Source organism: Pontibacter beigongshangensis (assembly GCF_014332515.1).
Classification (GTDB): Bacteria; Bacteroidota; Bacteroidia; order Cytophagales; family Hymenobacteraceae; genus Pontibacter; species Pontibacter beigongshangensis.
Window position 1 is genome coordinate 1 of the sequence record NZ_VFSD01000031.1, and the last position, 57,671, is coordinate 57,671.

General features: G+C 51.3%; 50 protein-coding genes (1 of these 50 running past the window's edge). 22 read left to right on the forward strand and 28 right to left on the reverse strand.

Annotation, left to right across the window (positions count from 1 at the left end):
- Positions 1–25: 25 nt before the first annotated feature.
- Positions 26–970: a DUF4249 domain-containing protein gene (locus tag FJM74_RS20370; protein ID WP_187264489.1), complete on the forward strand. Its 945-nt coding sequence runs from the start codon at positions 26–28 to the stop codon at positions 968–970.
- A 33-nt stretch (positions 971–1,003) separates the two neighbouring features.
- Complete coding sequence (locus FJM74_RS20375) at positions 1,004–1,576, forward strand: hypothetical protein (RefSeq protein ID WP_187264490.1); 573 nt, start codon at positions 1,004–1,006, stop codon at positions 1,574–1,576.
- A gap of 640 nt (positions 1,577–2,216) precedes the next feature.
- Here the strand turns inward: FJM74_RS20375 and carB are convergent.
- Together carB and FJM74_RS20385 are read right to left on the reverse strand one after the other, a co-directional pair.
- Positions 2,217–5,030, reverse strand: coding sequence for a carbamoyl-phosphate synthase large subunit (gene carB / locus FJM74_RS20380; protein WP_187264491.1), 2,814 nt, complete (start codon positions 5,028–5,030; stop codon positions 2,217–2,219).
- A gap of 352 nt (positions 5,031–5,382) precedes the next feature.
- Positions 5,383–6,186 (reverse strand): L-rhamnose mutarotase, encoded by an 804-nt coding sequence (locus FJM74_RS20385; RefSeq protein WP_187264492.1) that lies wholly within the window; start codon positions 6,184–6,186, stop codon positions 5,383–5,385.
- Between the two features lie 499 nt (positions 6,187–6,685).
- On the opposite strand from FJM74_RS20385, the gene FJM74_RS20390 reads away from it, so the two are divergent.
- From FJM74_RS20390 to FJM74_RS20415, 6 genes are all read left to right on the forward strand, one after another.
- The gene (locus FJM74_RS20390; protein ID WP_187264493.1) at positions 6,686–6,871 is read left to right on the forward strand and encodes a hypothetical protein; all 186 of its coding nucleotides are present in this window, start codon (positions 6,686–6,688) and stop codon (positions 6,869–6,871) included.
- A gap of 372 nt (positions 6,872–7,243) precedes the next feature.
- Positions 7,244–7,642 carry a hypothetical protein gene (locus tag FJM74_RS20395; protein WP_187264494.1) on the forward strand — a complete coding sequence of 133 codons (399 nt, stop codon included), beginning with the start codon at positions 7,244–7,246 and terminating at the stop codon, positions 7,640–7,642.
- A gap of 353 nt (positions 7,643–7,995) precedes the next feature.
- Positions 7,996–8,931 carry a M28 family peptidase gene (locus FJM74_RS20400; RefSeq protein WP_241739274.1) on the forward strand — a complete coding sequence of 312 codons (936 nt, stop codon included), beginning with the start codon at positions 7,996–7,998 and terminating at the stop codon, positions 8,929–8,931.
- Positions 8,932–9,071: 140 nt separating this feature from the next.
- Positions 9,072–10,415, forward strand: coding sequence for a lysophospholipid acyltransferase family protein (locus tag FJM74_RS20405; RefSeq protein ID WP_187264496.1), 1,344 nt, complete (start codon positions 9,072–9,074; stop codon positions 10,413–10,415).
- Between the two features lie 221 nt (positions 10,416–10,636).
- The gene (locus tag FJM74_RS20410) at positions 10,637–11,098 is read left to right on the forward strand and encodes a hypothetical protein (protein ID WP_187264497.1); all 462 of its coding nucleotides are present in this window, start codon (positions 10,637–10,639) and stop codon (positions 11,096–11,098) included.
- 102 nt (positions 11,099–11,200) lie between these two features.
- The gene (locus tag FJM74_RS20415) at positions 11,201–12,712 is read left to right on the forward strand and encodes an HTTM domain-containing protein (protein ID WP_187264498.1); all 1,512 of its coding nucleotides are present in this window, start codon (positions 11,201–11,203) and stop codon (positions 12,710–12,712) included.
- Positions 12,713–13,089: 377 nt separating this feature from the next.
- Here the strand turns inward: FJM74_RS20415 and FJM74_RS20420 are convergent, their stop codons facing one another.
- The 3 genes from FJM74_RS20420 to FJM74_RS20430 all read right to left on the reverse strand — a co-directional run bounded on the left by FJM74_RS20420 (position 13,090) and on the right by FJM74_RS20430 (position 15,438).
- A complete protein-coding gene (locus FJM74_RS20420) occupies positions 13,090–13,551 on the reverse strand; it encodes a hypothetical protein (RefSeq protein ID WP_241739275.1) in 462 nt (153 codons plus the stop codon).
- A 389-nt stretch (positions 13,552–13,940) separates the two neighbouring features.
- Positions 13,941–14,894 (reverse strand): TolB family protein, encoded by a 954-nt coding sequence (locus FJM74_RS20425; protein WP_187264499.1) that lies wholly within the window; start codon positions 14,892–14,894, stop codon positions 13,941–13,943.
- Between the two features lie 31 nt (positions 14,895–14,925).
- Positions 14,926–15,438, reverse strand: coding sequence for a glycoside hydrolase family protein (locus FJM74_RS20430; RefSeq protein WP_187264500.1), 513 nt, complete (start codon positions 15,436–15,438; stop codon positions 14,926–14,928).
- 192 nt (positions 15,439–15,630) lie between these two features.
- Between FJM74_RS20430 and FJM74_RS20435 the strand changes: the two genes are divergently transcribed.
- Positions 15,631–17,613 (forward strand): tetratricopeptide repeat-containing sensor histidine kinase, encoded by a 1,983-nt coding sequence (locus FJM74_RS20435; RefSeq protein WP_187264501.1) that lies wholly within the window; start codon positions 15,631–15,633, stop codon positions 17,611–17,613.
- A gap of 1 nt (position 17,614) precedes the next feature.
- Positions 17,615–18,253: a response regulator transcription factor gene (locus tag FJM74_RS20440; RefSeq protein WP_187264502.1), complete on the forward strand. Its 639-nt coding sequence runs from the start codon at positions 17,615–17,617 to the stop codon at positions 18,251–18,253.
- Positions 18,254–18,434: 181 nt separating this feature from the next.
- Here FJM74_RS20440 and FJM74_RS20445 read toward each other — a convergent pair whose 3' ends face one another.
- The 3 genes from FJM74_RS20445 to FJM74_RS20455 form a co-directional block, all read right to left on the reverse strand.
- The gene (locus FJM74_RS20445; RefSeq protein ID WP_241739276.1) at positions 18,435–19,544 is read right to left on the reverse strand and encodes a DUF3616 domain-containing protein; all 1,110 of its coding nucleotides are present in this window, start codon (positions 19,542–19,544) and stop codon (positions 18,435–18,437) included.
- A gap of 102 nt (positions 19,545–19,646) precedes the next feature.
- Positions 19,647–19,937 (reverse strand): hypothetical protein, encoded by a 291-nt coding sequence (locus FJM74_RS20450; RefSeq protein ID WP_187264503.1) that lies wholly within the window; start codon positions 19,935–19,937, stop codon positions 19,647–19,649.
- Positions 19,938–20,145: 208 nt separating this feature from the next.
- Entirely contained in the window at positions 20,146–20,940 is a 795-nt protein-coding gene (locus FJM74_RS20455) for a phosphatase PAP2 family protein (protein WP_187264504.1), read from the reverse strand.
- Positions 20,941–21,097: 157 nt separating this feature from the next.
- Here FJM74_RS20455 and FJM74_RS20460 point away from each other — a divergent pair, with 157 nt between their 5' ends.
- Positions 21,098–21,655: a DUF4864 domain-containing protein gene (locus FJM74_RS20460; RefSeq protein ID WP_187264505.1), complete on the forward strand. Its 558-nt coding sequence runs from the start codon at positions 21,098–21,100 to the stop codon at positions 21,653–21,655.
- A gap of 161 nt (positions 21,656–21,816) precedes the next feature.
- Here FJM74_RS20460 and FJM74_RS20465 read toward each other — a convergent pair whose 3' ends face one another.
- From FJM74_RS20465 to FJM74_RS20485, 5 genes are all read right to left on the reverse strand, one after another.
- Positions 21,817–22,287 carry a GNAT family N-acetyltransferase gene (locus FJM74_RS20465; protein WP_187264506.1) on the reverse strand — a complete coding sequence of 157 codons (471 nt, stop codon included), beginning with the start codon at positions 22,285–22,287 and terminating at the stop codon, positions 21,817–21,819.
- Positions 22,288–22,528: 241 nt separating this feature from the next.
- Positions 22,529–23,626 (reverse strand): efflux RND transporter periplasmic adaptor subunit, encoded by a 1,098-nt coding sequence (locus FJM74_RS20470; RefSeq protein ID WP_187264507.1) that lies wholly within the window; start codon positions 23,624–23,626, stop codon positions 22,529–22,531.
- 46 nt (positions 23,627–23,672) lie between these two features.
- On the reverse strand, positions 23,673–24,923 hold the full coding sequence (locus FJM74_RS20475) for an ABC transporter permease (RefSeq protein WP_187264508.1): 1,251 nt from the start codon (positions 24,921–24,923) through the stop codon (positions 23,673–23,675).
- A gap of 111 nt (positions 24,924–25,034) precedes the next feature.
- Positions 25,035–26,279: an ABC transporter permease gene (locus tag FJM74_RS20480; RefSeq protein WP_187264509.1), complete on the reverse strand. Its 1,245-nt coding sequence runs from the start codon at positions 26,277–26,279 to the stop codon at positions 25,035–25,037.
- Between the two features lie 221 nt (positions 26,280–26,500).
- Positions 26,501–27,220: an ABC transporter ATP-binding protein gene (locus FJM74_RS20485; protein WP_187264510.1), complete on the reverse strand. Its 720-nt coding sequence runs from the start codon at positions 27,218–27,220 to the stop codon at positions 26,501–26,503.
- A gap of 328 nt (positions 27,221–27,548) precedes the next feature.
- Between FJM74_RS20485 and FJM74_RS20490 the strand changes: the two genes are divergently transcribed.
- Entirely contained in the window at positions 27,549–28,130 is a 582-nt protein-coding gene (locus FJM74_RS20490) for a hypothetical protein (protein WP_187264511.1), read from the forward strand.
- Here the strand turns inward: FJM74_RS20490 and FJM74_RS20495 are convergent.
- The 10 genes from FJM74_RS20495 to FJM74_RS20540 all read right to left on the reverse strand — a co-directional run bounded on the left by FJM74_RS20495 (position 28,127) and on the right by FJM74_RS20540 (position 38,341).
- Positions 28,127–28,657, reverse strand: a complete 531-nt coding sequence (locus tag FJM74_RS20495; protein WP_187264512.1) for a nuclear transport factor 2 family protein — start codon at positions 28,655–28,657, stop codon at positions 28,127–28,129. The two genes, FJM74_RS20490 and FJM74_RS20495, sit on opposite strands and share 4 nt — an antisense overlap.
- A 259-nt stretch (positions 28,658–28,916) precedes the next feature.
- The gene (locus FJM74_RS20500) at positions 28,917–29,114 is read right to left on the reverse strand and encodes a hypothetical protein (protein ID WP_187264513.1); all 198 of its coding nucleotides are present in this window, start codon (positions 29,112–29,114) and stop codon (positions 28,917–28,919) included.
- 54 nt (positions 29,115–29,168) lie between these two features.
- A complete protein-coding gene (locus tag FJM74_RS20505) occupies positions 29,169–29,537 on the reverse strand; it encodes a GntR family transcriptional regulator (RefSeq protein ID WP_187264514.1) in 369 nt (122 codons plus the stop codon).
- 1 nt (position 29,538) lies between these two features.
- Positions 29,539–30,285 (reverse strand): hypothetical protein, encoded by a 747-nt coding sequence (locus tag FJM74_RS20510; protein ID WP_187264515.1) that lies wholly within the window; start codon positions 30,283–30,285, stop codon positions 29,539–29,541.
- Between the two features lie 38 nt (positions 30,286–30,323).
- On the reverse strand, positions 30,324–30,494 hold the full coding sequence (locus FJM74_RS20515; RefSeq protein ID WP_187264516.1) for a hypothetical protein: 171 nt from the start codon (positions 30,492–30,494) through the stop codon (positions 30,324–30,326).
- Between the two features lie 4 nt (positions 30,495–30,498).
- Positions 30,499–31,335, reverse strand: a complete 837-nt coding sequence (locus FJM74_RS20520; protein ID WP_187264517.1) for an ABC transporter ATP-binding protein — start codon at positions 31,333–31,335, stop codon at positions 30,499–30,501.
- Between the two features lie 562 nt (positions 31,336–31,897).
- A complete protein-coding gene (gene lpdA, locus FJM74_RS20525) occupies positions 31,898–33,301 on the reverse strand; it encodes a dihydrolipoyl dehydrogenase (RefSeq protein ID WP_187264518.1) in 1,404 nt (467 codons plus the stop codon).
- A gap of 101 nt (positions 33,302–33,402) precedes the next feature.
- Complete coding sequence (locus FJM74_RS20530; protein ID WP_187264519.1) at positions 33,403–33,759, reverse strand: four helix bundle protein; 357 nt, start codon at positions 33,757–33,759, stop codon at positions 33,403–33,405.
- Between the two features lie 129 nt (positions 33,760–33,888).
- Complete coding sequence (odhB, locus tag FJM74_RS20535) at positions 33,889–35,475, reverse strand: 2-oxoglutarate dehydrogenase complex dihydrolipoyllysine-residue succinyltransferase (RefSeq protein ID WP_187264520.1); 1,587 nt, start codon at positions 35,473–35,475, stop codon at positions 33,889–33,891.
- A 109-nt stretch (positions 35,476–35,584) separates the two neighbouring features.
- Complete coding sequence (locus FJM74_RS20540) at positions 35,585–38,341, reverse strand: 2-oxoglutarate dehydrogenase E1 component (protein ID WP_187264521.1); 2,757 nt, start codon at positions 38,339–38,341, stop codon at positions 35,585–35,587.
- Positions 38,342–39,063: 722 nt separating this feature from the next.
- Here FJM74_RS20540 and FJM74_RS20545 point away from each other — a divergent pair.
- From FJM74_RS20545 to FJM74_RS20570, 6 genes are all read left to right on the forward strand, one after another.
- Positions 39,064–39,369, forward strand: coding sequence for a WYL domain-containing protein (locus FJM74_RS20545; RefSeq protein WP_187264522.1), 306 nt, complete (start codon positions 39,064–39,066; stop codon positions 39,367–39,369).
- A gap of 85 nt (positions 39,370–39,454) precedes the next feature.
- Positions 39,455–39,940: a very short patch repair endonuclease gene (locus FJM74_RS20550; protein ID WP_187264523.1), complete on the forward strand. Its 486-nt coding sequence runs from the start codon at positions 39,455–39,457 to the stop codon at positions 39,938–39,940.
- A 559-nt stretch (positions 39,941–40,499) separates the two neighbouring features.
- Positions 40,500–42,218 carry a M28 family metallopeptidase gene (locus FJM74_RS20555; RefSeq protein ID WP_187264524.1) on the forward strand — a complete coding sequence of 573 codons (1,719 nt, stop codon included), beginning with the start codon at positions 40,500–40,502 and terminating at the stop codon, positions 42,216–42,218.
- A gap of 382 nt (positions 42,219–42,600) precedes the next feature.
- The gene (locus FJM74_RS20560) at positions 42,601–42,828 is read left to right on the forward strand and encodes a hypothetical protein (protein WP_187264525.1); all 228 of its coding nucleotides are present in this window, start codon (positions 42,601–42,603) and stop codon (positions 42,826–42,828) included.
- A gap of 146 nt (positions 42,829–42,974) precedes the next feature.
- A complete protein-coding gene (locus FJM74_RS20565) occupies positions 42,975–44,165 on the forward strand; it encodes a ribonuclease D (protein WP_187264526.1) in 1,191 nt (396 codons plus the stop codon).
- 209 nt (positions 44,166–44,374) lie between these two features.
- Positions 44,375–45,151, forward strand: a complete 777-nt coding sequence (locus FJM74_RS20570) for an amidohydrolase (RefSeq protein ID WP_187264527.1) — start codon at positions 44,375–44,377, stop codon at positions 45,149–45,151.
- A gap of 204 nt (positions 45,152–45,355) precedes the next feature.
- Here FJM74_RS20570 and FJM74_RS20575 read toward each other — a convergent pair whose 3' ends face one another.
- A complete protein-coding gene (locus FJM74_RS20575; protein ID WP_194350036.1) occupies positions 45,356–45,751 on the reverse strand; it encodes a hypothetical protein in 396 nt (131 codons plus the stop codon).
- A complete protein-coding gene (locus tag FJM74_RS20580; RefSeq protein ID WP_187264528.1) occupies positions 45,751–47,988 on the reverse strand; it encodes an FG-GAP-like repeat-containing protein in 2,238 nt (745 codons plus the stop codon). Before FJM74_RS20580 ends, FJM74_RS20575 begins: the two co-directional genes overlap by 1 nt.
- Positions 47,989–48,285: 297 nt before the next feature.
- Between FJM74_RS20580 and FJM74_RS20585 the strand changes: the two genes are divergently transcribed.
- Positions 48,286–49,575: a UDP-N-acetylmuramoyl-tripeptide--D-alanyl-D-alanine ligase gene (locus tag FJM74_RS20585; protein WP_187264529.1), complete on the forward strand. Its 1,290-nt coding sequence runs from the start codon at positions 48,286–48,288 to the stop codon at positions 49,573–49,575.
- A 323-nt stretch (positions 49,576–49,898) separates the two neighbouring features.
- Here the strand turns inward: FJM74_RS20585 and rfbC are convergent, their stop codons facing one another.
- Positions 49,899–50,447, reverse strand: coding sequence for a dTDP-4-dehydrorhamnose 3,5-epimerase (gene rfbC, locus FJM74_RS20590; RefSeq protein ID WP_187264530.1), 549 nt, complete (start codon positions 50,445–50,447; stop codon positions 49,899–49,901).
- A 56-nt stretch (positions 50,448–50,503) separates the two neighbouring features.
- Positions 50,504–51,625 (reverse strand): glycosyltransferase family 4 protein, encoded by a 1,122-nt coding sequence (locus FJM74_RS20595; protein WP_187264531.1) that lies wholly within the window; start codon positions 51,623–51,625, stop codon positions 50,504–50,506.
- A gap of 590 nt (positions 51,626–52,215) precedes the next feature.
- Between FJM74_RS20595 and hflX the strand changes: the two genes are divergently transcribed.
- From hflX to ppk1, 3 genes are all read left to right on the forward strand, one after another.
- On the forward strand, positions 52,216–53,424 hold the full coding sequence (gene hflX, locus FJM74_RS20600; protein ID WP_187264532.1) for a GTPase HflX: 1,209 nt from the start codon (positions 52,216–52,218) through the stop codon (positions 53,422–53,424).
- A 465-nt stretch (positions 53,425–53,889) separates the two neighbouring features.
- The gene (locus FJM74_RS20605) at positions 53,890–54,384 is read left to right on the forward strand and encodes a SixA phosphatase family protein (protein ID WP_187264533.1); all 495 of its coding nucleotides are present in this window, start codon (positions 53,890–53,892) and stop codon (positions 54,382–54,384) included.
- A gap of 119 nt (positions 54,385–54,503) precedes the next feature.
- A complete protein-coding gene (ppk1, locus tag FJM74_RS20610) occupies positions 54,504–56,603 on the forward strand; it encodes a polyphosphate kinase 1 (RefSeq protein ID WP_187264534.1) in 2,100 nt (699 codons plus the stop codon).
- Positions 56,604–57,036: 433 nt separating this feature from the next.
- Here the strand turns inward: ppk1 and FJM74_RS20615 are convergent, their stop codons facing one another.
- A protein-coding gene (locus tag FJM74_RS20615; protein ID WP_187264535.1) for a DUF6268 family outer membrane beta-barrel protein crosses the window boundary here: on the reverse strand, positions 57,037–57,671 show its 3' portion. It continues 388 nt past the right edge of the window; 635 of the gene's 1,023 nt are visible here — the last part of the coding sequence; its start codon lies beyond the right edge, outside the window; it ends in the stop codon at positions 57,037–57,039.

Below are 57,671 nucleotides of genomic sequence, written 5' to 3' on the forward strand. Positions count from 1 at the left end.
AAAATTAGAAATATTAAAAGCATTAATGAAAGAAAAGACCTATTCCAATTATTCAAATAAAAAATGCCCTCCGGAGGCTCTGCTGCTTCTGCTGCTGCTATTGGCTGCCGTTCTGCTTCCGGGCTGCAGCAAAGACCTGGATTACGAACTGCCTTATGTTGGGGAGAAGCTGGTGATAAACGGCACCTTGTCGCCGGACAGTGTGGTGAGCCTGCGGGTCAGCAAGACGATGCCTGTGAGCGGTGACTTTCGCTCGAACCTGCGCCTCGCAGATGCTCAGGTGGCGTTCTTCGAGGAGGGCGTTTTTCTGGAGAATCTGCTTCATACCACGGATGGCACTTACCGCTCCTCCTCCGGCTTTAAACCTATTCCGGGCAAAGCTTACCATGTGCAGGTTTCCGCTCCCGGGCTTGCCACCGCCGAGACACTGCCAGAGCGGGTGCCTTTTCCGCCGCAGGTAGGGTACTATGCATTTGAAGAAGAAATAAAATCGATGCTCAACAATGTGCCCACACGCAAGCTGACCCTCGAAATTTTAGATGACGGCAGCACAACTGATTTCTACAACATTCATATGCAGCAATACTACAAAGGTGCGCCTATAACAGCACCTGCCTTTTATAGCGACAAATTTCTGGAGGCAGGCGACCCATGCGGTTTTCTGGGAAACGGCAATGAATTTAACTTATCGGATATCTGCTTTAACGGGAATGCCTATACGGTGAATATTGGGGTAGAACTGCACGGAACAGCTGTCATTAACAATGAGCAGCGGAATGTGGATGCGCAACAGGTTGTGGTAAGGCTTCGGAACATTAGCAGAGACTATTACAAACACCTGGAGAGCAACTACGAGCCTAACGGCATTGAACTGGCCTTTTCGGGGCAAAATATCATCTACTCTAATGTAAAAGGCGGCTTTGGCATGCTGGCGGCCTACAACGAACAGAAAATCATCATTCAACTATAAAACAGGCGCAAGCTATTCAATCCACATTATTACATGCAAGTAAAACATCTTCTCCTTCCAACTTCTTTTGCCTTTGGGGCAACGCTGATGGCTACCGCCCAGGATGCCAGCGTCGAAAAATCTGTGTATGGCCTCCAGACCGGACTTCTGGGCATTTGGGCACACAACGAATCCAGGATTACCGATAGGTTTGCGATCCGGTCTGAAGTCGGGTTTGATGCCGGCTTTTTTGGCGGTGGCTTCAACGAGAGTAACATAGGCTATGTATTTACGCCGGTGCTTACGGTGGAGCCCAGGTGGTACTATAACCTGAAGAAGCGGGATAGCAAAGGTAAGCGCACGGCCAACAACAGCGCCAACTTCCTCACGGCCAAAATAAACTATCACCCCGACTGGTTCACCATCTCCAGCGACGACAGGATGGTATTCAACCAGGTAGCCTTTGTCCCGACCTGGGGTATCAGAAGAGTGTTGGGCAGGCATTTCACCTTCGAAGCAGCCATCGGCCTCGGCTACCGCTACGTGTTCCGGAAGAGCCATGGCTTTAGCACGAATGTAGGAGAAGCAGCCGTGGATCTGGATTTGAGGATAGGTTATACCTTTTAAAACCTCTTAGCTAGTGGTGCTGCAGGCTTTGCATAAGGAGCAGCAGGAGCAGCAGAGCCTCCAGAGGCTATTTTTCATTAGAATAACTGATGTCACGCAGGAGGTTTTTGTCCCCCTTTGAAGTTGATCTTGTAGGGATAAAATCAAAATCTAATGCGATGTATTGTTCGCTAGTGCGAGCTTGCAGCTCGTACTTTTATTCCACTTGATCATTCGAATTGAGCAAAATCAGGTTGTGTAAGAGTTGATGCTTTATATGCTATAGCCCAAAGAGAAAAAAGGTACGAGCTACAAGCTCGCACCAGCGGCGTATGCATACCGCTAGTTTAGGCGCAGCCGTAACTTGTGGGAAAAATGAGGCAAGTTTTCAACTTGCGAAATGGAGGTTTGCGCAAGTTGAAAACTTGCCATCATACTAAACCACATTTACGCTGCGCCTAAACTTGCGGCATAAATACTTTTCACAATCACATATATCGCTATAGCTACCCCTCAATATGTTATGCACTTTAATTATTTAGAAATTCAGCCTTCAGCAGTTACCGGTGCAGAAAGGCATCTGCAACAATAAGCTTTAAAAGCAAAGAGGCTGCACCAGATGATGGGCAGCCTCTTTGTTATCTTAAAATCGCCGGATGGCTTACATACTCAGGTAGAGATTTCGCTCGGAGTACACTTTTACAAAGTAGTCGTCCTGCAGGTCGTCTATAAAGTAGATGGCCTCGCCTGTCGATTTCATCTCCGGCCCCAGCTCCTTGTTCACTTCCGGGAACTTGCTGTGCGAGAACACCGGCACCTTAATCGCGTAGCCGTGCTTGTATGGGTTAAAGTTGAAGTCCTTGATCTTCTTCTCGCCCAGCATCAGCTTGGTAGCGTAGTTGATGTACGGCTCACGGTAAGCCTTGGCAATAAACGGAATGGTTCGTGAAGCCCGTGGGTTGGCCTCGATCACGTACACCACCTCGTTCTTTACCGCAAACTGTATGTTGATGATGCCAACTGTGTTCAGGGCCAGCGCGATCTTTTTGGTATATTCCTCTATTTTCTCAATCACATTTTTTGAAAGGTCGAACGGAGGCAGCACCGCGTAGGAGTCGCCGGAGTGGATGCCAGCCGGCTCAATGTGCTCCATAATACCGCAGATGTGCACGTCCTCTCCATCGGAGATGGCGTCGGCTTCGGCTTCTATGGCATTGTCGAGGAAGTGGTCGAGCAGTACTTTGTTGCCCGGGTGGTCTTTCAGCAAGTCGATTACATGGGCTTCCAGTTCCTTCTCGTTAATCACGATTTTCATGCTCTGGCCACCTAACACGTAGCTGGGGCGCACCAGCAGCGGGAAATTGAGTTTTTTGCAAAGCTCCAGCGCCTCCTCAGCCGACTCGATCACACCAAACGGCGGGTACGGAATATCCAGTTCGCGCAGCAGCGTAGAGAACGAGCCTCTGTCTTCGGCCAGGTCGAGGGCTTTGTAGCTCGTGCCGATGATCTTGATGCCGTAACGGTCCAGTTTCTCCGCCAGTTTCAGGGCCGTCTGGCCACCGAGCTGCACAATTACGCCTTCCGGTTTTTCGTGCAGAATGATGTCGTAGATATGCTCCCAGAACACGGGCTCGAAGTACAGCTTGTCAGCAATGTCGAAGTCGGTACTTACGGTTTCGGGGTTACAGTTGATCATGATGGTTTCGTAGCCGCACTCTTTGGCCGCCAGCACGCCATGCACGCAGCTGTAGTCGAACTCGATGCCCTGCCCGATCCGGTTCGGACCTGAACCAAGCACTACGATCTTCTTCTTATCCGACACGATGCTCTCGTTCTCGCCGTCGAAGGTGCTGTAGTAGTACGGTGTTTTGGCTTCGAACTCAGCCGCGCAGGTGTCTACCATTTTAAAGCCGCGCAGTATGCCAAGCTCGGTGCGCAGCGTGTGCACTTCGCTTTCGAGGCAACGCAGGATGTGCGCCAGCTGGCGGTCTGAGAAGCCCTTTACCTTGGCCTCGCGCAGCAGCTCTGCCGGCAGGGTTTTCAGGTTGTACTTGCCAACTTCGCGCTCTATCATTTCCAGCTCCTCGATCTGCTCCAGGAACCAGGGGTCTATTTTGGTCAGTTTCTGGATGGTGCTGGTCGGGATGCCGGCATGCATGGCATCTTTAATGCAGAACAGGCGGTTCCAGCTCGGGTTTTTCAGGTTATAGATCAGCTGATCGTAGTCCGTCATTTCCTTGCCATCGGCGCCGATGCCGTTTCGCTTGATCTCCAGGCTCTGGCAGGCCTTCTGCAGCGCCTCCTGGAAGGTGCGGCCGATGCCCATTACCTCGCCCACACTCTTCATCTGCAGACCCAGGGTGCGGTTCACGCCTTTAAACTTATCGAAGTTCCAGCGCGGTATTTTCACGATCACATAGTCCAGGGCCGGCTCGAAGTAAGCCGAAGTAGTTTTAGTGATAGAGTTCTTTAATTCGTCGAGGTTATACCCGATGGCCAGCTTGGCAGCCACTTTGGCGATAGGGTAACCGGTAGCTTTAGAGGCCAGCGCCGAAGAGCGCGATACGCGAGGGTTGATCTCGATGGCAATGATGGTGTCGTCTACGGGGCTTACCGAGAACTGCACGTTACAGCCACCGGCAAACTGCCCGATACCGTTCATCATTTTAATGGCCAGGTCGCGCATTTGCTGGTACACGGTGTCTGGCAGGGTCATGGCAGGTGCCACGGTTATGGAGTCGCCGGTGTGTATGCCCATCGGGTCGAAGTTCTCGATGGAGCAGATAATGATCACATTGCCTGCATTGTCGCGAAGCAGCTCCAGTTCGTACTCTTTCCAGCCCATAATGCTTTGCTCCACCAGCACCTCGTGTGTAGGGGAAGCATGCAATCCACGTGTCAGGGCGGCGTCGAATTCCTCCGGTGTGTTCACGAAGCCACCGCCTGTGCCACCCAGCGTAAACGAAGGGCGGATCACCAGCGGGAAACCGATTTCCTGTGCAATTTCTTTTCCTTCCAGAAACGAGGTGGCTGTTTCGCCTTTACAAACGTTTACTCCCAGCTCGATCATTTTAAGTCGGAACTGCTCGCGGTCTTCCGTCGTTTCGATGGCTTTTATATCCACGCCAATAATTTTGACGCCATATTTTTTCCAGATACCCGCGTTCTCGCATTCTATGGCAAGGTTCAGAGCGGTCTGCCCTCCCATGGTAGGCAAAACGGCATCGATCTGGTGCTTCTCCAGTATATCAATGATATACTTTTTCTCGAGTGGCTTGAGGTACACATTGTCCGCCGTGATGCTATCCGTCATGATAGTGGCCGGGTTGGAATTGATGAGCGTTACTTCTATTCCTTCTTCGCGGAGAGAACGGGCGGCCTGAGAGCCGGAGTAATCAAATTCGCAGGCCTGGCCGATGATAATAGGACCAGAGCCGATAATAAGAACAGATTTAATACTGGTGTCTTTTGGCATGTGTGTTTGGTAGGTATAAATTGCTCAAAATTAGTGCAAAATCTTCAGGCAATCAATAAAAAATATTGCCTGCCCCACCAAATATGCCCTCAGACTGTAAAAAACGTGATTTTAACAACAGATTTTACTGCCAACACCCTCCTGGCACCCCAAAGCAGCGGCATCCTGATCCGGCAAACAAGGCAGCAGCAGAGGCAGCAGCTCCCGGAGGGGCCTTTTGATTAGAATAATTGCGCTGGAGCCCAGCCAAATTAAAAATCAGAAATGATGGCAAGTCTGCTTTCCTGGCCTTTGCTGAAGCCACTTTACCTGTGTTTTATCCGGGCTTGCTAATTTTTCAGAACAGTTTTGCCTACCGGCCACTTAGCGGTTTCAGGAAAACCCAGGTCTCGCCGGGCGCGGCATCCGGAATTCCCTCCTGGTACTTTTTCATGAGGTTGTTCCAATCGTCTACGCGCGGGTTGTTTTCGGCCGTTTTAGGGTCCAGTTCCTCCAGGCTTGCTCCTTTTGGTATGCTGATGATCAGCATAAGCTGCCGGCCATATTTAAATAACTGCAACTGCTGAAAACTGGCGTTGCAGAATCCGCGGGCCACCTCCGGCCACTCCTCAAACTGCGTGGCATGGTAGTCGAGATACTCTTTTTGCAGCGTCGAATCCTGAACCAGGCTGGCCGTGAGGATAATATTGTCCCATTCCTTTTCGGTAGTGGCACCTGCACAATGCTTTGAGCGCTTAAACTCATAAAAGGGCGCATGGTATATTTTGACGTAATCATGTTTAAAGCGGGCCAGCAAATCTTTCCGGATGGCATAAGGGTTCTTAACCGGGCCATAAATAACGGCATGATTATGCCACTGGTAAATGTTGGAGGCCGACAACCCGTATTTTTTGCAGACCTCCAGCAGCAGCTTCGTATCGTGTTGCCGGCCAGACTCACTCACAAGCTCAATCACCATTGTGTTTCTGGAGTGGCCGGGTTCTGCAGTTTCCGTAACGGGGGCAATTTCCGGCAGCAGAAATGCGCCCGTGGTTCCGGCATGTGTGCGGGCTGCTTCGGGGTAAGCCAGGTTTTCTGTTGCATTTAACTCTACTGCCAGAAAGCTGAAAAGCAAATACAGGCATAGCGTTACAGACTGCTTCATAATATTGGTCATAGCGTATAGGTTACATGTACTGCCGGGCTACAGCGATGCCGCATGGCCATCACGTTTAAAGGCAATTTCCCTAATTTCTCTTTTAAATGCTTAATCGCAAAACAATTTGCAGGAAAAGCTACAGGGAGTGGCGTGCAGCCAGCCTGTTTTGTGTGTGGCAGGAAATAAATAGCTGTGCTGTCTTTGGCTGATGATAAACCTGCCATAGGCTCCTTCGCCTCCACAGCTGCCTTTTAAGGGCAGGCAGGTTAGTTTTGCAGCATAGCAGCAGCAGCAGCAGAACCGTCGGAGGGTGTTTTTGATTGGAATAATTCATAGGCTGCGCCCCTCGTCATTACCTTATCTGAGCCCACAAAACCATTTGGAAGGCTCTTCGCCTTAAGGGTGATTCTTTCAGCAGAAGCCGATGGAGGGCCCTTTTGATTAGAATAATTCGCGTTTCGGCAACTGACAGGGTGTGCTCAGAGTACAGTTTAATAGAACTTAACCGAATACAGCTATGGAAGCACCAAGAGACGACGACTTCATCACCAACTCCGATGAAAGCAAAGTAGTACCGGACGATAATCCCGAACCCCTGGAGGGCATAAAAACCGATGAACCCGATAAAACAGCAGATAACAACAGCGGCAATAAAAGCGAAGAAAGCAGCACCAGCCAGAAGCCTGCAGAGCCGCAAAAGTAAGTAGCGCCGGCCAGGGCAAAAGCAGTATAAACCAAACCCCGGTACGCTACCCGCTCCGGCACGCCTACAGGGGTTTGGTTTATACAAGCGGCTAATTTGCGGGCTGCGGTAACACTGCCTGAACCTTTAGAACGCATGCTCAGCGCTTTCAAAGTCTTGTACTTTACTTATGTTCTTTCCTACAACCTCTTCCGCTGCGGCACGCAGCCCCCTGTTTACCTGCAAAGCATGTATATGCCTGTAAAATAAAGAATTGCAATTCACAAAACTCCTGTCAAGTAAATTTTTTATAGATGATCCTGGCTGTAAAAAATTTTGTTTAAATTATATTTTTTATTATTATTACACATTATTTTTCCACACAAAATCAGGATGGTTTGTTTTCAATCAGAATATATCCATGTTGAATACCATGCAGAAGACAAGATACTGGTATGCCAATGGTACGGAGGCTGCAGCAGCCTGCAGTACAGACAGGCGCTTATCAAATCGATTCGGTATGCCAGGCAATTCGACGTAGACTATGTCATTTTCGACAGGAGGCTGCTCCCCCCTATTGCCGAGGAAGACTTTGAATGGACGCTTGATTTTATTTACAAAACCTTTCATCTGCTTCCCCTGAAGCGGTTCGCATCAGTTAGCGCCTTCGATGTGCTGGCCGAACGCCAGCAACAAATCATTCTTCGCCAGAACCAGAAACAACTCCCCTTCGAGACGCGCAGTTTTGGCGATCTCACCTCTGCTTACGAGTGGCTTGTAGGCCACGCATAAGGCTCCTGCCTCTTTTTACCTGCTGCTGCTGCCGTTTTCAGTCGTCCCTCAGAAATTAGCCTGTCGGCCTGGGCTATATACCAGAATATTTGCATTTATTTATATATTGCTTTTTAAAAGCACCATGTCAGAGCTGTTGGTGTAGTGGCCGGCATCCTGCCAGCCAGCTCCTAAACTATTGAAGAGCAATAACATATTTTTTGGGCAAAGCGAAGGCCTGAGCCATTAATATGCAGGCCTTTAACCTCATGAGATTTGTTTTACTTCAGAGTTTCTGTAACAGCTTCTTTAAATTCTTCACCTTACTTGTGGTTACAAATATGCTGCTTCTAACCTTATCGCCCTTAAACCGAATGAAGTACCTGCTGCTGTGTTTGCTGCTGCTACCTGGGCTAACCGGCAAGCTGTGGGCTGCTAAGCTGCCAGCCACTGATACCTTGCGGCTCAAACAACATATAACCGCCCTCACGTCTACGGCTGCGCCCAGGAACTATAAAAACCTGGCAGACCTCAACCAGGCAGCTGCCTATATTAAGAGCGAATTCGAGCAATTGGAGGGGCAGGTGGAGGAGCAGACCTATCGGGTGGGCCAGCAGGAATACCGCAACATCATCCTGTCGGTGGGGCCTGCCGATGCGCCCCGGCTTATTGTGGGCGCCCACTACGATGTTTGTGGCGAGCAGGCAGGCGCCGACGACAATGCCAGTGGGGTGGCCGGGCTGCTGGAGCTTGCCCGCCTGCTGCACCAGCAGCCGCTCCGCCACCGCATCGACCTGGTAGCCTACACACTGGAGGAACCGCCGTATTTCCGGACGGAGCACATGGGCAGCTTTGTGCATGCGCAGTCGCTGCAGCAGGCGCAGGCAGAGGTGGCAGGCATGGTGTCGCTGGAGATGATCGGGTATTTCTCAGACCAGAAAAACTCCCAGCGCTACCCCTTCAAACCAATGAAGCTGGTGTATGGCAGCAGGGGCAATTACATAAGCGTGGTTCAGAAGTTCGGCAACGGCAAGTTCGGGCGACAGTTTAAAAGGCAGTTTAGGGCAGAGGCGCCGTTGCGGGTAAAATCAGTAAGAGCGCCCGCCTTTGTGCCTGGCATCGATTTCTCCGACCACCGCAACTACTGGCATTTCGGGTACAGCGCCCTGATGGTTACCGACACAGCTTTTTACAGAAACAGCAACTACCATAAACCCACCGACACAGCCGATACCCTGGACCTGCTACGGATGGGGCAAGTGGTGGACGGCGTGTATAAGGCCATTCTTAAACTGAGTAAAAAAACATAGGCTGACGGAGGGGTGCAACTCGTATTATATGTACATCTTATTATATGCAATTCGTATAATATAATACGGTAGTCATTGCCTGTATCGCGCAACCTTGGACAGTAAGCTATTTTATTCACCTTAGACCATGTTTAAACACCATGTTGTACTTATTGCTGAAGTTGATTGTAAGGGCAGGGCTTTGGGTGTTTTTCCGAAAGTTTGAGGTGCGTAACCGCTCCCGGATGCCAAAGCGCGGACCGCTGCTGGTAGTTAGCAACCACCCCAACACCTTTATGGACCCGCTGGTGATAGCAGTGCTCCTGCGGCAGCAGGTATTTTTTATTACCAAAGGCACCGTGTTTAACACGCCCTTTAAGAAATGGCTGCTCCGGCACATGAACATGATCCCGATACACCGGCAGCAGGATGCGCCGGGGCAGCGGGTAAACAACGCAGCAGCATTCCAGGCTTGTTTCACGGCCCTGAAGCACCGCAAAACCTTGCTTATTTTCCCGGAAGGCACCAGCTTTAAAGAGCGCAGGCTGCGCCCGCTGAAAACCGGGACCGCCCGCATGGCCCTGGGAGCCGAAGCGGCAGGAGCAGCCGTGGCAGGCATTACTATACTGCCCGTAGGCCTGAATTACTCCGACCCTACTCACTTCCGGAGCGATGTGTTTGTAAACGTAGGCAAACCTATAGCGGCAGCTTCTTTCCTGCCTGCCTATTACGACAATGCCGCTGCGGCTGCCAATGCCCTGACCGACCACCTGCGGCAACAACTCGAGCGGCTCATCATCGTGACTCCCTCTGATGAGGACGACGCCCTGATCCGCCACATTGAGCAGCTCTATAAACGTCATTTAGCGGCAGAGGTGCCCGCCGATGCTCCCGAGCATGAGCAGGACTTTCTGATAACCAGGGCCATTGCCAACAGCCTGCACTATTTTAATCAGAATAACCCGGCACAGGTAGAAACCATCAAGCAACAGGTTAAAGCTTATATGCTGGAGCTGGAACAGATCGGCCTGAACGATTCCTTGCTCAGCACAGACGAAGAAGGGCAGCTGTGGCAGAACCTGAAGTTCGGCACTTACCTGCTACTGGGGTTTCCGCTATATGCTTATGGCCTTGTTAATAATTACCTTCCCTATATTATTCCCTCCAAAGTAGCCAACCTTCTTACTGCAGAAGAGGAATTTAGAGCACCGGTTATGCTCACAGTCGGCATATTCTCGTTTCCGGTGCTGTACCTGCTCCAGGCTTTCCTTTTCTGGAAGCTTAACCCTGCTGTAATTTACCTGCTACTCTACCTGCTCAGTCTGCCAGTGAGCGGGTTCTTCACACTGCATTACTGGCACATTTTCAAGCGGGCAAAAGGTCAATGGCTCCTGATGCGGCTCTTCTCAAAAAGTAAGGAGCAGATCGCCCGGCTGAGAGTGCAGCGTCAGGAAATAGTAGATGCCCTTGAACTTGCGAAAAAGCATTATTTAAAGGTCCGGTAATCTAAATTTTTAAACCTGAGCACATACAGCCGTCAACTATTACGTATTAACACGCGCTTTAATTACGTACTTATCACTTAACACCCCATTTCACCTTAAATATTTACACCTGTTTATATTACCGCAAATGAAATTTTTCTAAGGCAGGCGATATCTATTTTTCGCATGTCCCGTAAAAGGTGAACTAGAATCAAGTTATAAATTCATTAATGCTTACAACTATGAAAAAGACTTATGTATCATTGCTGGCGTCGGCGTTTATGGCTGCAACCGTATTTTCATCTTGCTCCAGCAACACCACAGCAACTGAAAGCGACGGAACGTACGGCACAGAAGACACAATGGATAATAATACAACGACAGGAACTACTACCGGAACAACAACCGGCACTACTTCCGGCACCACCACGGGCATGACAACTGGTACTACCACCGGAACGACTACTGGTACTACCACCGGAACGACTACTGGTACTACTTCTGGCACTACCACAGGCATGACTACTGGCACAACGACAGGAACAACAACCGGCACTACCACGGGCATGACGACTGGTACTACAACTGGTACTACTACTGGTACTACTACCGGAACGACAACTGGCACAACGACAGGTACTACTACTGGTACAACAACTGGAGGAACTACTTCTGGCACTACTACCGGCACCACAACCTACTAAGCAATAAGTACAGATTATATATCTAATAGCTAATAAAACAGAAAGGCAGGCACATTGGGTGCTTTGCCTTTCTGTTTTATTGGTAGTATCAGATTCTAACAGATGAATTACCTGGGTTGGTATTTACGGAAAGTATTTACTGTTGACCTTCGCGCCATTGCCGTGATGCGCATCTGGCTGGCAGGAATTGTACTTACTGACCTGGCCATCAGAGCCTCCGACCTGGAAGCTCATTATTCTAACATGGGCGTGCTCCCGCTGCATGTGCTGCACCAACACGCCTGGAACCCTTATTATTTCTCATTGCATGCCCTGAGTGGCCTTTGGCAGTTTCAGGCAGTGTTGTTTGCTGGTGCCGCCATATCTGCGCTTTGCCTGCTGTTTGGTTATAAAACCAGGGTCGCCACAGTCGTGACCTGGCTGCTGCTGCTCTCGTTGCAGAACCGGAACGTCCTTATTTCGCAGGGTGGCGATGATCTGCTCCGCATGTTGCTATTCTGGGGTATTTTTCTGCCCTGGGGCAGGTGCTACTCCTACGATGCCACCAAAGCAGCCAGTCCCTTGCTGGAAACGCGATACTTCAGCGCAGCCACGGTGGCCTACATCCTGCAGATATTCCTGGTTTACTTTTGCACCGCCCTGCTCAAAATAGCACCTGAGTGGCGCGAAGAAGGCACGGCACTGTACTACGCCCTCAGCCTGGACCAGATACTGATGCCCGTTGGCCGGCTCATTTACCCTTACCCGGAGCTGCTGCGGTTCCTCACTTTCTTCACCTTCTACACAGAGTTACTGCTGCCGTTTCTGCTGCTCATTCCTTTTAAAAACTGGTTTTTCAGGTTGGTGGTGGCGGGTGTGCTGCTGTGCTTCCATATTGGCATTAGCCTCACACTTTTTGTGGGTCTCTTCTACCTCATTAATATTGCCTCAGCCGTGGGCCTGTTACCTCCTGTAGCCATGGATTGGGCCGAAAGGCGCTTTCTTGCCTCTTTCAGGCGGCCTTTTACAGGGCAGTTCCAGCATATTTTCAGACGGATTAAATTCCCGGCCTCCATGCAGGTGCAGGTCCGGCTTCATCGTCCTTTTCTGAAACAACCGGTACAGCGCCAGATCCGGGAGGGTGTGGTTGCTTTCCTGCTGCTCTACTGCATCTGGTGGAACCTGAGCGGCACCATCCTGAACCTGCCCAAGTTGCCAGACGAAGGCCGCTGGTTTGGCTACCTGCTCCGCACCGACCAGCACTGGGGCATGTTCTCGCCGGCTGTGTTTAAAGACGACGGCTGGTATGTGCTGGAGGGCAGCACCGCCAGCGGACGTAGCATTGACCTAAACCAGCAAGGCAAAGAGGTAGACTACATAAAACCAGCCTCCGTCATGGCCTTGTTCAAAAACGACAGGTGGCGGAAATATTCAGAGAACTACCTGTACATACACAATAGCTTTATGCGGCCCTACTATTGCAACTACGTGGTGCGCCGCTGGAACGAAGCCCATCCAAACCAGCCCATCCAGGAGCTCCAGGTGATCTACATGAAAGAGGTCTCCTTACCCGATTACCAGGTGGCTACCCCCACCAAAGAAGTGCTCTGCACCTGCGCCAACTTGCCGGAGTAATGGAATTTTGAATGAGTGAAGTGCGTCCGGCCGAGTGTCCTGCATCTTGTCTACTTTTCCTTCCTGGCCCGGGGAGCAATTATTCTAATGAAAAAGGCCCTCCAGAGGCTTTTTCAGATATTAGTCGACAGATGTTATGTTTTTCATCTGAACCTTTCAATAAGTTCCCTGCCTCAAGGCTTTAGAAGAATCTACAGGATGTAAGGGCACACCTCTGGTGCAGCATCAGCAACACAAAAAAAGACCTTTCTGATTAAAATAATTTACCTGTGGAAGCTGTTATATACCTCCAGAGTAATTATTACAATCAAAAAGGCCCTCCAGAGGTTTTTCCCTTTGCTGCTGCTTTAAAAGGGAGGATAATAAACCCCGCGGTTTTAATCTTCTTCAGAGTCAGACGCTAGCAGGCTGCCTACTGTGGCTGCTACCAAGCCTCCCAGCATATACAAGCCGAATGCCATGACTTTGGTCTGGTTGGTGCGGTTGCTCGGGGCTTCGCCTAAGCCTAAGGGGCCAGGCAAAACCACGGCACCTATTCCTGCACTTGCGCCCAGTATGGCGCCTCGCCACCAGGCGCTTGGACCGGTGCCTGCCAGGCTGTAATACAAGGAGTTGGAAACAATGTCACCAACCAGGGCCCAGGTGTGCAACTCGTCGTTGGCAGGTGGTTCGGCACCAGCCTTTTTCATGGTTTTGGAAATAGCACGCATCCCGAGCACATCCATACGGGGCGCATCCGGCACTATTCTTCTTACAGTTTCGTGTACTACCGTCACGAAACAGGCACCAGCCAGGCCACCTGCCAGGGCTCTTAACATGTTGTCGGTTTCTTTGTTCATAGCTTTTGTGTTATCTGGGGTTTTATACGCAATATGAGAGGGCGTTGGCAAGCAAGCACAGACTAGGCTGATAGCATTTTATTTAACACGTTAGTAGCTAGAGAATTACAACTACACTCACCAGGTTGAATTTGTTGAGACGGCTCCTAAATTCAGGTGTAGTGGGTGACGGAGCAGCTCACTTCCGGGTTTCCAAAGAAGTAATGCGGCTCCTGAAAGAAGCACTCAGGAACAATAATGTTTTACTGGAGTCTTTTTCAGGCAGCCGCTGCCTGGCGGTATCCTATTCTGAACAGGATTCAAACCAGGTGCACGCCTTTGCGTGGATAACCATGCACGCTTTCCCCGCAGCAACAGGCTGGGGGTATACTGGATATATTTAAGTAGGATTAAGGCCTCCAAAAGGTATTCCCGCCAGCCTTCACAGCCTCACTTCGACCGGCAGGAATTACCGGAATCACTTCCGGGCTGTTATCCATGTTGTATTTTCTCCCATCAGCAGGTATTATTTTCAGATTCCAACTCGACCTTCCGGACACAGGAGCATGAACGTAGCTGGTACCAACGAGCAAATGGCGGCCATCGGGCGAGAATTCGGCCATGTTCTCGCCCGAGTCGCTCTCCGTGACTTGTGTTAATTCGGTCCCGTCTATGTTCATCAGGTAGATGTGCCTGCCAATATAAAGCGAAAGCCTTTTCCCGTCTCTGCTGGTGCGGATGTTGCCCCACTGCTCGTAGTTCATCTCCTTTACCAGGGTTAGATTGGTGTAAGGCGGGTCTGCCTTGAGCAGGTATTTATCATCGAAGCGCACCAACAGGCTGTTGCCCGGCAGCCAGCAAGCCTTGTCGCCTAAGGTGAGCTTTTTACCGTTGATGCCCTCCATGTGGTATATCTCCTCCCCGTTCATGTCCAGTAGCACGATGCCATTGTCGAAGTGGGGCTGCAGCAGAATCAGGGAGTTGTCAGGTGAGAGCTCGCCTGCATAGTCCCGGGTGCTCCCGTTTTTCGGTATATAAACAAAATCGTTGAGAATGCTGCCGTCCGCAGTGCTTACCAGCATAAACCGCGTTTCATAGATAGTGCCCGCAGGCCGCTCGCTGATGAGGCGCAGCTTGCCGTCCAGGCTCACATCCCAGCCGTTGGTGGAGTAGGCATTGTAGGAAAAGTAATTACTCTCCGTGCCGGTCTTCAGGTCTATCTGCTTCACATCTGAGGTATAATTGTAGATGATGGTTCCGCTCAGGGAGTTGGCAGCAGGCCCCTGGTCCTCGTCATCGTCTTTGGAGCAGGACAACAACAAGGCAAGGGCGCAGAAAACAGGAATTAATCTAATAAATTTCATAGTCAGAGGATTTGATGATTATTCGCTTCACCTATTTAATTGCCACCCGGATGACGAGCCCGAACTGTCGGGCATTAAAGCGGTCTACTATATCGCTGCTCAGGTAAATAAGCGGCTGCCAGTCAAAGCCGAAGGTCAGGGGCACGGTGGCGGGTTTGTACTCCAGTCCGATAATAAAGGGCAGGCCCAGGTACGACTCTTCTATGCCGCTCGGAAACAGGCCCATCAAGCCGGCGCCGCCATACCAGAGCAGCCCTGGCGCATCCGCAAAAGTACCGTGGTACTGGTAGAGCCCTTCCACAAAGGTGCCTCCCTCCGGAAAACCAACCGAGAACTCCACCGCGTCGCGCTGTGTCAGAAAGTACTTGCCCGTGATGGCCGGTGTGGGCCCATCGAACAAGAGACGCAAGCCAACGGAGGCACGATAGGAGCTGCTGCCGGAAAGTTTGTTGGTCTTAGGCGTTTCCTCTGTCGTGGTTTCCTGGGCCAACGCTACCGAAAAGTTACTTACAAGGGCTACTAAAAGGATGATAATTTTTTTCATAGTTGTCAGAATTAAAATGTTGGATACTCTAAGTGAACCACCTAGCCTGACAAAGGTGGGGAACATATTCCCGCCAAACCATCACCTGGAACATGGATTTTTTTCTACTGGTTTTCCAGTATTTTATCATCTGGAATAGTTTGATTAGGATAAAATGCCTAACATTATTCTGAAAAAGGACGAAATACAGGTATGAAAAGAATCGGTATCCTCTGCATGCTCTTGTTGCTGGCAGCAACGGCAGCGCTGGCTCAAAACGACCTGCGGCCCTACCTCGACAGCCTGCAAAAAGAGCTGCGTGTGAGCCAGGCAGACACAGCCAGGGCACGCATCATGGGGTTTATCTCGCAGGCCTATACCGGCACCGATTCTGCCAAAGCCTTTTCCTATGCCCGGCAGGCCATTGCACTGCAACAGAAGCACCAGAACCGGCAGGGGCTGGCTTTCGCCTACTATACCCTGGCATATGCGCAACTGGAGCACGGTTCGCTCAAAGAGTCTGAAAAGAACCTGCTGAAGGCGCGGGAGCTCGTGCAGGATGATCTGACCAAAGAAGGCCGTCGCATTTACATCCGCAGCGTGGGTAACCTGGCCTACGTGAAGTCGCTGACAGGCAAGCCCGACGAAGAATTGCAACTGCTGCTCGGCCTTTTACCTGACATAGAGCAGGCCAAAGACTCCTCTGCCCTCGCTGTGGTGAATGCCAACCTGGGTGCCAAGCTGATCAACACCAAAGCGTATGGCAAGGCGCTTCCCTACCTGCAGAAGGCTGCCACGGTGCTGCAACGACTGGGTATGAGCGAGAGCGAAGGTTTCGTATACCTGAACACCGTGGAATGCCTGCTGGCTATGGACTCTGTGGCGCAAACCAAACCCTACCTCGACAAAGCCAAAGCCTGTTTTGAGTTGCAGGTCGACTCCGATATGTGGGGCCATTACTATACTTACCTCGGCCTGTACCATCACCGCTCGGGCAATCTTCAACAGGCGCTGCAGAGCTACGCGGAGGCAGAGCAACTGGCCCTGGCCAAGCAGCAGACGCACCGCCTCGAAAATATCTGGAAGGGCCTGTATGAACTGCACATGGATTTGAAGCAGTACCCGCAGGCGCGGCTGGCTATCCAGAAGTTATACCGGCATGTGCAGGAGAAAGAACTCGGCCAAAGCCAACTCTACGCGCTGGAGTCCCTGGCCAGGCTTGCTGAGAAGACCGGCGACCACGCCCGGGCCTATACCTACCTGAAAGCGCACAAGCAGCTAAGCGACAGCGTACGGCAAGCAGAAATCGACCTGAAGATAAGTGAGATGGAAGCCCGCTATCAGGCCGAGAAAACACAGTCGGAGATGCTGGTGCTGCAGAACACGAACAAGGAGCAACAGCTAAAGCTGGAGCGCAGCCGCCTGTTTTTATCGCTGCTGCTGGGTGGCTCGGTTATTCTGCTGCTCCTGCTGCTAATCGGGTACCTGCTTTACCGCCACAAGCAGCGGCTAGCCCGGCAACTGCACGAGCAGCAGGTGCGGGAACTGGAGCAGGAAAAGCAACTTATTACCTACAATGCCATGCTCCAGGGCCAGGAACAGGAGCGCACCCGCGTAGCCCGGGACCTGCACGACGGCCTGGGCGGCATGCTGGCGGGCGTAAAGCTCCAGCTGGCGGGTATGGCAGATCGGCAGTCAAACCAAACACCGGATATGGACCTCTACAAAGTTATCTCGCAACTAGACCAGTCGGCCAATGAGCTGCGGCGCATCGCCCGTAACATGATGCCCGAGTCGCTGCTGAAGTTCGGACTGGAAACAGCGCTCAAGGACCTGTGCGCCAACCTGGCAACCCCTGCCACGCCCATCACGTTACAGGCTTACGATTTAAGCCCGATCCTGAGCCAGGATACCCAGATCACGGTGTACAGGATTATACAGGAACTGGTCGCCAATGCCGTAAAACATGCCGATGCCAGCCAGATTCTGGTGCAATGCTCGCAGCACGAGAACCAGCTGCTGATCACGGTGGAGGACGACGGCCGCGGCTTCGACCTGAATGCGCTCCGCCACAAGGAGGGAATCGGGCTGTCGAATGTGCGCAACCGCATCGGGTACCTGAAAGGTAAAGTCGACATAGACTCGGCCATAGGCCAGGGCACCACCGTAAACATCGAAATAAACCTCCCGACCTGATATGTGCGAACCTGTTACCTTTGTTATCATAGACGACCATCCGGTGGTGCTGCAAGGCCTGCAGTACATGATTCAAGGCCAGGAAAACATGGAAGTGCTGGCGTGCTTCACCACGGGCGGGGAGGCACTGGCTTATCTGCAGCACCAGGAAGTATCGGTGGTGCTGCAGGACATCGGGTTACCTGACACCAGCGGCATTGAGCTTTGCTGCGAGATAAAAAAACTGCAGCCCGACGTGAAAGTACTGGTATTGAGCAACTATAACGAGCGCAGCATCATTTTTGAAAGCCTGAAGAACGGTGCGTCAGGCTATCTGCTCAAAAACACCGCTCCCGACATCCTCATACAGAGTATAAAATCGGCACTGGAGGGCAAGCTGGTGCTGAGCGAGGAGGTGCAGGCTATTATGGCACAACCCGCTCCCGCTGACCTGTCTGCCCCGCCACGCCTCACCCGCCGCGAAAAGGAAATTCTGCAACACATAGCCGACGGCTGCACCACGGCCGAAATCGCTGAGAAACTCTTCATCAGTCCGCTCACCGTAGAGTCGCATCGCCGGAATCTCATGCAGAAGTTTAGCGTCAGCAATGCCCCGGGCCTTATCAGGATGGCCATCTCGCATAAGTTTGTGGTGGCCTAACAACGCGGTAATCCAACCAGGGCAGAAATGACAGGATAAACCGTTGCCTCCGCTTGCGCTGTATCCGCCCGGAATTCTGTGCAAAAACCTTTTTTAAAAAGAGAAGTGAATGGTTTATATTTAGCTGCAAACACTTGATCAGATCCTCCGGAAAGCTGGCATACCCCACTTTCGGTTGCTGCTACTCTATAACTTTTATTAGGTCTCCGAGCACCGCATGCTCGCCTACTTTGCGGCCGTCTGTGGGGCTGTCGAACACTACCAGCAGGGTACTTTCGTCGAAAACTGCCAGCCCCTCAGCTTTGTCTTTGCCAGACTCGGCTCCGGTGCCGTGCGAAATTTCGTGGAGTCGCTCCAGATCAGAGCTCCGGAGCATAACTTCTGTGTGGTGGTTTATGGCGTCTGGCCACCGGTAAATCACAATCTTCCCGTCCAGGTCCATGGTGGGGCCGGCCAGAAGGTAAATATCGTCTCCTAACAGCCTAAGCTCACGTATACCCTTGCCTTTGAGGTGCAGGAAATGCTTTTTGTAAGGTCTGCCGTGGGCAATCGGCTTCAGGTGCAGGTAACCCTCCTTGTCTTCCATCTCATCTACCTCAATCTCCAGCACCACCGACCAGCCTCGCAGTACCGGTCCTCGCAAACCAATAAAAAGCCGCTTGTCCACCACCGTCAGCCCTTCTATGTCGAAGCCGTTGTCTTTGCCTGGAATCCGAAAATAATGCTCCAGGTGCTCGTCCTGCTGCAGCGCTTCTGTAAGTTCGTTGCTGTTTTTACCGCTGCTTAGCTGTGCAGCCCGCAGAATTGTTTCAGGTGCTCCAGGGGCGGGGCACTCCTTGTGTAGCTTGTAGTTACCTGTCTGCTCTTCCAAGAGGATGGGTACGCGTACCAGCATATACCTGTTGGCTTCTGCTTTTACTTTTGCCAGGCGTTTCATCTGGTCAGGTACAGAATCGCATTTGCGTGGCTTTTTGCGCTTGAGGCTATGCGACCCGATTACCCAGAGGTAGTTCCCCGACACGGCCATCCCTTCTATGTCTATTTCTTCGCCCTCTTTGCCAGGCAGGTGCAGGTAGTTACTTAATTCAAAAGACTGATGATCACCGAAGGAACCGTCAGCCTGTAACGTAAGCCGCTCAATGGTGGTGCGCTCGTCGCAGCCCGTCCAGAGGTTGTTGCCTGTGCGCAACACCGTAGAAAGCCCGTCGCGCACGTGGTCGCCACCTGAGTTAAAACTTTGTGAGGCATCGAACTGCAGTTTAATAGTTGCCGGCATAGAAAGTTTTTTCATAGATCATCTAAAAAAGGCACTACACTTTTTCCTTCAGAAACAGGAAAGCCGGGCCTGATCAGACCCGGCTTTCCTGTTTCTGAGTGTCCGTCAGGGGCAGGATTAAGCTTTATTTTTGTTCATTAAGTTCCTGCCCTGTGTTTGTATTTTGCTCATAAGGTCTTTGCCTTGCTTTGTATTTCGGCTTGCCAGCCAGCCGGCACCAATGGCCAGCAAAGTTCCGCCCACCACTTTCTGGGTAGTGCTCATGTGGCTTACTTTGTTTGCGGCCGTATTTCCAAACTGTTGCAGCTTGTTAGGAATATCCTTCAGGCCGCTCTTACTCCACATTTCAGAGAACTGGGAAGTGTTAAGCATGTTTTGCTGCGAGCTTTTATTCTGTGTATTTTCCATAGGTTTATTAATTTACATGTCGATTAAATAAGCAATGCTCCGGGCTCTTTTTCAGGTACTATTTATTCGGCTGCGGAAGCATTAGACTTATTTTATCGGTTTTCAGCAGAGATAGTTTCAAAAACACCCATATTTATATAAATTCTCTGCTATTTCAGAAATTATACATTTCTAATTTTCAGCCAGTCGCTGCCGGCACGGCCGTTTTTTATTTTTTGCCAGTTTTAGCATTGGCCCATTTTTTCCGGTGTGATGCTATTTCGGTGAGGCTGATGCCCAGCAGCAGCCACAAAGTGCCCAGCATAAAACCAGCCAGCACATCTGTCAGGAAATGTACGCCCAGGTAAATTCTGGTAAATCCCACAGCCCCGATAAGCAAAACAGCAAAAAAGACGATAATGCGCCTGCTGGCAGGCTGCTGGTAATGCCGGCAAAGGAAATAGGCCACCATACCCACCAGCGCTATGACCGTGGTAGCGTGTCCGCTCGGGAACGAATAATTATGTTCCTGGTAGTAGGCTACATCTACGGGCCGGTCGCGGCTGATAAATGTTTTGCCGTAGCGCACCGACAACCCCACCCCGGCCATTACAAGCCAGAAAGCCAATAAGGGTATATAGCGCCTCCTGTACAGGAACAAAACTGATACGATTGCGCCCACCAAGAAGACAGCGGCACGCGTGCCCAGCTGTGTAATCAGGTACAGCACCTGGCTGAGCCAGTTGGACCGGATGCCAAAGAGCAGTGCCGTGAACTTCTCATCCAGCCTCACCACGCCCCCTGATTCAATTATTTCTTCGGTCAGTTCCGACAAGAGCATGCTGTTAAATAAAAAAATAACGATCAGTAAGGTAAGTGGCAGGCCTATGAAGGAGGAGGTGCTGAACCGGTTAGCCAAAAAGTGGATTGTGCGCGGATACCGCCTGCGCAGCCGCACAACAGGAGGCTGCTGCACTAACCCCTGAACATGAGCGCGCACTTTTGCTGATAAGGAATTTTTCATAGATAACCAGGCTGATGAGGTATACGCATACCTTACATTTTGTTTGCCCGCCCTGGCAACACCCCAAATCCATTGCGTTACCTTTTAAAATTGTACGCCCTACCCGTTATCCCCCTCTAAACACAACTATATCATTCTATACAAAGTACATATTTACATGAAAGGATACGGAAAAATACTCGACAAACTACTGCTGGGGGTAGGACTTGTTTTGTTGGTGTTGCTCTGGGTACAGTTTCCGGCGGAGCCAATGAAAGACCTCCATATATATAATGCCTACACTACTGGTGCTGGCAACGATGCAATATCGAAAGAAAGCTTTTTACGCCCCTCAAAAGAGCTTTCGCCCCACCAGGTGATGCGTATACAGCTGCGGGCACTGCAGCAGAACGACCGCAACGACAGCGGTGTGATCACGATATTCAATTTCTCTTCCCCGGTCAATAAAATGCACCTCGGCCCGATCAACCATTTCAGGCTGCTGGTGCGGGAGCCCGCTTACCGCCCCATGCTAAACTTTAAAACATACAAATCTGGCAAGATGGTGATAACGGATAACACGGCCTACCAGATTGTAGTGATTGCCGGACAGGACGGTATAGAAACGGCTTACCTGTTTATACTGGCAAAGCAAAAGCGCGGCCCCTACAAAGATTGCTGGATGACAGAAGGCGTAGCCCGCATGGAGCCAGAACCCGAAACCCGCTTGATTTGATGATTGGTAAATTTGAAGATTGGAAGATAAAAAGATCATCTCTTCCCTATAAAAAAGAGGCCCTATGCCTTGTGTCCTGCATCTTTTGTCCTTAAAGCGCAGCAGGGGCAGCAGAACCTCCGGAGGGGCAAAATCATTCCAATAATTTGCTCCTGGCAAATTCAGGTTAGCAGCACTTCCATTTTTATATCGGCTCTTTGGTAGATGCTCGGTGGCAGGGGCACTTCTGCAAAGCCCAGCTTCCGGTACAGGCTCAGGGCCGGGAGGAGCGTTCTGTTCGAGACCAGGTACACTTTGCCGGCACCCGCCGCCCTGGCTTTGGCCAGTGCAGCCTCCCCAAGTACTTTTCCTATTTTAAGTCCCCGGGCTTTTTCTGTAACTGCCATTTTTGCCAGTTCATACACGCCGTCTTCTTCTTTAAGCAAGGCGCAGGTTCCAACAGGCTCTCCGTTGTAAAGCGCCATCAAAATAAATCCGCCTTTGTCGAGTATGTAACCCTGCGGGTCGTTCAGCGATTTTATGTCGGCTTCTTCCAGCGCAAAGTGGCGGGTAATCCATTCTTCATTCAGCTCTCTGAACACAGTAGCATGAGCCGGCTTAAAGTCCACGATCTGAATAGCAGCAGGTGTCATAGTTCAAATTCTTTTAGCAGTGTCTTCCTATTCCTGTATCCCGAAACAGAAAGTTGCGCCATTTCAATTTATGGGTAATTAAGCCGCAGTATATAATTCAGAATTGGTACAGCCAAATTTTTTGAATGAAAACAGCCCTCCGGAGCATCTGCTGCTGCTGCTCCTTATATCAGATGTGGCATAAAAGAAAAAAGCAGGCTGAACCCGCTTTTTTCAAACTATCTAATCTAAACAAACAACTCTAAATTTTCCGGGTAGAGGCAGCTTCCGGCACTTTTACTTTCTCGGTCTGCTGCAAGCCCGACACTACCTCAATGTTTATCCCATCTGATAAACCTGTTTTAACGGCCCGCTTCTCGAACACCTGCGGGGCGGTTTCTACTTCCACAAAGGTGTCGTCTTTCTCGAAAGTAAGCATGCTCTCTTTTATGGTGAGTACCTGCTCGCGCTTATCCAGCACAATGTCGGCGTTGGCGCTGTAGCCGGCCCGTATAAAGTCCTTGTCGTCGAGCAGCACCTGCGCCCTGATCGGGAATTTGATGGAGCCTTCTTCCAGCACGCCTTTGGGTGCGATGTACTCCAGCTTGGCATTGAACACGCGGCCTTCTATGGCCCCGATGGTCAGCAGCAGGTCCATGTCCTCTTTCAGCTTGCCTACCTCCGACTCGTCTATCTTGCCCTCAAAAATCAGGCTGCGCATATCGGCTACGGTGGCAATGGTGGTGCCCTCGTTAAAGTTGTTGCGCTCTATAATGGAGGAGCCCTGTTTAATAGGAACATCGAGCAACATGCCGTCTATGGTTGAGTACACCAGGTTAGAGGACTGCCCGCTGCGTTTGGAGGCTCCTTCGCGCACCAGTTGCAGGTTGTTCTCTGCCGACTGCAGCGCCTCCCGCTTCAGGTTAAAATCGGCTTTGTACTTGCGGTACTCCTGCTCCGAGATCACTTTCTGCTGGTACAGGTCCTCGTAGCGGTCCAGTTCGCGCCTGGCCTCATCATAATTTATTTTAGCCGTCTGCACACCGTTTTCGGCGTTGTTCACATTCACGATATTGGGCACGATCCGGATCTTTGCCAGCAGCTGCCCCTTCTTCACCACTTCGCCGGCCTCTACGTACAGCTCCTCCACCACACCCGACACCTGCGACTTTACCTCTACCTCCTTGCGCGGCACAATAGAACCGGTGGCCACGGTTTTTTTAACCACATCTGATGTAACCGGCTGCTCCGTTTTATAGACTATAGGATCTGTGTTAGACTTTTTGTAAAAGTAATAACCCAGCCAGCCCGAGAGCGCCAGAAAAACCAACACCATAAAACCAAGCAAAACTTTCTTCATTTTTCAATTACCTTTTAACAGTTACTATTCTATAATAAGATACCTCCTACTCATCCCGAAGGGCCACCACAGGGTTCACTCTGGCAGCTTTGGCGGCAGGTACCAGACCAGCCAGCGCACCGGCCACCACCAGCACCACGAGCGCTGTGAGGGCAATGGTTACATCTATCTCCGGATTGCCGAACAAACCTAATTTTATTTCATGCTCCGTCATGGCGTAGTCGATACCAGCTATGACAGCAGTGCCGGCCAGCAAGCCTACATAGCCGGCCAGCCCCGTAATTACCAGCGACTCCTGTATGATCAGGCTGATAACAGACCAGGGTGTAGCACCCAGCGCCTTCCGGATACCGATTTCCTTTGTCCGCTCCTTCACCACGATCAGCATAATATTGCCTACGCCCACAATGCCCGCCATAATTGTACCGATGCTTACCCACCAGCTGAAGAGGGCTATGCCAGTAAACAGGCCCTGCACATTCTTAAATTCCTCTTCCACGTTATTCGACCCAATGGCTTTCAGGTCTGTGGGCGCTACCTGGTGGCGCTGCATGAGCAGTGTTTTCACTTTTTCTTCTACCACACTGGCAGGTATGCCCGGCTTGGGCGTAAGCGCCATATAGCCTATTTTGTTGGGCTGGTTAAAGGTCTGCTGCAAGGTAGTGTTGGGGATGTAGATGACCTGCGCGTCGTGCTGCCCATCCTCATCGGAACTCACCGGCTTAAAAGTGCCAACTACCAGAAAGTAACTTCCTTTTATGTTGATGTACTCACCGATCGGGTTCACCTCTTTGCCGAAGAGCACCTCTACCACCCGCGGCCCGATAACAGCCGTTTTGCGGCGATCCTTTATGTCGCGGTCGTTCACGAACCGGCCCGCATCTATGTGGAGTGGTATCACCTGCAGCATTTCAGGGTACTCGCCGTTTACCGTAAACGAAGAGCTTTTTGTGTCTTTAGAGACGGTGAAATCGCCATTTAACTGGTTCCGTGGCGCCAGCACATCCACCTCCGGTATACTTGCCTTAATGGCGGCCATGTCGTCGTTGGTCAGCTGCATAAAGCGTCCTGCTTTCAGGCCTTTATAAGGAACACTGGTGCGCTGTGTCCAGACGAAGACCGCATTTTTGGCCACGTTAAAATCCCTCATGACCCCGTTCTCCAGCCCTTTGCCGGCACCCAGCAGCAGCACCAGCATAAAGATACCCCAGAACACGCCAAAGGCCGTTAAGGCCGTGCGCAGCTTGTGCCGCTTCACGGTGCTGTAAATCTCGGTCCATTTGTCGATGTCGATCATTTAATTGCTGGTTGTTGATTGTTGATTGTTGTTAACAGAACACAAGTATCAGGACATAAGTCAAAAAAGAAGCACAAGAGTAACTCATAACTTTTAGCTCTTAACTAAGCTTCAGTCCGCCCTCAGCGCTTCAATAGGCTTCACGCGGGCTGCTTTCAGGGCGGGCACCAAGCCGGCCAGGGCCCCGGAAAGCACCAGGATAAACGTGGCGGACAGTACCACGCCCAGCTCTACCTCAGGAGCAGCAAAAAACGGCATCTCCACGCCCGACGACTCCATAAAATACCGGATCAGGTCCAGCAACCCGACTCCCAGCAGCAGCCCCAGGTACCCGGAGAAAGCCGTAATCACCACCGACTCCTGCAGAATCAGGCTCACAATAGAGAACGGCGTTGCGCCCAGGGCTTTCCGGATTCCGATTTCGCGGGTACGTTCTTTCACGATTATCAGCATGATGTTGCTCACGCCAACTATGCCCGCTATTAAAGTGCCGATGCCTACAATCCAGACAAAAATGCGGATGCCGTTGAATAGCCCCAGCAGCTTCAGGTACTCCGTTTCGGTGTTGCTGATTTCCAGGGCCCGCACATCGTCTGCCGAGAACTTATGCCGCTGCGCCAGCAGGGTGCGGAGGCGGTCTTCGGTTTCTTTGGCACTCACGCCTGCCTGTGCGGTCATGGCCATCATCTGCACCTGGTTGGGTTGGTTGAAGGCAGCCTGTATGGTCGAGAAAGGAATGTAGGCCCTTTCTTCGCGGCGGCCGCTGTTGTTTCCGCTCACCTTAAACGTACCGACCACCTTAAAATGAATGCCTCGTATGGTCACATACTTGCCTACCGGGTCCTCATCCAGGAACAGCACCTTGCTGGCCTGCTCCCCCAGCACCACCACCTTGCGTTTCTCTTCCTCGTCGAATTTATTGAGCAGGCGGCCCCGGAATACTTTCTCGCCGTTCAGCTCCAGAAAATCGGGCTCCGAGCCGAAAACCTGGTAAGAGCCGTACTGTTTTTTATAGTTGATGGTGTACTCGCCAAACACCCGGTTTCGTGGAGCCAGAATGTTCAGGTCAGGAACTTCACGGTCAATGGCTTTCAGGTCTTCGTTCGTAAACTTTATCTGCCGGCCGGGTGCCATGCCTTTGTGCGCCACAGCCGTTTTGCCCGTAAACACATAAATACTGTTTTTGGCCCCGTCACCAAACCGGTTGACCACACCTTTCTCCAGCCCTTTGCCCACCCCAAGCAGCATCACGAGCATAAATATGCCCCAGAACACGCCAAAAGCAGTCAGGAAGGTGCGGAGCTTGTTTTTCCGCATCGTTCCTAATATCTCCTGCCATTTGTCTATGTCGAACATTTTTCCGGATTTTAGATGTTAGATGCCAGATTTCAGACTTCTATAGTTGAGAGTTAAAAGCGGACATAACTGTGGAGCGTGTACTTCAGATCAATCAAAAAATCAGCCACTAACGATCAGTAATTAACAACCTATGATCAAATTATTCTAATCAAAAAGCCCCTCCGGAGCTTCTGCTGCTTACACGGTTACACCGAAAAAACTCTTTTTACAGGCCCATGTTATTTGCCGGAGACAGCGGCATCTTGAGTGTGGCTGCTGTGCACAGCCTCGGCAATATCGTCCACAATAAGTCCGTCTTTGAGCCGGATGATGCGGTCTGTCTGGTCGGCAATGTCGTTTTCGTGCGTTACGATTACCACTGTCATGCCTTTTCGGTTCACCTCTTTAAAAATCTCCATTACTTCGTAAGATGTTTTAGAGTCGAGGGCACCGGTGGGCTCGTCGGCCAGGATGAGCTTGGGCTGCGATATGAGCGCCCGCGCAATGGCCACCCGCTGCCGCTGCCCGCCCGACATTTCGTTAGGCGAGTGCCCGGCCCAGTCCTTCAGGCCCACCATGTCGAGGTACTCCAGCGCCAGCTTGTTGCGCTGCCTGCGGCCCACCTGCTGGTAGTACAGGGGCAGCGCCACATTCTCCATCGCATTTTTAAAGGAGAGCAGGTTAAACGACTGAAACACGAAGCCCAGGAACTTGTTGCGGTAGTAGGCCGCTTTGGTGGCCGACAGGTTTTTCATCAGGGTGCCCGCCAAAGTGTACTCGCCCAGATCATAATCGTCGAGAATACCCAGGATGTTGAGCAGCGTGGACTTTCCAGAGCCGGAAGATCCCATAATCGACACCAGCTCCCCCTCCCGCACCTGCAGGTCGATGCCTTTGAGCACATGCAACTTGTTATGGCCTACGGTATAGTATTTCTGGATATTGGATAGCTGGATCATATCAGCAGCGAAATTATGACACAAAAGCACAGGTAACAGGCCATACAAAGTACCAGAATCCTGGCAACTATTTCTAAATCTTATACTTACTACACCTAAATATCGACTTACAGCCATACTTTGTCTACAAACAGCAAAAAAGCTGCTGCGTACCGGCAACAGCATCGGCTAAACCAGTGCCCGCCGCAACTCGTTTCAGTAGCAATACTCCTATGATGCAGGAAGTTGTGAGCCGGTTGCCTGACCTTGACGTTTATTTCTTAGCGCCTGCTGAGGCTTCTCCTGCTTTTCCTAATGTACAAATTTTTCTAATGAATTCTGCCCTCTGATGCATGCGCCTCTCCTGCCAAAGCCAGTTCTTTTCCATCCGCTTAAGCACCACCTGGGTTATATCCGGGAGTTTGTGCGGCAGGGAGCAACAGCCACTGAGGCAGCACTGCGCACCGCGTTGCAAACTATAGGCAGGTCCCAACTGGATTTTTATACAGGCCCGCTGTTGCCGGAGCAGCTGGCGGCGGAGGTGCTGGGGCAATTGCAGGAGCAACAGGTGCTGGCCCCGGCAGCTTACCGGCAGTACCTGCAGCAAGCCGCCACCGATTACCGCTTGCTTACCCTCTCCGATGGCAGTACCTGGGTACTCAGGTGGGGCCTGGAGGAGGAACGCCATGTGCACCTGCACCCTGCCCGCTACGCCACCCACACCACCCGCCTAAAAGCCAACGCTCTAAAAACGGCTGTAGCAGTGGCTGTTTATCAGCAGCAGCACCCAGAGCAGCCTGTAAACCTGGCTTTGATCAATCAGCTGCGGCGGGAGTGGCTGGGCCTTTCGCCCGTAAAAGGTTTTGATGGAGCAGAAGAAGGAGGTGCTGCCGGTTTGTTAAAGCTGATCCGCCCGTTCCAGCATATTTAATCTTCTTTGTTTCTGCCAGTTGCCGGGCCGTGGTCGTAGCTGAGGATTCGCTTCATTTTCCAGCGCTCGTTTTCCAGCAGCCAGAGATGAATAAATTTTGCCAGGCCATCTAATTTTTCCGGTTTACCTTTCTCCAGAACAGTAAAGGTGTGGTCTCCCAGTATGATGGCGGCATAGATGGTTCCGGCTTTAGCCATAGGATACACCTTCACCGTTCCCTTTACTGCCTCCCGCTTCAACCTGAAGTTGTCGTTGCTGCACAGGTTCTTTTTAATGCTGGTGCTCAGGCTATCCCTTCCAAGCGTCGGGCCTCCCTTGTCGTGGTAAAACTCTACATCTTCCGCTATAAGCTGGTCCATCTGGTCGGTGTCGCAGTTGTTGTAGGCCACCCAGAAGGTACTGTCGAGTTTCATGATGGTTTCCTCAACCGTGATTACGTGCCGTGGCTGAGCCACCAGCAACTGGGGGAATGCGCAAGCCAGCCCTAATAATGCTGGAGCCAACAAAATATAATTCCTGATTTTCATAGTAGTATTTTTTAGGCTGGATGGTGTGCTGGCGTTCTCCTCTTTAGATAAAACCAGCTAACTTGTATTGATGCCGGGTGGCTAAAACAGCAGGCACTGCAGGGGCAACAGCTTGCCAACAGGAAGGGAACTAGTGCAAAGGGTAAATTTTACTGACCTGAGTGCCGGAAACCTTATTGGCCTGTTACAGCAGCCTTGGTTTCCGGTATTCAGCTTTTTCATAGTTTTTGGCGTGTGGTAGTAGGGGGAGCAGTTAGCTTTACTCAGCTGGTGCCGGGGCTGCCGGGGCCTGGGGCGCAGCAGGTGGGGCTGGTGGCACCGGTGCTTCTGTTTTGTTGTCGAAATCTATATCGACATGAGATCCGATGCCATAGAATTTGCCGATGCTGAGCATAACGGTGATAAAAAGCAGCACGGTTATGAGCAAGCCCAGCAGAAGTTTGTTGCTTGTAGCCATTTTGATTTGTCTTTTTAGGTAAGATTCTGATTTAGGTCAGGGAATTCTCTGCGCTTAGTTGTCAGAGAGTGGGTTGCGCTGCACGTAGGTTTTCAGGTCGTCGAGGGTGAGGCCCAGCAACTGCATGGTCTTTACAAACATGGGCAGCTCTTCCTGCAGAAACTGCTCCTTTTTAAGGGCAATGGTTTTTTCGAGGCCATCGTCGGCCAGAAAGTAGCCGATGCCGCGCTTGTTATAGATCACGCCCTTGTCCTGCAAAAAATTAAATGTTCTCATCGTTGTGTTGGGGTTCACTTCAAACTCTACTGCCATGTCTCTTATAGAGGGTATTTTATCTCCGCTGACCCATTTCTTTTGCAGTATGTTCTCGAAAAAGCGGTCTGCGATCTGAAGATAAATAGCCTGGGTTTCTCTGAATTCCATCTTATACCTGCCTTTCTTGTAATTTAAAATAAGATACTACCAGCAAAAAAGGAGCTAACAGATACCAGAATATAAATGGGATGATCCGGGTGAAGATAAACTCAAAATTCTCTTTTAGTGCCGGGTTGATTGACTCCTCGTTTACCTGCCCCTGGTCGCCCAGCAGCAGATATCCTACGCTACCACTGTACACAGCAATGATCAGCGCAAACACGATCAGGGCCAGCAGCGTTTTCAGGAAGTTGTTGCCCTTAAAGGTGCAGGCGCCCAAAAAGAAAACCGAATGAGTTACCAGGTAGACCTTTACACAAATCCAGACATCCCGATCGAACAAATGCGGGAATACTTCCGGCTGTTGCGCCAGCATGGAGCTGAAGAAGGCAAGTAGCACCATAATGGCCCCATACAGCAGCACAAACACAGGGGCCGAAACCAGCCAGGCCCCCACCAGTTTCTCTACCTTAGAAACAGGCAGTGTCAGGAAGGCGTAGCTTTTTTTAGGAGAGTTCATCTCGTTGAACACCAGGCTGGTAAACACATAACCTGCCAGGAAAAACGCGACCAGGTACAGGTTGCGCAGGCCAAACAGCACATCAGTATCTTCGCGGTTAAAGAAGGCGAAGAGTGCGGAGATAACCAGCAAGGTGCCGAAGCCGGACAGTATGGCCATCCAGAGGGTATTCAGGTTCAATGATAACTGGCGTTTCAAAAAGAAGCCCAGCCTGCCGAGGTCAAATACAGGATTCATAGTTTTAGCTTGTACTAAGGTCAGTGGTATGGTCGTATTCATTTTATAAGATCGTTAAGCAACAGTTCTAACGGATAAACAAAGTTCACCTGCCCCGACTGCACCACCACCGCGCAGGTAACGGCCGCCGCAGCCACGCCAAAAGATCGTAAAGGGAAGTACTGCCCGGCTAGGTGGCGCAGTTTCCGGAGGTAGAAGATTGCGTTCATAAGGTTAGTTGGCAAAATGCCTGTTTATGGTGGCCGCATCTTTTATAATGCCGTTAAACAGCAGTTCCAGGTCTATCCGCGTCTCCAGGCCCGACAGGTTTTTCACGATTCCGGCCCTGCGGCCATGCAGTTCCTCGGCATACAGCACTTCGTTGTCTGGCACCCCGTTCAGGTTGTACTCAAAGGTTACTTTCTCAGAAATATCGGCCACATTCTGGTTAAAGACAATGCTACCCTGCTCCAGCACCACAATGTTGTCGATCAGGTTTTCGAGGTCGCGCACCTGGTGGGTAGAGATAATGATCAGCTTCTCTTCGTCCAGCGAGGAGGCCATAATTTTGCGGAACTGGCTTTTTGAGGGAATGTCCAGGCCATTGGTCGGCTCGTCGAGGATCAGCAGGCGGGCGTTGGTGGAGAGGCCAAAGGCAATCAGGAATTTCTTCTTTTGGCCGTAAGACAGGTTCGAGAGCTTTGCAGTGCGGGGCAGCTCAAACTCTGTAAGATAGGCATCCATCTGCGCATAATCGAACCGGGTGTAGAAAACGGCATTGTTATCTATAAAGCTGGCAATGCTGATGCCCGGCAGTTCAAACTCTTCCGGAATCACGTAAATATCCTGCAGCATGAGCGGGTTCCTGTCCTGGGCATTATACCCGAACACCCGGCACTCGCCCCTGTTGGGGTACAGCAGGCCCGCCATGTGCTTGAGCAGCGACGATTTGCCAGCCCCGTTTTTGCCTAACAGCCCATAAATAAAGCCGGGCTGCAGCGTCAGGTTCAGGTTTTCGAAAAGCGGCCGCTGCTTTTTGTACCGGAACTGAATATCTTTTAGAGCGATCATAGTTTTATCTGTTTGTTGTGGTAGTGTACTAGTTACTTAGTACACTACAAATGTACAAGAGGTTTTGATAATGTCAAATTATTTTCGAAAAATATTTTTCAGGAATCTAAATGAATGTCTCTCCGGCTGAGAAAAGTGCCTTATAGTTGAAAATAAGGCACTTAGGCAGCAACAGACAGGAAGCCAGAAAGGAAAATTATTTTAGCGACGGGAATAATAAAAGCAGGGAAAGCAGCAGCTTTAAGATAGCAAGGGTGTACCAGCAGATCCGGACACACTAATTATTTGAATGAAAAGGGCCCTCCGGAGGTATCTGCCGCTGCTCTGTTTAGATGCTAGCTAGTAGATTCCAGATGTTAGATGTTAAACAGAGCAGCAACAGGAGCAGCAGAAACCTCTGAAGGGGTAAAATCATTAGAATAATTCGTAACACAGCTACATTTATAAGTGACCAATCCAAACTCAATACGTTAATCCTCACCTAACTTCCTCTCCATGCTTAAAACCAAAAGCGCCACCCTGTAGAGGTGGCGCTGTTGGCTATTATCAATAAATGTAAGCTCTAAATATGAAGCGGTCTGTTCTCGGTAGCTGCCAGACAAGCTTCTTTCATGGCCTCGGTGTAGGTAGGGTGCGCGTGGCTCATGCGGGCTATGTCTTCTGCCGATGCCCGGAACTCCATGGCTACAACTGCCTCGGCTATCATGTCGGCGGCGCGTGGGCCGATCATGTGCACGCCCAGAATCTCATCTGTTTCTTTATCTGCCAGTACTTTTACAAAGCCGTCGGTGTCCATAGAGGCCTTCGCGCGGCCCGATGCCTTAAACGGGAACGAACCTGATTTAAAGGCACGTCCCTGCTCCTTCAGTTGCTCCTCGGTATAGCCCACGCCTGCCACTTCCGGCCAGGTATACACCACGCCTGGTATCAGGTTGTAGTTGATGTGCGGCTTCTGCCCTACGATCTGCTCGGCTACCAGCACGCCTTCTTCTTCGGCCTTGTGTGCCAGCATGGCGCCTCGTACTACGTCGCCAATGGCATAAATACCCGGCACGTTTGTCTCAAGGTGGTCGTTTACGGCAATCATGCCGCGTTCGCCCAGCTGCACGCCTGCGTTCTCCAGGCCGAGGCCATCCGTGAATGGCTTACGACCAACAGACACCAGCACGTAATCCCCTTCAAATGTCACTGTCTCTCCTTTCGGATTTTCGGCTGTTACTTTCACCGTTTCGCCTTCGTTGGTAGCACCGGTTACTTTGTGGCTGAAGAAGAACTCAAAACCCAGGGTCTTCTTCAGTACGCGCTGCAACTCTCTGCCTAACGCGCGGTCCATCGTCGGGATAATGGAATCGAGAAACTCTACCACAGTTACTTTGGCGCCCAGGCGGGCATACACCGAGCCAAGTTCCAGCCCGATTACGCCCCCCCCGATCACGATCATGTGCTTGGGCACTTCTGTTAGCGTCAGCGCCTCTGTAGAAGTAATAATGCGCTTTTTGTCGATTGGCAGGAACGGCAGCGCAGTCGGTTTTGAACCTGTCGCGATAATCGTTTTATCTGTTTCGATCTCCTGCACGTTACCGTCGGCACCAGTTACTTTAAGCTTGTTCTTGCTAACAAAAGAGCCAAGCCCGAAGTAAGTGTCGATCTTGTTTTTCTTCATCAGAAAAGCAATGCCGTCGTTGTTCGACTTCACCACTTCGCCTTTGCGCTTGATCATCTGCTGCATGTTCACCTGCAGGTTCTCCAGGTCGATGCCATGCGTGGTAAAGGTATGCGCGGCATTATGGAAATGCTCCGACGAGTCGAGCAGCGCTTTAGACGGGATACAACCCACGTTGAGGCAGGTGCCTCCTAATACATTATATTTTTCAACGATAGCGGTTTTCAAACCAAGCTGGGCACAGCGTATAGCCGCCACATACCCACCAGGTCCTGAACCGATAACTACTACATCGTATTTCACGGCTTAAATAGTTAAGAGTTAAAAGTTATGAGTTAAGAGTTATTCTTGTTTTGATATAAGAATAAGGCTGCCTAACACTTTATCTTTGTTTTGGATTAAATCTAAGAGTTATTCTTTTTAGACGTGAGAATAATGCTACTCAGCATCTTTTGCAACTCTAAACAATCGTTATGTATACTTTTAAAGGCTGCGCTTTCAATCAACCCTGCTGTGTGCAGCAGGCGAAGCCAATAGCTGGTTTCGCGTGTCTCTTTTAAAGCGAGGTGTAGCTTATGAATGAAATCTGATTTAGACTGTGCTGCTACAGCTTCTTCAGCATTAGCGCCAATAGAGGTGCCGCTTCTTAGCAGTTGCTTTGCCAATACAAATTCTTTCTTCTGATCCTTCAGATACAAATAAAGCTTCACAATCCGTATCGCAAACTGAAATGACTTTTGCGCCACGATACTTTCAGCCATTGCTTTACATAATTAAGAGTTAAAGGCTATAAGTTAAAAGTTGTTTTGTAATACTTCAAAAATATTTCACCAACAACTCTTAACTCATAACTTTTAACTCTTAACTGCGCTTATTATTAGGCGTTATTTCTAAACGCCTAATAATAAGCGCATCGGGTCTTCCAGCAGTTCCTTCACCCGCACCAGGAAGCTTACTGACTCGCGGCCGTCGATGCTGCGGTGGTCGTAAGACAGAGCCACGTACATCATGGGCCGGATCTCTACCTGACCGTTGATGGCTACAGGCCGTTGCACAATGTTGTGCATACCCAGAATGGCAGATTGCGGCGCATTGATAATCGGCGTAGACATCATAGAACCGAACACACCACCGTTGGTGATGGTAAAGGTACCGCCTGTCATTTCTTCGATTGACAATTTACCGTCTCTTGCTTTTTTAGCCAGGCGGATAACTTCCTTCTCGATGCCATCCAGCGTCAGTTGCTCCGCATTGCGGATAACCGGCACCACCAGGCCTTTAGGAGAAGAAACGGCTATGGATATATCGCAAAAATCATTGAACACCATATCGTTGCCATCTATCATGGCGTTTACGGCTGGCCACTCCTGCAGCGCTACCGTGCAGGCTTTGGTGAAGAACGACATAAAGCCGAGGCCTACTTCGTGCTTCTCTTTGAACTTGTCTTTATACTTGGCGCGAATGTCCATGATCGGTTTCATGTCTACCTCATTGAAGGTAGTGAGCATGGCCGTTTCATTTTTAACCTGTACCAGGCGGCGGGCGACTGTTTTGCGCAGGCTGCTCATCTTTTCGCGGCGCTGGTTGCGGTCTCCGCTGGCAGCCGGTGCGGCAGCCTCTTGCTTCGCGGCAGGAGCCGGGGCTGCGGCAGGAACTGAAGCAGCTTTCTGAGCGCCCTGGGCGTCTTCTTTGGTAATGCGGCCATCGCGGCCGGTACCCTGCACATCGGCCGGGTTAATGCCTTTTTCGGAAAGAATTTTGCCGGCCGCCGGCGATGGTGTGCCAGAGGCATAGGTCTGGTTGCCAGTGCCTGTTGCCGCTGCTGGCTGTGCAGCCGGAGCGGCAGGCTGAGCAGCCGGTTTAGCGGCAGCACCGCCTGCACCTGCCACGATACGGCAGATAGTAGCGCCAATCTCGATGGTATCGCCTTGCTGCGCTACAATCTGCAGCGTGCCGGCGCCTTCGGCAGGCAGCTCAAAGGTAGCTTTGTCAGATTCCAGCTCGGCAATGATTTCGTCCATTTCTACATGGTCGCCATCCTTTTTCAGCCAGTTGGCAATGGTTACCTCGGTTATAGATTCGCCTACGGTTGGCACTTTCATTTCTATAGTTTCGCCGGCGCCTCCCTGCTGTGCGGCTGGAGCGGCGGCCTGCTGCTCAGGGGCAGCAGCGGCCGGTGCAGCCTGCTGTTCGGTGGCGGCAACGGCTGGTGCGGCCGGAGCAGCGGCACCAGATGCCTCACCATTTTGTTCGATTCTGCAGATCAGGGCTCCTACTTCTATCGTGTCGCCTTCCTGTGCTACTATCCGTAAAATACCTGCGGCTTCGGCGGGCAATTCGAATGTTGCTTTGTCAGATTCCAACTCACAAATCACCTCATCCATCTCTACGCGGTCACCGTCTTTTTTCAGCCACTGGGCTATCGTTACCTCGGTTATAGATTCGCCTACGGCAGGCACTTTTACTTCTAAACTCATATTTATTCCAATTATGAATGACGAATTAAGGGTTACGACTGAAGGATGGGGAAAGGTTAAAAAAAGCTTTCTCCAGGGACCAGCTTAAGCTCCTGCCCCATCCTCCTCACTAAATTTCGAATGCTCGGTTTACAATGTCCTGCTGCTCTTTTACGTGCACTTTCATGTAGCCGGTGGCAGGCGAGGCACTTGGTTTACGCGCAATTACATCTTCCAGCTGCTTTCGCATAATGCGCAGCATGTACATCCAGGCTCCCATATTCTCCGGCTCCTCCTGTACCCAGTATATGCTGGCGTTCTTGTATTTCTTCAGTTCTGTCTCCAGCTGCACCTTAGGGAATGGCGCCAATTGCTCCAGGCGGATAATGGCCACATCGGTGCGCTTATTCTTCTGCTGCTCTTCGAGCAGGTCAAAAAACACCTTGCCAGTACATAGCAACACTTTCTTCACACTCTTTGCCGAAGCGAACACATCGCCAATCACTTCTCTGAAACCGCCCGATGTGAACTCCTCTACCGGAGACACTACAGTTGGGTGGCGCAACAGCGACTTAGGCGACATGTTGATAGCCGGCTTGCGGAAAGGCAGGGCCAGCTGGCGGCGCAGCATGTGGAAGAAGTTGGCTGGTGTGGTAATGTTCGTCACGAATATGTTGTTTTCGGCGGCAAGCTGCAGAAAGCGTTCCGGGCGGGCATTGGAGTGCTCTGGCCCCTGGCCTTCGTAGCCGTGCGGCAACAGCATTACCACACCGTTCATGCGCTGCCACTTAGATTCTGTAGCCGTTATAAACTGGTCGATCATGACCTGGGCGCCATTGGCAAAGTCGCCGAACTGCGCCTCCCAGATAACCAGTGCATTTGGGTTAGCCATGGCATAGCCAAACTCAAAGCCGAGCACACCATACTCAGAAAGCAGGGAGTTGTAAATTTCCAGCTCACGCTGGCCTTCCTGTATATAGTTCAGGTTGCAATACGGCGCGCTGGTGTTGGCATCGCGCAGCACGGCATGGCGATGCGAGAAAGTGCCGCGCTGCACGTCCTGGCCGCTCAGGCGCACTATTCTGCCATCTGTTAAGATAGAGCCGTAAGCAAGTAGCTCAGCAGCGGCCCAGTTTAGCTGGCGGGTCTCGAAGAACATTTCTTTCCGGTCCTTCAATAGCTTCTCTATTTGCTTAAGCGGCTTAAAGCCTTGCGGAACAGAGGTAAGCGCCTCTCCTACCTTCTTCACGGTATCCTCCGATATGCCTGTCTCCGGCGACTGGTCAAAATCTCCGGGTTGGGAGCGGCGCAGTTCTTTCCATTCCTTTTCCAGTGTCTGGTATTTATAAGGGAGTGGCTTTTGCTTTACCATATCCAGCCGGTCCTGCAGCAACTGGCGAAACTCTTTGTCCATTGAATCAGCCAGCTCGGCATCAATCTCGCCGTGGCTGATAAGCTCTTTGTTATAAACTTCGCGTGGGTTCGGGTGCTTCGAGATCAGGTTGTAAAGGTGCGGCTGCGTAAACTTAGGCTCGTCGGCCTCGTTGTGGCCATGGCGACGGTAGCATACCATATCGATAAAGATGTCGCCGCCAAATTTCTGCCGGTACTCCGTTGCCAGACGCACCGCAAAAACTACGGCTTCCGGGTTATCGCCATTTACGTGCAGCACTGGGGCATCTATCATTTTGGCAACATCGGTGCAGTAAATAGAGGAGCGGGCATCTACGAAGTCGGTGGTGAAACCGATCTGGTTGTTGATCACGAAGTGGATGGTACCGCCCGTGGCATAACCAGCCAGTTTCGACATCTGCGTTACTTCGTACACAATGCCCTGGCCTGCCACGGCTGCATCGCCATGGATCAGGATGGGTACGATCTTGCGCGGATCTTTTTCGTACATGCAGTCTATTTTGGCACGCACAAAACCTTCTACCACCGGGTTCACCGCTTCCAGGTGCGACGGGTTAGGAGCCAGTTTCAGATTAACTTTATTGCCAGACGGGGTATCTACTTCGGAGGAGATGCCCATGTGGTATTTCACGTCGCCATCGCCGTAAGTCAGGTCCGGAACGGCCGTGCCTTCAAACTCAGAGAAAATCTGCTCATAGGTTTTGCCCATGATGTTGGCCAGCACGTTCAGGCGGCCGCGGTGCGCCATGCCTATCACCACTTCTCTGGCACCAAGCTCGGAGGCTCTGTCTATGATGGCATCAAGAGCCGGAATAGTTGTCTCACCCCCTTCGAGTGAGAAGCGTTTCTGCCCCAAGAACTTTGTGTGCAGGAAGTTCTCAAATACAACCGCCTCGTTGAGTTTGCAGAGAATACGCTTTTTGTATTCTATTGGCGGGTTAAAGCTCAGGAAATCTCTCTCGATCTTCTGCTGCAGCCAGGTCAGTATCTCCGGATCGCGGATGTACATGTACTCGAAGCCGATGCCTGCCTCGTATATTTTCTTTACGGCATTTAAAATGTCGCGCAGGGTGGCTGGCCCTATGCCGATTACCTCGCCCACCTGAAACACGGTGTCCAGATCTGCCTCTGTCAGCCCGAAATCTTTCAGGTCGAGCAGTGCCTTGCGGTCTTTGCGCTCGCGCACCGGGTTGGTTTTGGCGCGCAGGTGCCCACGGCTGCGGTAGGCATAAATCAGATTACGCACAGCAACCTCTTTTTCGGATTCGCGCTGCACGCCTGACGCCGATTTAGCGGGAGCAGCTGCTACATCTTCTTTCTCGTACCCATTCTCGGAGTAGGTGCCGGAGAACTCATACCCTTCAAAAAATTTGCGCCACCCGAACTCTACTGATTCCGGATCTTGTTGATAAGCTTTATAAAGTTCATCAATGTAAGCGCCGTGCGCATTGGCGATGTACGTATATTTGTCCATAAAATTTGTTGCTGCTTTTTTAAAGCGCAGCAAAGATAGAAGTAATTGTAAAAAAACAAATCTCTTGTATTCGCATAAGCGGGTTTAACTGGTTTTCAGTAAATTAATGGCCCATCTGTCCGCTATACTTTTGTTCCTCTTTTATTAACGTTGAATATGCTTATAAATGTTTTTTTATCTTTTTCAAACGAATGTTAGTGTAAATGTAGGACAATGCGATAATATACAGAAGCAAAACTCACTTTTTATATGCCACTATGCTTGCAGGGGCCGCCGCCCCACATCCCAGCCTTAAATAAATGATGTTAAAAAGAGATTTTATTGTTCAGGTTGCCGTAACAACGGCCGAAGTGCATGTTACTTTAGCAGGCCACCAGAGATAGTGCACGGGCGGCCAGCGGCTGTTTAAGAGGCATTTTACTGATCACGACCTACGTGCTCCGGCTGTATAGCATGTTACTTTCAGCCATATTTTTTCCTTTATACTTCTATTAACTCTTCCTACTTTTATTCTGACTAAAGAGTAATGGCACAGGTTCCCTGAGGCAGGTATGTTTAGTTTAGATGATCTGCGCCACATATGGGTCTGAAAGCACCCAGACATCACATTTTCTCACCGAAGCCATGTCTGGTCGGTTTTTTTGGCGGCAGATCAGAAATTTAATCAAGTCCTGCATGCCAGAGCAAAAAGCATCAGTTTCATCTTTTAAATATGACTCGCTATGTACAGCCACCTGTTAGATGAAATTTCGAGAGCAATCGGCGCACGCCTCCTCATCCGGTTCACCTACAAAAATAAAGAGTATCTTGTAGAGCCACACCTGGTGGGCAAAAACTTTGATGCAGAGGATTGCCTGCTGGCCTGGCAGATTAACAGAAGCAAAAAAGAGAGCCTGGCAACCGGATGGAAATGCTTTGAGCTGAGCAACTTATCGGAGCTCAAACTTCTGGAGAGAAGGTTTTCCTCTCCCCGCCCCGGCTACGACCCTTATGACAGCACTATGAGCAGAATCTATTACAGAATCTGAGGCACCTTATTTTTCACTCCTGGGGCACCTAAGCTACCCTCCGCTTGTTATACAGGCAATTCCGTCTTTCGCAAAAAGAAGAGGTTTGGCCGCTAAAAAGAAACATAAAACTTACCAGAAACACACGGCAACTGTTCCGCTCACCGCCCAGGAAAAGGTGAGCCGGTATATGCGTGGCAACAAGTCCGGAAACACGAGGCCGGAGCTGCTGCTTCGCCAAAGGCTTTGGCAGGCAGGCCTGCGCGGCTACCGGGTACACTGGCCTAAAGCCCCCGGCAAGCCGGACATCTGCTACCCTGGCCGCAAACTGGCTGTTTTTGTGCATGGCTGCTTCTGGCACCGCTGCCCCTACTGCCTGCCGGCTCTCCCTAAAACGAATGTACCCTTCTGGCAAAACAAATTTGAGCGCAACATGGCCCGCGACGCAGCCTATAAAATCATGTACCGCGAAGCCGGCTGGACCTGTCTTACTATCTGGGAGTGTCAGCTCTATGCCGACACCGAGGGCTGCCTTACCCTGATCAGGGAACTGCACCAGGGCGTGCCTGCCAGCTGGGAAATAGCAGCCTGAGCAAAGCCGGCCATCCGCAAATTATTCTAATGTTTTTGCCCCTCCAGAGGCTCTGCTGCTGCTGCTCTGTTTTAAGACTGAATGGCAGACCGGTGGTATTTGACTTTTTTCTGCAGCAGGAATCAAGAGGTTTGTGTTTCCCAGGGTCCGTTCTTACATTCATTTTTAAATTGAAAGCAGACCAGGCACCTACAAGTTAGTGTTGCCGGGGTCAGGTAGCGCAGCAGGAGGAGGCTCTATTCATGAATTATTCTAATCAAAAACCCCCTCCAGAGGCTCTGTTGATACTTTGGCTGTTAGGCAGCAGGCCTTATTCTGTGCATGTACTCCGAACCAATGCACCCAATGGACTCTACCTGCCTAGCAGGCCACGACACCACTTTCCGGAATTCAACTTTAGATTTAGTCAGACCTGAAAATCAAAGGAAAGTGTCTTGCGCCCTGTAACAGATCACAGTGCCATTTCGATTTCCGGAAAGTTGCCTCGCAGTTTATAAATTTTAGCCACCCGACCTCTTTTATCGTTATAGGAAACCGGACAACACCTAAACCATTACCTATGAAAAAGTACACCTGGCTCATTTGGGCCTTAAGCTGCTGCGCCCTGAGCTGCAGCGAGCGCTCCAGGGAGGTGGCAGACACCGAAACAGAGACAGTGGCCAACCCCGACACCACCAACCTGCAACCTGCCCTGCAAACCATTAACGCCAGCGATCTGCTGCTGCACACCACCGTGCTGGCATCAGATGCCTTTGAAGGCCGTGGCCCCGGTACGCGTGGCGAAGACTCTACTGTAAATTACCTGACGCGGCAGTTCAAAAACCTTGGCCTTGAGCCTGGCAACCCCGACGGCACCTATGTGCAGCAGGTGCCCATGTTTGGCTTCACAGCCAGTGCCCAAGCCGCTTTTACAGCTGGTGGCAAAAAGATAAACCTGGAGTTTCCGGAAGATTATGTGGCCGTTTCCCGCCGTTTTGTGCCGGATATAGCTATAGACAGCTCCGACATGGTGTTTGTGGGCTATGGCATTGTGGCTCCGGAGTATGGCTGGGACGACTTTAAGGGCGTTGACGTGAAAGGCAAAACCATTGTGATGCTGATAAACGATCCACCCATTGCCAGCCCCTCCTCGCCCGACAAACTGGATAGCACCATGTTTGGTGGCAAAGCCATGACCTACTACGGCCGCTGGACTTACAAATATGAAATTGCCGCCGAGAAAGGTGCAGCCGCTGCCATCATTATCCACGAGACCGGGCCTGCCGGTTACCCCTACGAGGTGGTGTCGGGCAGTTGGAGCCGGGAGAATTTCGATATCAGTGCAGCCAATAAGAACATGGACAAGACCGCTGTGGAAGCCTGGATTGCGACCGAAAAGGCACACCAGCTTTTTAGCGCCGCCGGCAAAAGCCTGGAGCAACTGAAGGCAGCCGCCCTGAAAAAAGAGTTTAAGCCGGTGCCGCTCAACGCCAAAGCCAGCTTTAAAATAAAGAACAAGCTCCGCGAGATAGAGTCGCGCAATGTGATCGCTAAACTCGAAGGCTCTGACCCGGATTTGAAGGACGAGTACATTATATACACGGCGCACTGGGACCACCTGGGCAAAGACGAAAAACTAACCGGAGACCAGATCTATAACGGCGCTCTCGACAATGCTACCGGCACTGCCGGCCTTCTTGAACTGGCCAAAGCCTTCGTAACCTTACCCGAAAGGCCGAAACGCACGGTTCTGTTCCTGGCCGTAACAGCCGAAGAGAAAGGACTGCTAGGCTCCAAATATTACGCCAGCAACCCGCTTTACCCACTCAACAAGACCCTGGCTAACATTAACATGGATGGCCTGAACACCTACGGCCCCACAGAAGATGTAATTGTGATAGGCCATGGTAACTCCACCTTAGAAGATATCCTGATGGAAGAAGCCGCCACTCAGAACCGGCGGGTAGTTCCGGAAGCGTTCCCGGAGAAAGGCTCCTATTACCGCTCCGATCATTTTGAGTTTGCCAAACAGGGCGTGCCGGCGCTCTATGCCAAATCAGGCATTACCGTGCGCAACCAGCCTGCCGACTTTGCCACCAAACTACAGGAGGCCTACACTACCAACGATTACCACAAAGTGAGCGACGAAGTGCGCGACGACTGGAACCTGGATGGTGCCGTGGAGGACCTTCGGCTCCTCTTCCGGGTGGGGCACCGCATTGCCAACGGCACACGCTACCCCGAGTGGAAAGAAGGTGCAGAATTTAAGGAGCGGCGCGACAAAATGATGACAGAGTAGTAATTTTTGCAGCAACTCTGGGTGGAGCCATAAAATAAACCACTCCTCCGGAGCTACTGCCCGGGTTTTCCCGCACCTGGCCTGACACCCTGGCTAAATTGTCCGCAATTAAGTTTTAATCATCGCCAGAAAAGCTATGCCCAAGGTAAGCTTTCATACAGATGCGACTGCCTTACATTTGTTTATTAATATTTTAATAAAATAAACTACAAGCCTGTTTTTCTTCCAAGCAGAGCCACCGACCTTACTAAAACATATTTTTACCCTGATATTAAAACACTTAACCATGTATCTAAATATTTTATTTAACAATTACAGATACATTTATTTTTAGCGCCGTATAAAGAAGTACAAATTTTATTTCAAACGAAATGAATTAGTCATGAAAAAGAATATAAAACTGGCCTTTGCCGCATTTGCACTTTTCGCTTTTACGGCCTGTGGCAACGATAATAATACAGCAACTGAATCTGATACTTCCAGCATGCCGGCTGATGCCGATATGGGCGATGACCTGAGCATTGACATGGACGAAGACACCACTGTGGTAGTACAGGATACGACCGTGAACGATGGCGTTGCCGATGAAATACCGGAAGAACAACCATAGGTTCAACCAAATTATTTAAATAAATTTGAAGGGTCTCTGCATTGTGCAGGGACCTTTTTTTGTAGCCGGTTTGCCTGTATCCCTGTTTAACCATAGGAAGCGCGTTATTAACTGGCACAGGCACGGTTTTAGATTTATATTTAAGGATGGAATACACTCCTATACAACAAGACGGCACCACAATTGTGCTGATAGAAACCCAGGCAGCTCTGCTGGAGGCCGTGGCACAGCTTAGCCAAAGCAAAGAACTGGCACTTGACCTGGAATTTGACCAGAACCGCTTTTCCTATGGCTTCACGCTCTGCCTGATACAGATAGCAGACGGCCAGGGCACCTGCTACATCATTGATCCTTTTAAGATCAATGACCTGGAACAGCTGTATAAGCTTTTTGCATCGCCGGAAATAACCAAGATCATACACCACTCCAACAACGACATCCTGTTGCTCGACAAGCTGGGCTGCCGCATAAAAGGTGTGATGGACACCGATGTGGCGGCCAAGATCCTGAACTACGAACGCTCCTCGCTGGCCACTGTGATGAAAGAGGAATTTGGGATTGAGATAGACAAAAGCCAGCAGTCGAGCAACTGGAACAAGCGGCCCCTTACCGAGGACCAGCTCCGATACGCTGCCATAGACGTGATTTACCTGCACCGCGTAATGCACAGGCTGGTAGATAAAGTGCAGGAGGCCAGCCGCATGCACTGGCTTGAGGAGGAAAACATGCTGCTGGAGCAACTGGTGTATGCCGAGCCCGAAAATCCGCACCTCAGGCTGCGCAATGCTTTCCGGCTCAACTTGTATCAGCAGTTTATACTGGACAAACTGTTCCGGTTCCGCGACAGCATGGCCCAGAAGCTCAATAAGCCTTCCGCCTTTATTATTGCCAACGATGCCCTGGTGGAGCTGGCCAATAACCCGAACACCGACATACACGAATGGCTGAACCACACCAAAGGGCTGCATGCCGCCCTGAAAAAACCTGCGAACGAAAAACTTCTGAAAGAGGCGCTCGAGCAGGCAAAGCAGGAGGCCAGGAAACAGGAGATCAGCCATGAGTATGCTGACAACCGCTTTCAGCGCCCCCTCCGCACGCCCGAAACAGAACAGCGCAAAGAGGCCCTGACGCAGGTACAGAAAAAGATCATCGAAAAATATGGCGAGTCCGCCTCCAGGCTCATCATTACCCAAAGCCTGATAACCGACTACAGCCAAACCGGCAAACTGCGCTGTACCAAACAATACGGCATGGATATACTCCTGGAAACGGCGGCAGAGGCAGAAATAAAACTACCTTCACCCACCCTCCGGAAGAATAATGTGAATTTGGAATGAGTGAGTAAGTGAGTGTAGAGTTGCTTCTTTAGGCCTATGCTGGCAATTCATTTCCAAATCTTCTCATCTTCAAATTTGTAAATTGACCAGTTAGCACGTCAGTACATTAAAGAATTAGCACATTAAACCAATTATTCCAATCAAAACGCCCCTCAGGAGCCTTTGGTTTTGCTGCTGCCGCTGCACAAACTGTAATAAAAGCCATAGCTATGCAAGATCTCACCGTTACGATTGTTCAGACAGCGCTGCACTGGCAGGATGCGGCGCAGAACCGGCAGATGTTCGCTGACAAACTAGCTGCCGCTGCGCCCAAAACGGACCTGATCGTCTTGCCGGAAATGTTCACCACCGGCTTCAGCATGAATGCTCCGGAACTGGCAGAGGCTCCTGCAGGAGAAACCCTGGCCTGGATGCAGCAGCAGGCAAAAACGCATAATGCCGTGCTAACAGGCAGCCTGATCGTGCAGCAGGAGCAGGCATTTTATAACCGCCTGCTGTGGGTACAACCTGATGGCAGTTACCACACCTACGACAAGAAGCACCTCTTCCGGATGGCCAAAGAGCACCACACCTACTCTCCCGGAAACGAACACCTTGTGGTAGAGCTAAAAGGTTGGCGCATCCGCCCGCTGATCTGCTACGACCTGCGCTTCCCGGTCTGGAGCCGCAACGTCCGGAACAGCTACGACCTGCTGCTATATGTAGCCAACTGGCCCGAAGCCCGCAAACTGGCCTGGAGCACCCTGCTACAAGCCCGCGCCATCGAAAACCTGGCCTACACCATCGGGGTGAACCGGGTCGGCACCGACGGCAACGGCATCCCCTACTCCGGCGACTCCGCCATCATTCACCCCAAAGGAGTAAAGCTACTGGAGACGAGCCAGCAGGAAGGCATTTTCACCGTAACGCTCAACCAGCAGGAGCTTACTGATTTCAGAGAAAAATTCCCGGCGCACCTCGATGCGGATGAGTTTAGGTTAGGGTAGAAAGCAAGCTTTGCAAAGCCGTAATTTGTGGGAGAGGTGTAGTACGAATTATTATAATGAAAAAGGCCCTCCAGCAGGTTCTGTTGCTGCTGATGCTGCTGAATTTTGTCTGAATCTCTAAATAGCCCCCCGACCCCAAGGATTAACAGGATTAGAGGATGTACAGGATATTACGCAAGACAAATCTTCAATTTAGCTCCCGCATTATTGATCAAAAAAGCTCTGCAGCACCTCCTGCAACTGCGCCTCTTCTTCAACAACTCTGAACTTCAGCTGTGGCCTGGCCTGCAGCATCCGGAGCAGGCGTGCGTTGCCGCCGTAGAGCAGCAGCAGACGCCCGGGTTTGGGCTGTAGCAATTCCTCCACCAGCGGCATGAGCTTTTGGAACTCTGCCGCCTCTGCCTCCGACCTGATACAAACAGCTATCTGTTGCGCCTCCCGGAGCAGGCGCAGGGCGTAGTGCTGCAGCATCTCATCGGAATTTGCGTCCAAGTCCAGCACGGCGACTTCGGGCAGATGCTTCTTTGCCCAAAGCAGCACGGGCTGCTCGTAGGTGGTTTGGGCTGATGTCAGCAGGTTGAGGTACAGGAAAGCCTTCATTATTGCACCACCAGCTTTTTAACCTGCTGGTCTCCTTTGGTGTTAGTGGCTCTGATAAAATACATGCCTGCTTTAATGCCTTTCAGGCTGAGGCGATGGCTGCGGCTGAAACTTCCGGAGCCTTTGAAGACATTCCGGCCGATGGCATCATAAACAGCAATAGCAACCGGTTCAGCAGTTCTAACCGTAACTTCATCGGCACGTTGCAGGCTCCAGGGATTCGGATACACCTCCAGCCCAAGTTGATTTACCGGCTCGCCGGGGTTGTATTGGTGCCCCTCCGTCTGCTCCAGCAGGTAGAGGCCGCCAGCCTGCGTGCCTACTGCCAGGTACAATTTATCCGGTCCTCCCAAACCGGCCATAGCCACGCCTGTAGCCTTGCCCAATCTGGTCTGTTCCCGTTTTTCAGTCAGGATATTCTCCAGCAGCTCGCTCTCCTCCACAAATGTACCGGTTAGGTTTTGGGTAAAATCGCGGTACACGCGCAGTACACCACTGTCATCTACGGTTATGAGTTCGGGTACACCGTTACCGTCTATATCAGCGGCAATGGGATAAATGTTGCGTCGGAAATAATCAGGGGTGATGCCTCCCATGGCCAGGATCTCCATTTCATAAACAGGCGCGGCAGGCGTCCCCGTGTTCCGGTGAAACTCAAGCCCGCCATGCGCTTTCCCGAGCAGCAGGTCCAGGTCGCCGTCTCCATCCACATCTACAAACAGCGGCGAGTCGCCATCTGTGGTGGTCCGGATAAGTTGCAGTTTGGCGGCATCTAACTGGAATGCCTTGCCAGCTCCGCCTGAATTGGGAATATAACTGATGCGGGTGTTGTTGATTTGTTTGCGGCTATAGGTCAGGACCAGGTCCTGCACCCCATCGTTGTTGAGGTCGGCAAAGGCAGGTTTTATACGGAGGTACTCGTTAGCAGCCAGGCCCAGGTAATCGTCTGTAGCCAGTGTAAAGGCAGGTTCTGCAGGTGTGCCTGTGTTCAGGTAAAGGCTGAGGGAGGCGGTATACTTTCCGTTACGAATAGAAGCAGCATTTCCTATGAGCAGGTCCTGCTTTCCGTCGCCATCTATATCAGCAAAAGCAGGAAAGGCGCCTTCGCCCAGGTCGATCATCTGCCCCTGCAGAAAATCTTCCTGCACAAACTCAAAGTCCGGTTTGTCTTTCGCACCGTTGTTGTGGTATAGCCAGACCGCCCGCTGCATCTCGCCCAGGCCTTCGTTTACGCTGCTGTTGGGCGCCACGAGCAGGTCGGGTACGCCATCGAAGGTTACGTCTTCGTAGTAGGCAGCCGTAAACAGGTTAAATTTAGCAGGCCTGGTGTGGAGCGGAAACGAAGGCTCCAACGATTGCATCAGGGCTTTGGCCGGGGTACCCACATTTTCCATCATTTGCAGGTTGTCGCAATAAACGTTTCCCATCAGCAGGTCTTTGTCACCATCGCCATCCAGGTCAATAGCCAGTAGCGCAGAGCCGTCGTGACCGCTGTGCTGCGGGGCCGCCACCCGGCAAAATCCTCCGAAAACGAAATTATTGCAGCCGTCGCACTCGGTTATGCCACCCCACCAGTTCGTTTCCTGCACAAACCGGAGCGTATTGCAATCCAGCCCCTGCTCCACGCGCATGTTGCGGTGGTACTCCATGGTTTCTCCCAGCGAGAACTCCGTGAGCACAATATCCAGGTCACCATCGCCATCCATGTCTGCAATAATGGGCACATCGGCAGCGCTCATCTGCATGTTGCTTCTGCTTACGTTGTTGTTGCTGTAGTACAAGGCATCTTCGGCCAGCACAAATGTAATGGTATTGTCTTCGGAAATTACCTGTCGGTACACCCGTATGCCGAGGGGGGCAGAGGTAAAAATATCTTTCAGGCCATCGCAGTTGTAGTCGCGCAGCAGCACCCAGGCCGTCAGCTCCTTCGGGAACAGTGTCTCGTATTGCGGAGCGTACTGGTAGCGCCACACGCCATCTTCCTGCACCGCCAGCCAGGTGTATACTTTCTGCATGGTTCTGTCGAAGGCGAAGAAGTCTTGTTGTCCGTCCTGGTTCAGGTCTATGGTCGAGAACTGGGGCGAATTGAGGCCACCGCTCCACGGCGCCTGCAGCTGGCCGTCCGGCGTGTGCACCGGCACATCATGCCGCAGCCTGAACTGCAGCGGCTCCTGCTGCGCCAGGCACAGGGAGCAGGCAAAGAGCAGGCTGAGCAGTGTGGTAAAAAGTTTTAACATTTCAGAGGATCAGTAGTGGCTGCCGTAGCAGCAAAGAATATTCTGGTTTAGCACCGGCATTGCTACTGCTTTTCCGGTTTCTGGTGTAAATTGCTTTCGCAGAAGAAACCTATACCTTAACGTAAGTAAAAGGACACAAGTATCAGGACGTAAGACAGAAGATTTTTTATTTACACGAACCTGTCTTACAGCAATTTATTTGTTTTTTGTTTTAAACGAAATGCATTAAGCTGGTTTTGTCCGGTTACTTACGATACTTCAGCAACAGCATTTAGTCAAGATAAAATTAAGCATTGCATGCCGCATACCATCGAATTTCTTTACCAAAAGTACCTGGAGTGCCACCACGTAAGCACCGACTCCCGCGCGGCGCAGGAGCAGAGCCTATTTTTTGCGCTGAACGGGCCAAACTTTAAAGGTGCTGCCTTTGCCACCGCTGCTTTGCAGAAAGGGGCCAGATACGCCGTAGTAGACGACCCGGCCATGGCATCTGAGAACTGTTTTGTGGTGGAGGATACACTGCAGACCTTGCAGGATCTGGCCCGATACCACCGCCGGCAGCTAAGCATACCTGTCATTGGCATTACCGGCTCCAACGGCAAAACCACCACCAAAGAGCTTATCTATGCGGCACTCAGCCAGCAGTACAACACCCTCTACACCCAGGGCAACCTGAACAACCACATTGGCGTGCCCCTCACGCTGCTGCGAATTAAACAGGAGCACGAGATGGCCATTATTGAAATGGGTGCCAACCACATTGGCGAGATAGCCTTGCTCTGCAGCATCGCCCTGCCCTCGCATGGCCTGATCACGAACATAGGCAAGGCGCACCTCGAGGGCTTCGGCAGCCTGGAAGGTGTGGCGCGCGGCAAAAGCGAGCTCTACGCGCACCTCGACAAAACAGGCGGCACCGTGTTTGTGAACACCGCCAACGAGCACCTGCTGCGCATGAGCCGCCGCATTGCCGACAAAGTTACCTATCCTGCCCCGGGCGATTTTTACCATAGCGAGCTGTTAGAAGCCTCTCCCTTTGTAGTGTACCGCGACGAAGCAGGCCACGAGGTGCACACACAGCTGGTAGGATCATACAATTACGAGAACATGGCAGCGGCCGCCTGCATAGGCAAGTATTTTCAGGTGCCGCTGGAGAAGGCGAACGTGGCCATTGCTGGGTATAGCCCCAGCAACAACCGGTCGCAGGTAGTGCAGAAAGGCAGCAACACCATTTTGCTGGATGCTTACAACGCCAACCCTACTTCCATGGCCGGCGCCATCCGCAACTTTGCCTCCATGAAGGCACCTCGCAAAGTGGTTATTCTGGGAGACATGTTTGAGATGGGCGCTGCAAGTGCCGCAGAGCATGCACAAATCGGGCAGCTACTGGCGGAGCAGCAGTTCGACACCGTGCTGCTTTGCGGAAAAGACATGCGTTACGCCGCCGAGGCGAAAGCAGATTTCAAACATTTCGCTACAAAACAGGAACTTGAGCAGTGGCTGCAGCAGCACCCCATTACCGAGAGCCATGTGCTGATTAAAGGTTCCCGCAGCATGGGCCTGGAGACGCTGCTGGAAAAGCATTTGTAATGCTAACATAAAGTAAGCGGGCTAGCCGAATTAATGACTATCAACCTGGCTAGCCCGCTGCTGCTTCGTATCAGGCTGAATTATTCCAATGAAAACGGCCCTCCGGAAGCTTTTTCAGGACATAGGACTTGTTAAGATTGAAGGGTATTTCACGCTTCTTCTCATGCACGATTTCAAAATCCCCCTTTCTCCCCTGCCAATCTTCCAATCGATAAATTAGCACATTAACCCATTAGCATATTAACAAATTATTCTAATGGAAATGTCCCTCCAGAGGCTCTGCTGCTGCTATAACCCGGGGAGCATGATCAGCCATGCTACTGTTACATGCTGAACGGGGAATCGAAATCTTTCAGCAGCGGCAGCACTTCGTCTTTTGGCGATACCAGGGGCTCGGCTATGCCCCAGTCTATACCGATCTCAGGGTCGTTCCAGAGTATGCCGCCTTCTGCTGACTGCTGGTAGTAATCGGTGCATTTGTACAGGAACGTCGTGTTATCTTCCAGCGCTACAAAACCGTGTGCAAAACCTGCCGGAATCCAGAACATGTTGCGCCGCTCCGCATCCAGCATACAAGCCACAAATTGCCCGTAAGTAGCAGAATCGCGCCTTAGGTCCACAGCCACATCCAGCGCCTTGCCAGACGAGACACGCACCAGCTTGCCCTGCGCAAAAGGCGGCTTCTGGAAATGCAGGCCACGCAGTACACCTTTTTTCGAAACCGATTGGTTATCCTGCACAAACACAGGGTCTATTCCAAAGGGCTCGAACATCTTCTGGCTGAATGTCTCCAGGAAAAAGCCCCTGTCATCCCGGAACACACGCGGTATAAACTCTATCAACCCCTCTATAGGGAAGGTTTTAGATTCCATGCTAATCTTGATCTTTAATTATCTGCAAATTATAATTTTATTCTCATAACTTTTGCCTATTCCGGCATTTCCTGGTGCGTAACTTTTGCAATGGCCGCCAGGTAACGCTCTATCACAAAGCGGTCGTCGAATTTTGCCTCGGCCAGATCCCGGCTTGCCTGCCCCATCTGCCGCAGCTGATCGTCGCTGAGGCGCAGGACCTGCAGCATTTTAGCGGCCAGGTCGGCGGCACTCCTGACCTGGCAAAGAAAACCGTTCACGCCGTCTTTTACTACTTCGCGGCAGCCGGGCACATCGGTGGCGATGAGCGGTTTTGCCATGGCAGCAGCCTCCAGCAAGGTGCGGGGCGTACCTTCGCGGTAAGAGGGCAGTACCACGCAGTCGGCCTGGGCAATTTTAGCGGCTACCTCATCGGTAAAGCCCAGGTACTCGATGTTGCCGGCCTGCAGCCACTCCGCCAGCAGCTCGGGGCTGATGCCCGTGCGGCTGCGCTCATCTATCGCGCCCAGCACCTGGCATCTTACCTCCGGAAAGGCTGCCTTCACCAGCCGGGCCGCTTCTACGTACTCTGCAATGCCTTTCTCGAACATCAGCCTGCCCACCATCAAAAAGACAAACGGTTGGTTACGCCTGTACGTCTCGGCAGGAACAAAGGCTCGCAGGTCGATGCCGGAGCCTGGCAGCACCTCGGTAAGCTCGCGGCGTACCAGCTTCTGTGCCAGAAACAGCTGCCGGTCGTCTTCGTTCTGGAAAAAGACTTTCTTCGGAAACCTGAATGAGACACGGTAGAGCGCCAGTGCGATGGTGGAGATGAGGTCTTTCACGATGAACACCGTCCCCAGCCCCGACACATTGTTGATGGCTGGCACGCCTGCCATTTGGGCTGCCAGGGAGCCGTAAATATTGGGCTTGATGGTGTAGTGCAGCAGCACGTCGGGGCGCAGGCGCCGATAGGTGCGGTACAGGCGCCAGACCAGGTGCAGGTCGGTGAAGGGGTTTGTGCCCTGCGCCATCGGCACGGGCACAAACGTGCAGCCAGCCTCCACCAGCTTTGGCGAATAGGCATCGGCTGGTGCAATGGCCACTACCTCATGCCCCTGCGCCAGCAAGGCCCTGACCAGGCTCATGCGGAAATTAAAGATGTTCCAGGATGTGTTGATGACAATGGCAATCCGCATAATTAAACAAGCGCCGGGTAGCAGAACAAGGGGTAGTGCTGCGCCAAATTAAAAATTAGAAATTATACTGGCGCGAGCGTCTTCATGCGTGACTACTGTTCCGCGGCCTCTGGCCGTCTTGAAGCACCTACGCGACCGCATAAATTTTTCTAACAATTAAATTAGAGAAGCAAGGGTAGCCTACTTAGTTTTTAGGGTGCAAGTTAGCTATTCCTGACGCTATTATCAGAAAAATTGGGTTAAATTGCACCTATTGTTTTCGGCCTGCTCAAGATGTAATTTTGCGGAAGGGAAAGGGGCTGCGGCAGTATGTTCTTCCACCCATAGGCGAGCGCAGATAGCAGCATTCATCCCGACTTCAAGCAAAAACAGTATAACCGACGCAAAAGGGAATTACGTAGAATTACCAACGCCATGCTGGCAACGGAGGTCTGTAGCCTCAGACCCCGGAAAAATCAATCTTAACCTGGACGACCGCAAAAGCGTTATGGCCAATAATTGCGGACTTCTGCCAGGTGCTGCTATGCTGCGGCCTAGCCCACAGTGCGTGGAGGAGTTGGCGGCATACAACATGATATGAAAGAATCTTAATGGGTAAAAAACAATTTCACGAAACTGCCAAGCCACAGGAAACTGCGGTGCTGGTAGCAGTGCCGAGCCACCGCCAGTCTGATGAGCAAACGAAAGAGTATCTCGATGAGCTTGCCTTTTTAACGGAGACGGCCGGCGCCCAAACTATAAAACGCTTCGTGCAGAAGCTCGACAAGCCCGACACCCGCACCTTTGTGGGCAGCGGCAAGCTCAACGAGATCCAGGCATTTGTAAAGGAGCATAACGTAGACATGGTTATTTTCGACGATGACCTGAGCCCCTCGCAGGTACGCAACATCGAGCGGGAGCTGGAGGTAAAGATTGTGGACCGCAGCCTGCTGATACTCGATATTTTTGCCCTTCGGGCTAAGACCGCGCAGGCGCACGCGCAGGTAGAAATGGCCCAGTACCAGTACCTGCTCCCCCGCCTCACCAACCTCTGGACCCACCTTTCCAAACAAAAGGGTGGCATTGGTATGAAGGGACCTGGTGAAACCGAGATTGAGACGGACAGGCGTATTGTGCGCGAAAAGATATCGTTGCTGAAAGAGCGCCTGCTTAAGTTTGAAAAGCAGAATTTTGAGCAGCGCAAGTCGCGGGCCAGCATTACCCGGGTGGCGCTGGTGGGCTATACCAACGTAGGCAAGTCTACGATCATGAACCTGCTCTCCAAGTCTGATCTGTTTGCCGAGAACAAGCTTTTTGCCACCGTAGATGCCACGGTGCGCAAGGTCGTGTTCGAGAACATTCCGTTCCTCCTCTCCGATACGGTTGGGTTCATCCGGAAGCTGCCCACCAAGCTCATAGAGTCGTTTAAATCCACGCTCGACGAGATTCGGGAGTCGGATCTGCTGGTGCACGTGGTGGATATCTCGCATCCGTCTTTTGAAGAGCACATTGCCGTAGTAAACGCCACGCTCAAAGACATACACGCGGCCGACAAACCGGTGCTGCTGGTGTTCAACAAGATAGACAAGTACCTGCAGCAGCGCGAGCAGGAGCTACACCAGGAGCACGAAGACCTGGCGGAAGAACACCGCCCGGTGCGGCCGTCTATCGAAGACCTGAAGGCGACCTACATGGCCAAGGAGCACACCTCGGCCCTGTTTATTTCGGCCACAGACAAAATTAACATCGAGGAGCTGCGCGAAGAACTGCTCCGGCGCGTATCGGAGATCCATTATGAGCGCTACCCGAACAATGTGTAGTCTTTTTTCGGACACAAGACGCAGGACTTATTAAATTAAACCATACTTAACAGCGGCTGCTCCACCTTGGAGCAGCCGCTGTTATTTTAGCAGCCCACCTAATGTGACAATGGGTTCATGTGCTAATTTCTTGATTTGGGAATTTTTCGATTTGGAGATGTGAAGATTTGGAGATGAATGCCCAGAGCAGACTTTAAAACAATAAAATCTTAACTCCTATCTTTAAAAAAGCCCTGTGTCTTAGGTCCTGCGTCTTGTGCCTGTTTTAGAGCAGCAGAACCTCCGGAGGGGCATTTTCATTAGAATAATTTGGTTGAACCCACCTTTATGTAAGCGGAGCCTGTATACTATACCACAATCACCTCCCTGTGTCACAACTATTTCCGGGTGCTGGCAGTAAAGACGAAAAGCCTGTGCTGAAAACTAACCGGCTACTGCCTCAGGGCTTATTGTAACTGACATTTTATGAAAAAACTATATATACTCCGGCACGCCAAATCGAGCTGGGAATTTGAAGAACTCAGCGACCACGACCGGCCACTGAACAAGCGCGGGCGGGAAGACGCCCCATTGATGGGCGAGGAACTGGCATCGCGCAATGTAAAAATTGACCTGCTTATCTCCAGTTCCGCTGTGCGGGCTATTTCTACGGCCACCCTGGTAGCCAAAGAAATTGGCTACGAACCCGACGACATGGTGATAGACAACCGCATTTATGGCGCTGAAAAAAAAGTGCTGCTGGAGGTGGTGCAGGAAGCTCCTGCCGATGTAGACGCACTCATGATTGTAGGACATAACGAGGCTCTCTCTGAATTTGCCAACATGCTCTCGCCAGATCTGATCTCCAGAATACCTACTGCTGGTGTGGTGGCACTGGAGTTCGACTGCGAAAGCTGGTACGACATCAGCTCTAAAAATGCCAAACTGCTCTTTTTCGACTTCCCTAAGAACTACAAATAAAACAAACCCACGCAAGAAACAGGGCTAAGATCTTCTTTCTTCTTCACTAAAAGCGGTGGCAACAAGTGCCCTTAACGCTTTGAATAAACAACACCAGCCTTACTGAAGGCAACACATATATGGAACAGCCTAAAACCGATAAAAAATCTAAAGCATACCCTTTCATAAACCGGGAGCTCAGCTGGCTCGCTTTTAACTACCGGGTGCTGCAGGAGGCCAAAGACCCGCGGGTGCCCCTGCTCGAGCGCATTAAGTTCATGGCCATCTTCTCTTCTAACCTCGACGAGTACTTTAAAGTGCGCGTGGCCACCCTCAAGCGGCTTGTCGTGCTCAAAAAGAAGACCCGGCAAAAGCTGGTGGAGCCGCCAACCGAAACCCTGGAGCAAGTGCTGCAGGAGGTAGGCAGGCAGCAGGAGGAGTTCGGCAAGGTGTTTCGCGAAGGTATTCTGGCCGATCTGCACAAAGAGAACATCCACATGCTAACAGAGCATGACCTGAAACCGAAGCAGAAGACCTTTGTAAAAAAATATTTTGCCGAGAAGCTGCAGCCCCTGCTGCTCCCCATTTTGCTGGACGAAACACAGACCCACCTGTTCCTGAAAGACCAGACCGTGTACCTGGGCGTGCACCTGACCGAGCCCCTGAAAGACAATGTGCCGCCGGAGCGCTTTGCCATGATGGAGATACCGACTAAAAAGCACGGAGGCCGTTTTCTGAAGCTGCCCACTGTGGGCAACCAACGGTACGTCATGTTTATTGATGATGTGATCCGCTTCTGTCTGGCAGAGTTGTTTCCGGGTTATAAACAGCAAAAGGCGCATGCCGTAAAAGTATCCAGAGACGCTGAGCTTGACCTCGAAGACGAAGCCGGCAACCTTATGGCCAAGATCACAAAGAGCCTGAAGAAGCGCGAAACTGGCTACCCCGCCCGCCTCCTCTACGACCCGGAAACCCCGCAGGAACTGCTGGAGGCCATTATGGCGCACACCGGCATACAGGAAGATGCGCTGGTGGAAGGCAGCAAATACCACAACTTCCGCGACTTTTTCCAGTTCCCTGACTTTAACCTGCCTCACCTCAAGTTTGAGCCACAGCCCAACCTGGCGCACCCGCTGCTGGAGCAGGAGCCAAGCCTGCTGGAAGCCATGAAAAAGCAGGATTACCTGGTGCACTACCCCTACCAGTCGTTCGACTATGTGCTCCGGCTGTTCCAGGAGGCGGCCGAAGACCCGAAAGTAAAATCGATCAGTGCCACCCTGTACCGTGTAGCCGAAGACTCTGCCATTGCCAAAGCGTTGGTAAAAGCAGCTAAAAATGGCAAGATGGTAACGGTGGTGGTAGAGCTGAAGGCCCGCTTCGACGAGGAGTCGAACATCTTTTGGGCGGGTAAGCTGCAGAAAGCCGGGGCCAATGTAATACTGGGTGCCCCTGACCTGAAAGTACACTCCAAGCTGGGCCTGATCACGCAGGTAGAAGATGGCAAAATGAAGAACTACGCCTACCTGAGCACCGGCAACTACAACGAGGACACCTCCCGCATTTATTGCGACCACGCCCTCTTTACTTCCAACCCCGAGCTTACCAAGGATGTGGAGCAGGTCTTCAACTTCCTGATGGACGGGCAACCCGACAAGCAGTTTAACCACCTGCTGGTGGCGCCCATAAACATGCGGGAGCGCTTTGTGGAGCTGATAAACCAGGAAATAAAAAATGCAAAAAAAGGCCTGCCTGCCTCCATGATCTTAAAGATGAATGCCCTGCAGGATGAGAGCATGATTAAAAAGCTCTACGACGCCAGTAAGGCCGGCGTAAAGATACAGCTGCTGGTGCGGGGCATTTGCTGCCTGGTGCCGGGGCAGGAAGGGATAAGCGAGAATATCGAGATGCGCAGCATCGTAGACCGCTACCTGGAGCACGCGCGGGTATATATTTTTCATAACAACGGCGAGGAGAAATACTATGTAGCCTCCGCCGACTGGATGACCCGCAACCTGAACCGTCGGGTAGAAGTGGCCTTCCCCCTCACGCAGCCCGACCTGGTAGCGCAACTGCGCCATATCATAGACCTGCAGCTACAGGACGCCACCAAAGCCCGGACCGTAGACAATACGTATGTGCAAACGACGGAGCAGGAGAGAGTGCGGGCACAATACGCCACCTACAGTTACCTGGAAAGCCTGTTGCCGGAAACCAAACAGCCGAAAAAGAAAGCCAGCTAAGCTTGTGCAGCAGCCGAAGTAGGTCCGGAGGGCTGTTTTGATTCAAAAAATCCCCTTGCAGGTTCTGGCCTGCAAGGGGATTTTTGGTTATGAGGCCTTTCATAAAAGGTGCAGCGGCAAATTACATCTAGTGCTCCTCCAGTTTGATTTTTAGAACGATTTAATACTTGTAAAGCTGCCAAAAAACATAGCTACCATAATTTTGAATTTCTAATTTGACGAAGCACTAGTAGCAGCAACAGTAACCTCTGGGGGAGCATTTTAATTAGAATAATTGATCCGAAACCAGAATAATATTCCCCAGGGGCTGTGCCCTGACAGCGCACTTCATGAAGTCTACAAGACTTGTTTTTCAGCAGATGAAAGTTCTGCCAGGCGACAGAGCCGGGGGCAAAGACGGATAAGGCATTTAGATGGGGATTACCGCAGCTAATTACCTTTGCGAGAATCGCCTTGGCGGCACCAGGTAAAGCTCTACGCCCAGGTAGCCGGCTCCGGCCAGGTCGTTGTTGATCAGTTCGTCGCGGGAGCCTATTACGTCGTAGATCCGGTTGCGGTAATACTGCCGGAAACCGCCTTCTACCGAAAACCACAGAAAATCGTAGATCTCCTGCTCCAGGCGCAGCAGCGCTTTTATGTCGGTGCGGCGCAGTTCCAGATCCTCGAACTGCGCCAGAGGCGGCTGATTTACATACATGTTGTAGCTGGCGCCTTCCAGCCGGTAGCCTGCGTACAGAATCGTTTTTTCTGACACGTTGCGCCTGAACCTCACATTAGCAGGAAAGATAGACTCCACTCCCCATTTATCGTTGAAGGTGCGGTTGTAGAGTATACCCGGGTACACGCGCCTGCGCCCGAAGGTATACCCAAACTGTCCGCCTATTCCCCACACAAAGTTGGGGCTTTTCTTCCAGCCATAGGCCATGTCTATGGTGGTTTTCAGATAGTCTGTTATGTTTATGTTCTCTTGCGTATAATCGCCGTTCAGCTCCCCTTTTATACGCACCAGGTAAAAATTCTCTTCGTCTATAGACCGCAGAAAGGCTATCTGCAGGCCCAGGCTTTTCA

Excerpts from the sequence above, each read along its gene's own strand:
- FJM74_RS20370 (WP_187264489.1), top strand. The coding sequence starts at position 26 with ATGAAAGAAAAGACCTATTCCAATTATTCAAATAAAAAATGCCCTCCG.
- FJM74_RS20375 (WP_187264490.1), top strand. The coding sequence starts at position 1,004 with ATGCAAGTAAAACATCTTCTCCTTCCAACTTCTTTTGCCTTTGGGGCA.
- carB (WP_187264491.1), bottom strand. The coding sequence starts at position 5,030 with ATGCCAAAAGACACCAGTATTAAATCTGTTCTTATTATCGGCTCTGGT.
- FJM74_RS20385 (WP_187264492.1), bottom strand. The coding sequence starts at position 6,186 with ATGACCAATATTATGAAGCAGTCTGTAACGCTATGCCTGTATTTGCTT.
- FJM74_RS20390 (WP_187264493.1), top strand. The coding sequence starts at position 6,686 with ATGGAAGCACCAAGAGACGACGACTTCATCACCAACTCCGATGAAAGC.
- FJM74_RS20395 (WP_187264494.1), top strand. The coding sequence starts at position 7,244 with ATGGTTTGTTTTCAATCAGAATATATCCATGTTGAATACCATGCAGAA.
- FJM74_RS20400 (WP_241739274.1), top strand. The coding sequence starts at position 7,996 with ATGAAGTACCTGCTGCTGTGTTTGCTGCTGCTACCTGGGCTAACCGGC.
- FJM74_RS20405 (WP_187264496.1), top strand. The coding sequence starts at position 9,072 with ATGTTGTACTTATTGCTGAAGTTGATTGTAAGGGCAGGGCTTTGGGTG.
- FJM74_RS20410 (WP_187264497.1), top strand. The coding sequence starts at position 10,637 with ATGAAAAAGACTTATGTATCATTGCTGGCGTCGGCGTTTATGGCTGCA.
- FJM74_RS20415 (WP_187264498.1), top strand. The coding sequence starts at position 11,201 with ATGAATTACCTGGGTTGGTATTTACGGAAAGTATTTACTGTTGACCTT.
- FJM74_RS20420 (WP_241739275.1), bottom strand. The coding sequence starts at position 13,551 with ATGAACAAAGAAACCGACAACATGTTAAGAGCCCTGGCAGGTGGCCTG.
- FJM74_RS20425 (WP_187264499.1), bottom strand. The coding sequence starts at position 14,894 with ATGAAATTTATTAGATTAATTCCTGTTTTCTGCGCCCTTGCCTTGTTG.
- FJM74_RS20430 (WP_187264500.1), bottom strand. The coding sequence starts at position 15,438 with ATGAAAAAAATTATCATCCTTTTAGTAGCCCTTGTAAGTAACTTTTCG.
- FJM74_RS20435 (WP_187264501.1), top strand. The coding sequence starts at position 15,631 with ATGAAAAGAATCGGTATCCTCTGCATGCTCTTGTTGCTGGCAGCAACG.
- FJM74_RS20440 (WP_187264502.1), top strand. The coding sequence starts at position 17,615 with ATGTGCGAACCTGTTACCTTTGTTATCATAGACGACCATCCGGTGGTG.
- FJM74_RS20445 (WP_241739276.1), bottom strand. The coding sequence starts at position 19,544 with ATGAAAAAACTTTCTATGCCGGCAACTATTAAACTGCAGTTCGATGCC.
- FJM74_RS20450 (WP_187264503.1), bottom strand. The coding sequence starts at position 19,937 with ATGGAAAATACACAGAATAAAAGCTCGCAGCAAAACATGCTTAACACT.
- FJM74_RS20455 (WP_187264504.1), bottom strand. The coding sequence starts at position 20,940 with ATGAAAAATTCCTTATCAGCAAAAGTGCGCGCTCATGTTCAGGGGTTA.
- FJM74_RS20460 (WP_187264505.1), top strand. The coding sequence starts at position 21,098 with ATGAAAGGATACGGAAAAATACTCGACAAACTACTGCTGGGGGTAGGA.
- FJM74_RS20465 (WP_187264506.1), bottom strand. The coding sequence starts at position 22,287 with ATGACACCTGCTGCTATTCAGATCGTGGACTTTAAGCCGGCTCATGCT.
- FJM74_RS20470 (WP_187264507.1), bottom strand. The coding sequence starts at position 23,626 with ATGAAGAAAGTTTTGCTTGGTTTTATGGTGTTGGTTTTTCTGGCGCTC.
- FJM74_RS20475 (WP_187264508.1), bottom strand. The coding sequence starts at position 24,923 with ATGATCGACATCGACAAATGGACCGAGATTTACAGCACCGTGAAGCGG.
- FJM74_RS20480 (WP_187264509.1), bottom strand. The coding sequence starts at position 26,279 with ATGTTCGACATAGACAAATGGCAGGAGATATTAGGAACGATGCGGAAA.
- FJM74_RS20485 (WP_187264510.1), bottom strand. The coding sequence starts at position 27,220 with ATGATCCAGCTATCCAATATCCAGAAATACTATACCGTAGGCCATAAC.
- FJM74_RS20490 (WP_187264511.1), top strand. The coding sequence starts at position 27,549 with ATGCATGCGCCTCTCCTGCCAAAGCCAGTTCTTTTCCATCCGCTTAAG.
- FJM74_RS20495 (WP_187264512.1), bottom strand. The coding sequence starts at position 28,657 with ATGAAAATCAGGAATTATATTTTGTTGGCTCCAGCATTATTAGGGCTG.
- FJM74_RS20500 (WP_187264513.1), bottom strand. The coding sequence starts at position 29,114 with ATGGCTACAAGCAACAAACTTCTGCTGGGCTTGCTCATAACCGTGCTG.
- FJM74_RS20505 (WP_187264514.1), bottom strand. The coding sequence starts at position 29,537 with ATGGAATTCAGAGAAACCCAGGCTATTTATCTTCAGATCGCAGACCGC.
- FJM74_RS20510 (WP_187264515.1), bottom strand. The coding sequence starts at position 30,285 with ATGAATCCTGTATTTGACCTCGGCAGGCTGGGCTTCTTTTTGAAACGC.
- FJM74_RS20515 (WP_187264516.1), bottom strand. The coding sequence starts at position 30,494 with ATGAACGCAATCTTCTACCTCCGGAAACTGCGCCACCTAGCCGGGCAG.
- FJM74_RS20520 (WP_187264517.1), bottom strand. The coding sequence starts at position 31,335 with ATGATCGCTCTAAAAGATATTCAGTTCCGGTACAAAAAGCAGCGGCCG.
- FJM74_RS20530 (WP_187264519.1), bottom strand. The coding sequence starts at position 33,759 with ATGGCTGAAAGTATCGTGGCGCAAAAGTCATTTCAGTTTGCGATACGG.
- odhB (WP_187264520.1), bottom strand. The coding sequence starts at position 35,475 with ATGAGTTTAGAAGTAAAAGTGCCTGCCGTAGGCGAATCTATAACCGAG.
- FJM74_RS20540 (WP_187264521.1), bottom strand. The coding sequence starts at position 38,341 with ATGGACAAATATACGTACATCGCCAATGCGCACGGCGCTTACATTGAT.
- FJM74_RS20545 (WP_187264522.1), top strand. The coding sequence starts at position 39,064 with ATGTACAGCCACCTGTTAGATGAAATTTCGAGAGCAATCGGCGCACGC.
- FJM74_RS20555 (WP_187264524.1), top strand. The coding sequence starts at position 40,500 with ATGAAAAAGTACACCTGGCTCATTTGGGCCTTAAGCTGCTGCGCCCTG.
- FJM74_RS20560 (WP_187264525.1), top strand. The coding sequence starts at position 42,601 with ATGAAAAAGAATATAAAACTGGCCTTTGCCGCATTTGCACTTTTCGCT.
- FJM74_RS20565 (WP_187264526.1), top strand. The coding sequence starts at position 42,975 with ATGGAATACACTCCTATACAACAAGACGGCACCACAATTGTGCTGATA.
- FJM74_RS20570 (WP_187264527.1), top strand. The coding sequence starts at position 44,375 with ATGCAAGATCTCACCGTTACGATTGTTCAGACAGCGCTGCACTGGCAG.
- FJM74_RS20575 (WP_194350036.1), bottom strand. The coding sequence starts at position 45,751 with ATGAAGGCTTTCCTGTACCTCAACCTGCTGACATCAGCCCAAACCACC.
- FJM74_RS20580 (WP_187264528.1), bottom strand. The coding sequence starts at position 47,988 with ATGTTAAAACTTTTTACCACACTGCTCAGCCTGCTCTTTGCCTGCTCC.
- FJM74_RS20585 (WP_187264529.1), top strand. The coding sequence starts at position 48,286 with ATGCCGCATACCATCGAATTTCTTTACCAAAAGTACCTGGAGTGCCAC.
- rfbC (WP_187264530.1), bottom strand. The coding sequence starts at position 50,447 with ATGGAATCTAAAACCTTCCCTATAGAGGGGTTGATAGAGTTTATACCG.
- FJM74_RS20595 (WP_187264531.1), bottom strand. The coding sequence starts at position 51,625 with ATGCGGATTGCCATTGTCATCAACACATCCTGGAACATCTTTAATTTC.
- hflX (WP_187264532.1), top strand. The coding sequence starts at position 52,216 with ATGGGTAAAAAACAATTTCACGAAACTGCCAAGCCACAGGAAACTGCG.
- FJM74_RS20605 (WP_187264533.1), top strand. The coding sequence starts at position 53,890 with ATGAAAAAACTATATATACTCCGGCACGCCAAATCGAGCTGGGAATTT.
- ppk1 (WP_187264534.1), top strand. The coding sequence starts at position 54,504 with ATGGAACAGCCTAAAACCGATAAAAAATCTAAAGCATACCCTTTCATA.